The organism is Naasia sp. (assembly GCF_025465545.1).
In the GTDB taxonomy this organism is placed as follows: Bacteria; Actinomycetota; Actinomycetes; order Actinomycetales; family Microbacteriaceae; genus Naasia.
In genome coordinates, this window is record NZ_JAODMK010000052.1 from 1 (window position 1) to 43581 (window position 43581).

The following is a 43581-nucleotide window of genomic DNA, read 5'->3' on the forward strand; positions in this document are numbered from 1 at the left end:
GGTGGCCCTAACCGAGCATCGGGAAGGGCGCTGTCGCAACGCCCCTCACCGCCCCGACGCTCGGATGTCATGGCGATGTCGCGAACATTGCGAGCGCCAGGTCGGCAAGGTGAGCGGACGGGAAACCCAGTTCCAGAACTTGTCCGTCGCGTTGGATGAGAGTTCGAGGAAAGGTCTCGCCGCGAAGCAGGATGAACACGAGCGGTCCGTGTCTTCTCACCCTGCAGTCCACGGGCGCGCCCCACTTCAGAGCGCCGACAGGAACCCGGAGAGGCCCACCGAAGCTCGGGGCGCTGAGGAAGTCCTCTACGAGCGGCTGGGAGCCCTTCTGCGGTCTCTGTGGGGGTGCAGCGTGGGTCGGTGCCACAGGTCGGCGCTGACTGTTTGTGCTGCGGGCCTCACTCACCGGTCTGCTCCTCATCGTCGTCGGAATCGCTCGCTTTGGCCCATTCGAAAAATTCTTCTAGCGAAAAGTCGCGGGGCAATTCGCCGGGGAACGCGCGCCGGGTCCTCGTGCAGTCAGCGAGGGCCACGTTCGGCCTCCTCGCGCAAGATGACGGCCAGTATTGAGAGCGGCATGACCCACCACCCCCCCGGTGCTCGCACGGGTTCCACCTCACCTGCGCACCCGCGGCCCGCCTGCTCCTGTATTGCGTTCGGGCGGCGGTTTCCGCGGTTCACGTCGTTCCCGCCGCCGACGGTTCGGCCCTGGTGGCGAACCGGCCAGGCGGCAACTCCTCTTCATTTCTGCACTTGTGCCGGGTGGTACCGGAAACGGCCGGACCTGGAGAGTCGGGCGCGGGGGCGCTGGCGGCACACGTCCCCGATGCACCGGCGATTGCGACGCGCCCGCCATGTCGGCGAGGATTCGGCTCGCGCGACGGCGCCGGAGGCTAGCGCCGGGGACACAGTTGATGCAAGAGTGCAGCTTCGGCCGCAAGTGAGGGCGACCAGCGTCGAATCGCCCAGATCCGCCGGTGGTGGTGCTCCTGCCCTCTGCTCCGATCGGGGCGGGAACCGGATCGGCTGATTTGCGGCAGAACCTTCAGAGTCGGTGAGATCATCTGTTGGAAGGAATGATGGCTTCATTCGTGAATGACCTGCGTGCCAGCATGGCCAAGCGGTTCCCGGTCGTGATCCCAGCGGCTCTATCTTTCAGGCGGGCAAAGGGGCATCTCCCCAATATCTTCAGGCCCAAGACGTTCAGCGAGCACTGCCAGGCGAGGAAGGTTTTCGACCGCAGCCCGAAACTTCCCCAATATGCGGACAAGGTGCTCGTCAAGAGTTTCGTATCCCGCGAACTCGGACAGAGTTGGGTGATCCCTACGATATGGCACGGAACGGAGCTGCCACCCGAGAGCAAGCGGGACTGGAAGCGCCCGTTCGTCATCAAGGCGAATAACGGCAGTGCGACCAATATCTTCGTGCGAGAACACGACACGGTCGACTGGGCTGAAATAGACCTGGTGACTCGGAATTGGCTGCGCAAACCCTATGGCTTGGGGTATGGCGAGTGGCTCTATCGAGCGATCGAACCCCAGTTGCTTGTGGAGCCCTTCATAGGCAACGGGACGGATCTGCCAGTCGACTACAAGTTCTGGGTATTCCATGGGCGTTGCGTGATGATCCAAGTCGATACAGGCAGAGAACGGCACCACAGGCGTCGTTTCTTCGACCGAAACTGGTCGCCCCTGCCTTTCGGCTTGCATTACCCGATCGAGCACGGGGAAATCGAAAGACCGAGCGCTCTCGATGGAATGCTGTCAGGAGCGGAGAAACTCGGGCGCGGCTTTGGGTTCGTGCGGGTCGACCTCTATGAGGTGGAAGGGGCGCCCGTTTTCGGGGAGATGACCTTTTATCCGGGCTCGGGGATAGAGTCCTTCACTCTTTCGTCCGTCGATGTGCTCTTGGGAAGGATGTGGGCCGCTGCCGATCGTCGGGCGGTCATCGATCTGGAAGTGGAACTAGCGAGAATCTGCTCGCTGGAAGTGGGCTGAGTTCGCAGGCGAAGCGAACAGCTCATCTGGTCCGGCCGCGATCGGCGGCTGCCGGTATGGCTGTGGTTGGGGCTGGCCACGATGTTCGCCATCTGGTCGCTGTGGCGAGCGCGGAACCGGCCCGGCTGGTTCATGCCAGCCGTCGCGGCAGTCCTGGTAGTCGGAACTCTCCTGCCGCTGGCGGAGAGCCCGATCGCACAGCCGAACGGGTTCGCGCTCGCGCAGTCAGAGTCGGCGGGTATGGCGCCCCGCCCTCGCCGGTCTGATCGCCGCCGGCGTCGACCTCCTGCTCCACGTCCCGGGCTGAGGCATCATCTGGTAGCCGGACGCGCTGCGGCGGCGGGAGGCCGGCGGCCCCCTTCTCGTTCTACTCCGGAACGGCATACCGCTCGACGAAGCGGCGCAGCACCGCCGACGGGTGCCGGACGGAGCTCGAGCGAGCGGTCTCCTTGAGGGAGTCCGCCTCGTGCGGTTCGAAGTAGCCGGCGTGCTTGTACACGTCGATCCGCGTCGCGATGCCCTCCACGTCGAGCTCCGGGTGGAACTGGGTCGCATAGACGTTCTGCCCGATCCGGAAGGCCTGCACAGGGCACGCGGGCGAGGACGCGAGCCGCACGGCATGAGGCGGCAGCTCGCGCACCGCCTCCTTGTGCCCCACGAAGGCGTCGAACACCGGAGGAAGCACGCCGAACACCGGGTCCTCCCGCCCCTCTGCGGTGAGTGTGACCGGCACCGGGCCGATCGGCTCCGCGTAGGTGCGATCGATCACGGCCCCCTGGTGCGTCCCGATCGCGCCCACGCCGTAGCACGCGCCGAGCATCGGGAAGTCTTCGGCCACCACCTCGTCGAGGAGCTCGGCCAGCTCCCCTTCGACCCGGCGCTGGATGTCGGACTTCTCCTCGAACGCGTCGGACGAGTTGAACGGGCTGCCGCCCATGATCAGCCCCGAATAGTCGGCGAGCCGCACGCTGCCGAGAGGGCGCTGCTCGAGGCGGACCCTGCGCAGCTCTGAGTGCCGCAGCCCACCGAACCGGACGAACGCCTCGTACTCGCTGTCCGCCGCCACATCGTCGGCCCGGGTGGCGAGCAGCAGAAATGGCTTCATGCAGAAAGGTTAGAGAGTGCGGCCGGGCCTAGCTTCCCTGGCTGCCGGCCCTGACCTGGCGCGGCCGGCTCATCTTCCCGGAGCTACGGCCGGAGACCCCTGCGCGCCGGTTCGCCGGAACGTTGCTCTGCCACCATTCGGGGTGCGGCAAGAACCGGTCGCAGTTCTCCTTCGAGGGCGCCACCTGCTGATGCAGGAACGCTCCCTCGTCGCATCGCCCCTTCGATTCGACGGTCCTCACCGCCACGAATGCGGGTCCCGCCCCCAGGTCGGTCTGCGTTCCGGCGAACCAGGCGAGCAGATAGCCTTCGGCGTGCGCCGACGGCGCGCCGATGGTCGGCACCAGTGCCGTCTCGAGCTGGGCGAGCCCCTCCTCGTGGTAGACCGCCGATTCGGTGGCGATCATGGCGCTGTAGTGCACGAGCGAGCGGCTCTCGGCCGTCCACGCGCTGGATGCTTCCGCGCGCACCGGCAAGAGGACCGCATCCGCGCATCTGCCCCGCGCGTCGAGTCCGCGATCGGTATAGAGCGTCTTGGTGCCGGTGACTTCGCCCGCCGACGAGGAGATGACGAAGGACGCCGCGACGCCCGTGACGGGGGATTTGCCGCCTCCGGAGCCGTCGGTGGGGCCGAGGGTCACCGTGACCGTCTCGGAGAACGAGCCGGGGTACGGCCCCAGTGCGACTCCGGAGACGGCGATCCGAAGGGTGCCGCTTCCGTCCGGCTTGCACTTCTGCTCGCCCGCGAACGCGCCGGAGCCCACCGTCGCGTTGGCGAGGAGGGTCTCCGCGGTGAGCGGCGGTGGCGGTGGGTCGTCCGGGGAGCGCGCCTGTCCTGCCGCCCATGACGGAACAGCGAGCGCCAATCCGGCGCACACCGTGCAAGCCCAGATCTCGTGCATGCGAGCTCGCCTCCTCTGAAGGCCGGCCAGAAGCCGCATCGCCCCGCGCCCGACACCGTAATCCTGCGTGCGGCCGCCGTACAGCTTTCGACACGCCCCATTGCGAGGCAAGGGGCGAAGCGCGGCGCCGGCCGGTCGCGTCGCACGCGCCTATGTCAACCCCGGGCCTATTCCCGGTGCCGTCCGCACACTGAGGGGACCGCGGCGACCGGCTGCGGTCGAAGCGAGGAGTCCGCCATGTCCCGTGCCCACACTCTCGTCCGAAGCCTGCATGACATCGGTCTTGGATCGTGGTTCGGCGGCTCGCTCATGGGCGCGGTCGGCCTCAACGGCGGCGCCGCGGCGGCGAAGTCCCCCCGGGAGCGCACCCGCATCTCCTCAGCGGGGTGGCAGAAGTGGTCGCCGGTGCTCATCGGATCGATGGCCGCGCATGTGGTCGGCAGCGTGGGGATGCTGTGGAGCGACAAGGAGCGCCTCCTCGTGCAGAGCGCAGGCCGGAGCAGCGCGATGGTGAAGACAGCGATCACCCTCGCCGCGGGCGCTGCGTCGGTCTATTCCGGGATGCTGGGTCGCGTCCAGTCGGAGCATCAGGACGAGGGCGGCATCACGCCGACCGAGCCGCTCGCCTCCGCGTCCGAGGAGATGAGTTCGGCGCAGCGCCAGCAGAAGTGGGTGCAGTGGATCACGCCGGCTCTCACCGCGGTGCTGATCGTGCTCGCCGCGCAGCAGGGCGAGCAGCAGCGCAGCACCGCACCGGTCATGACCGGCTCGCGGTCGCCGCTCGCGCGGGTGACGGCGCTGCTGCATCGCAGCTGAGTCGCCCGGGATAGCCGCGAGACACTGCCGCGGGTAGAGCGTTCGGTCTACTCTGCGAACAGGCGCCGTGATGGCGCGGCGCCCTCGCGAGGAGATTGCTATGGGCAGCATCCGGTACGGCACGTATCCGCTGCTCGAGATCGACGACCGGGTCCTGGCCCACATCAAGGCGGCGGTCCTCGCCAAGCTGCGGCGTGACGAGTCGTTCGCCTTCACCTGGGTTCGCTCGGAGCAGCGCGGGGGAGGGCGTGAGACGGTCTGGGTCCACCCTGCGATCCCGTTCGTGTTCACCTTCGACAGCTCCGCCCCGGAACCGCTCAACCGGGCGTGGGTGGAGGCGCTGGTCGAGGGCGCCAACAGTCCAGGGGGCATGCAGGTGGTGCCGGAGCCGCACCGCGAGCACGCCTGAGGCCCCCCATTGCGCCCCGGGCCGCGGAAGTCAACCGGTGGATGCGGATTCCCGGGCAGGCGATGCTCTGGTGCATGAAGGACGACCTCGTGGATGAGTCCGCTCCGCCCTGTCCGCACTGCCGGCGCCCCATGGACCTGGTCGTCAGCTCCTGGTGGTGTCTCGAGTGCCAGGAGCACGTCGACGGCCCCGACGGTCCGCTCGTGCCTGCCCTGTCGACCGGGCTGCTCGGCTAGCGATCCGCCGCCGCGGGGCACGGCCCTTCGGGTGCCTCAGAGGCACGCTTGGCTCGGTAGCAGGACGCGGCAGCGGCCGTCAACCTCCCGGTCGGGTCCCGCCCGCCTCTGGCACTGTGAGATCACCCCACCCCGCCCCCGGCCGCGGTACCCGTCGCGACCGGGGGCATTCCCGCATCTCCTGCCCGTGGGGCGTACCGCACCGGTGGCCGGCAGCTCATCCCGGCCTTCCGCCGCGATCAGCAGTAATCGATCCCCGCCGGGGGCGGTTGGGGGTTGCGTCGCGAATCTCCGCCGGGCAAGGCTCGAAGGGTGAAAGAGCTCTCGTACGCCGACCAGCACATCGTGACCTCCGACCAGATCGCCGACCGGGTCCTCGAGTACGCGAAGCTGCTGGGCAGAGCCAACACCGCAGACACGCTCTCCCTGCCCGCCGTCAACGCCTCCGGAGACGTGCACACGGTCGACCTGCTGATCGGGCCTGCGAGCCAGATCACCGCCGTCGCGGCGGACGCCGACCTCGCGGAGATCGCGAGTTCCGCGACGCTTGCCGACATCGATCAGCGGATCCGCGCGGTGCAGCCCGAGCGGGCCGTCGTCGGAGAGGCCGCGGTCGCCGACGCGTACGATCCGGACCTTCCGTGGGCGGGGGAGGAGCAGGAGTAGTCGCCTGTGCAGAAAACGCCTCAGGTACTGCCTGAAGGTTCCGCGCAGCGGTGGATCGGTGCCCGCGCCCGGCGCGCCGCTGATCAGAGCGTGAATTCGGCTCAGCCGGAGGGCCGGGGTGACGGGGTATGTCTCCAGTCCGCCATTTGGGGGACCGTCACGTGGACTGGGGGCACAACCGCCTGATCAGAACCGGTTAGGGTGGTCGAGCCGTCATAAGGAGACCCGATGCCCGAGACGATTGCGCTGCCGTACCCCACGGCGCCTCTCAAGTTCTACCCCACCCAGCAGGACCACCCGTTCGACACCACGCTTCCGCCGGTGTCCGTCGGGCGCGCCTACGCATTGATGCTGTTCAGCCTCGTCGGCGTGTTCGGCATCGCCCACTTCTACCTGGGCCGACCCGTCAAGGGCACCATCTGGCTGCTCACCTTCGGTGTCTTCGGACTCGGGGCGCTCGTCGATCTCGTCACGATGTACTGGCAGGTCAAGCAGATCAACCGCTGGCACAGCGTCGGAGTCGGCGCCCACTGAGGCGCTCCTCTCCCTGTCGAAGGCGCTGCTGATGGCGGCCACGAGGATGCTCGGCGCGCGTTTCCGGAGAACTGTCCGCGGCGCACCGCGACCGTGACGTCCTCGAGCGCCATGACGCGGTCGGCGCCGGACCGGTGCGCCTCGCCTGCGGCCTCGACGAGTTCGCGGTCGTCCTGCCCGCCGAGCGGGGCCGGCGGTACGCTCGGAGCATGACCGCAGACGACGGAACCGCCCTCGGCGCTCGGGCGACCCGCGAGCTGGCCGATCAGGGCAAGGACGACCTGACCGAGCCGGTGTCCGAAGCGATCCGCAGCGTCGCGGCGTCCCACGCGGGTCGCGCTCTCGACGAGGTGGAGTCGGTGCTCAACCAGGCGATCCATGGAGCGACCGGGCTCCAGTCGCTCCTCTCCGTGGAGACCGTCCGCGGCCTGGCTCAGCGGATCTCGGAGAGCAAGCCGCACGCCTGATCGGGCTGCGCAGGTGCCTGGCGGCGTGTCGCCGGGGCCTCTCCTGACGCGCCAGGGCGCCGGATGCCCGGCGGTACAGTGGGGGCGTCCCTCCGAGAGAAAGACCGTAGACGCGCCGTGACCTCTGCACCTGACACCGACGCCGGAGCGACGACAGGATTCGATCTCTTCCCCGACAAGGGCGTCGTCGCCATGCGGATCGGCGGAGAGCTGTGGGACCTCTCACGGACGGTGCCCGAGGGCGTTGAGCCCGAGCCGGTCGAGATCGGCTCGCCGGACGGACTGTCCATCCTCCGGCATTCCACGGCGCACGTCCTCGCCCAGGCGGTGCAGTCCGTCAACCCGGAGGCTCGGCTCGGCATCGGGCCGCCGGTCACCGACGGCTTCTACTTCGACTTCGACGTGGCCGAGCCGTTCACCCCCGACGACCTGAAGGTCTTCGCCAAGGAGATGGAGCGCATCCAGCGCGCCGGCCAGCGCTTCGAGCGCCGGGTGGTGACCGAGGACGAGGCGCGCGGACTGTTCGCCCGTGAGCCGTACAAGCTCGAGCTGATCGGACTCAAGGGAGCGGTCGACGACGCCCAGGACGGCGAGTCGGTCGAGGTCGGCGGCGCCGAGCTCACCGTGTACGAGAACGTCGACCCCCGATCCGGCGACGTCCTCTGGCGCGACCTCTGCCGCGGACCGCACCTGCCGAGCACCCGTCTCATCCAGAACGGCTGGGCCCTCACCCGGATCGCCGCGGCGTACTGGCGGGGCTCCGAGAAGAACACGCAGCTGCAGCGCATCTACGGCACGGCGTGGCCGACGAAGGACGAGCTCCGGGAGCACCAGGCGCGCATCGAGGAGGCGCAGCGGCGGGACCACCGCAAGCTGGGCGCCGAGCTCGACCTCTTCTCCTTCCCCGACGAGATCGGCTCAGGGCTGGCCGTCTTCCACCCCAAGGGCGGGATCATCCGCCAGGAGATGGAGCAGCACGCGCTGCGCCGTCACCGGGAGGCCGGCTACCACTACGTCTACACGCCGCACATCTCCAAGTCGGACCTGTTCCTGCAGTCGAACCACCTCGTCACCTACAAGGAGGGCATGTTCCCTCCGCTGCGGATGGACGAGGAGCGCGACGCGGCGGGGGAGATCGTCAAGCAGGGCCAGGACTACTACCTGAAGCCGATGAACTGCCCGATGCACATCCTCATCTACAAGGAGCGGGGGCGAAGCTACCGAGAGCTTCCGCTGCGCCTGCAGGAGAACGGCACGGTCTATCGGAACGAGCTCTCCGGTGCGCTGCACGGCTTGACCCGGGTCAGGGGCTTCACCCAGGATGACGCCCACCTGTTCGTCACTCCGGATCAGCTCGAGGAGGAGGTGGCGAAGGTCCTCGAGTTCGTCCTCTCGATGCTCCGCGATTTCGGACTCACCGAGTTCGAGCTCGAACTCTCCATGCGGGACGACGAGAAGGAGAAGTGGATCGGCTCGGACGAGTACTGGAGCACCTCCACCGACGCGCTCCGCCGCGTGGCTCTCGCCAGCGGGCTCGCGCTCACGGAGGTCCCGGGCGAGGCCGCCTTCTACGGACCCAAGATCGACCTGAAGACCCGGGACGCCATCGGACGCATCTGGCAGCTCTCGACCGTGCAGGTCGACCCCAACCTGCCCGAGCGATTCGAGCTCGAGTTCACCGACCGGGACGGCACCAAGCAGCGTCCGATCATGATCCACCGCGCGCTGTTCGGGTCGATCGAGCGCTTCTTCGCGATCCTCCTCGAGCACTACTCCGGCGCCTTCCCGGTCTGGCTCTCGCCCGTCCAGGCGGTCGGCATCCCGGTCGCCGACGAGTACGCCGACTACCTCGGGGGAGTGATCGACCAGCTCCGCGCCGCGGGCGTCCGTGCCGAGCTCGACGCGAGCGACGACCGGATGCAGAAGAAGATCCGCACGCACACGAAGCAGAAGGTGCCGTTCCAGCTGATCGCGGGCGAGGAGGACCGGGCGGCGGGATCCGTGAGCTTCCGCTTCCGGGACGGCACTCAGCGCAACGGGGTGCCGATCGCCGAGGCGGTCGGCCTCATCGGCTCCAGCATCGACCGGCGCGTGCAGGTCGTGACCGCCGACGACCTCGCATGAGCGGCGGGCCGTACTCGGCGGCGGAGTTCAACGGCGAGGCGGAGTCCTCGGCCGACTTCGCCGCGGTGCCCGATGCGTTCCAGCGGCTCTGGACCCCGCACCGGATGGCATACATCGAGACCGGCGGCAGGCCGGACGGCTGCCCCTTCTGCGTCGCACCCACCCGCAGCGATGAGGAGGCGCTCATCGTGGCCCGCGGCACCGCCGCGTACGTGATCCTCAACCTGTTCCCGTACAACTCCGGCCACCTGCTGGTGTGCCCGTACCGCCATGTTGCGCTGTATGACGAGGCCAGCGAGCAGGAGATCGACGAGATCTCCCGCCTCACCCAGACGGCGATGCGCGTGGTGAGGAGCGTCTCCGGCAGCGAGGGCTTCAACCTGGGGATGAACCAGGGACGCATCGCGGGCGCGGGCATCGCGGACCACCTGCACCAGCACGTCGTTCCCCGGTGGGCGACCGACGCCAACTTCTTCCCGATCATCGCCCACACCAAGGCGCTGCCGCAGCTGCTCGGCGAGGTGCGCTCCGCCCTCGCCGACGCCTGGCCGGGCGTAGACTAGGGGCCGTTCCGCGCCGCCCACCCGGGCGATGCGGCATGCGCGCGGGTACGAGCGCGCGGACACGATTGATTGGCGACACGGACGTGACGGACACCACAGGCAACGCGGGCGGCAGCTCATTCGGCACGAGCAGGGTCAAGCGCGGCCTTGCCGAGATGCTCAAGGGCGGCGTGATCATGGACGTCGTCACGGCCGATCAGGCGCGCATCGCCGAGGACGCCGGCGCCGTCGCCGTGATGGCGCTCGAGCGCGTCCCCGCCGACATCCGCGCCCAGGGCGGCGTGGCCCGCATGAGCGACCCCGACCTCATCGAGCAGATCATCGCGTCCGTGTCGATCCCCGTCATGGCGAAGGCCCGCATCGGGCACTTCGTGGAGGCGCAGGTCCTGCAGGCGCTCGGTGTCGACTACGTCGACGAGTCCGAGGTGCTCTCGCCGGCCGACTACGTCAACCACATCGACAAGTGGGACTTCACGGTCCCCTTCGTCTGCGGTGCCACCAACCTGGGCGAGGCGCTCCGCCGTCTCACCGAGGGCGCCGCCATGATCCGCTCGAAGGGCGAGGCCGGCACCGGTGACGTGTCCGAGGCCACCAAGCACATCCGCACGATCAAGGGCGAGATCGCCGCCCTCGGCGCCAAGAGCGCCGACGAGCTCTACGTCGCCGCGAAGGAGCTGCAGGCGCCATACGACCTCGTCGTCGAGGTCGCCCGCACCGGCCACCTCCCCGTCGTGCTGTTCACCGCGGGCGGCGTCGCGACGCCGGCCGACGCGGCCCTGATGATGCAGCTCGGCGCGGACGGCGTGTTCGTCGGCTCCGGCATCTTCAAGTCGGGCGACCCGGCCAAGCGGGCCGCGGCCATCGTCCGGGCGACCACGTTCTACGACGACCCGGCCGTCATCGCAGACGCGTCGCGCGGCCTCGGCGAGGCGATGGTGGGCATCAACGTGTCCGACCTGCCGGCGCCGCACCGGCTCGCCACGCGTGGCTGGTAGTCCGAGAGTCGGCGTCCTCGCCCTCCAGGGCGACTTCCGGGAGCACCTCGCGGTGCTCCGGGCCCTCGGAGCGGACGCGCGCCCCGTGCGGCGTCCGGAGGAGCTCACGGAGATCGACGGTCTCGTGATCCCGGGCGGCGAGTCGACGGTCATCGACAAGCTGTCCCGCGCGTTCGGCGTCGCCGAGCCCCTGAAGGCCGCGATCGCGGGCGGGCTTCCGGTCTACGGCACCTGCGCGGGCCTCATCCTGCTCGCCGACACCGTCCGGGACAGCATCCAGGGGCAGCAGAGCTTCGGCGGACTCGATGTCGTCGTGCGGCGCAACGCGTTCGGCACCCAGCTCGACTCCTTCGAGACGGACCTCGACATCCCCGAGCTCGGCGCGGACCCCGTGCACGCCGTGTTCATCCGCGCCCCCATCGTGGAGGAGGTGGGTCCGGCGGCCCGCCCGCTCGCCGAGCTCGAGGACGGCCGCGTCGTCGCCGTGGAGCAGGGGAACCTGCTCGGCACCTCGTTCCACCCTGAGGTCACCGGCGACACCCGCTTCCACGAGTACTTCCTCCGCAAGCTGGGCTGAGAACTGCTCCTGCTGCGGCGGTCGTGGCTGCAGCCGGGGACGTGGCCACATTGTGCGCTGAGCAGCCGGGAGGGGCCAGGGCGGTGAATTAGACTGGGCGCCGCCATTCGGGCCGGAAGAGGATCAGCATGTCAGGGCATTCCAAGTGGGCGACGACCAAGCACCAGAAGGCGATCAAGGACAGCCGTCGTGCGAAGTCCTTCGCCAAGCTCATCAAGAACATCGAGGTGGCCGCCAAGATGGGCGGCGCCGACCTCTCCGGCAATCCGACCCTCGTCGACGCCGTGCAGAAGGCGAAGAAGACCTCGGTCCCCAACGACAACATCGACCGCGCGATCAAGCGCGGAGCGGGACTCTCCGGCGAGTCCATCGACTACCAGACGATCATGTACGAGGGCTACGGGCCGCACGGCGTCGCCCTGCTGATCGAGTGCCTCACCGACAACAAGAATCGTGCCGCCGCCGAGGTGCGCACGGCGATGACCCGCAGCGGCGGCACCATGGCCGACCCGGGCAGCGTCGCCTACAACTTCAGCCGCAAGGGCGTCATCTCGGTCAGCAAGACCGACAGCCTCACCGAGGACGACATCCTGCTCGCCGTGCTCGATGCCGGCGCCGAGGAGGTGAACGACCGCGGCCAGGGCTTCGAGATCGTGACCGAGCCGAGCGATCTGGTCGCCGCGCGCACCGCGCTGCAGGGCGCGGGCATCGACTACGACGCGGCGGACGCGGAGTTCGTGCCGGGAGTGACCGTCTCGCTCGACGCGGAGACCGCGCGCAAGGTCTTCCGCCTGATCGATGCGCTCGAGGATCTGGACGACGTGCAGAACGTCTTCGCCAACTTCGACGTTCCGGCCGACGTGATGGCCGAACTCGAGAACGACTGACGCGGTGCGCGTCCTCGGCGTCGACCCGGGCCTCACCCGCTGCGGCGTCGGGGTGGTGGATGTGGCGCCGGGGCGCAAGGCGGTGCTCGTCCACGTCAGCGTGATCCGCACCCCGCCCGAGCTGGCCCTCGAGGAGCGGGTGGTCCGCATCGGCCGGGGGATCGCCGAGCTGCTCGACGAGCATCGGCCCGATGTCGTGGCGCTCGAGCGGGTGTTCGCACAGCACAACGTGCGGACCGTGATGGGCACCGCTCAGGCCAGCGGCGTCGCCATGTACATGGCGGCGGAGCGCGGGCTCGCCGTGGCCCTGCACACCCCCTCCGAGGTGAAGGCCGCGGTCACCGGCTACGGTGCGGCGGACAAGAAGCAGGTGGGCGCCATGGTGGCGCGAATCCTCGGGCTCGACGCTCCGCCGTCGCCCGCCGACGCCGCGGACGCCCTCGCGATCGCGATCTGCCATGCCTGGCGAGGCCCGGCCGCCATCGCGACACCCTCGGGAGGGACGGGACTCACGCCGGCGCAGCGCGCCTGGGCCGAGGCGGAGAAGGGCAGCCGCCGGCGCTAGCCGGACCGAGGCGCACTCTCGAACACGTCTTCGACTCGCCGGGCCGCCTTGCGGACTGCGCCGGGACCCCTGCCTAACCTGGGGCCATGATCTCCTCGCTGCGCGGAACCGTCCTCGCCGTGTCCGGGACGTCGGCCGTGATCGAGGTCGGTGGGGTGGGCTACGGCGTCACTGTGACCCCCCAGCACGCCCTGTCCCTCCGGGAGGGCGCCGAGACCCTGGTCCACACCGCACTGATCGTGCGCGAGGACGACATGTCGCTGTTCGGCTTCGCAGACCTCGACACCCTCCGGGTGTTCGACCTCCTGCGCGGCGTCACCGGCGTCGGGCCCAAATCCGCCGTCGGAGTGCTCTCGGCCATGACCCCGGATGAGGTGGCGGCAGCCGTCACCTCGGAGGACGACGGAGCATTCCGGAAGGTGTCCGGCATCGGCCCGAAGACGGCCAAGCTCATCGTCGTCTCCCTCGCCGGCAAGCTGTTCCCGGTCCGTGCGGTGGCCTTCGCCCCCGCTCCGAGCGCGATCGGCGCCGACGTCGTGGTCGCCCTGGTCGGCCTCGGCTGGCCGGAGCGCACCGCGCAGCAGACCGTCGAGGACGTACTCCGCGATCTCGGACCCGAGCAGAGCACCCCCGTGCTGCTCCGCGCCGCGCTGGCGCTGCTCGGTCCCCGCCAGCTGAGCGGTGCAACCTCGTGACCGACGAGATCGTCCGCCCGGAGCCCGAGTCCGACGCCGAGCTGGCGTTCGAGGGCGCGCTCCGCCCGAAGTCGCTGGCGGAGTTCGTGGGGCAGGTGAAGGTGCGCGGCCAGCTGCAGCTGCTGCTCCGGGCCGCCGCCATGCAGAACCGCGCACCGGACCACATCCTCCTGGCCGGTCCTCCCGGCCTCGGCAAGACCACCCTGGCCATGATCGTCGCCCAGGAGAGCAATCGGCCCCTCCGGCTCTCCAGCGGCCCGGCCATCCAGCACGCCGGCGACCTCGCCGCCGTGCTGTCCTCGCTGGTCCCCGGCGAGGTGCTCTTCATCGACGAGATCCACCGGATGGCCCGCTCGGCCGAGGAGATGCTCTACCTCGCCATGGAGGACTTCCGGATCGACATCATGGTGGGCAAGGGTGCAGGCGCTACGAGCATCCCGCTCGACCTGGCCCCCTTCACCCTCGTCGGTGCCACCACCCGCTCCGGCATGCTGCCGAACCCCCTCCGGGACCGCTTCGGATTCACCGCGCACCTCGAGTTCTACGAGACCGAGGAGCTCGAGCGCGTGCTCGAACGAGCCGCAGGCCTGCTCGAGCTCGACGTGGAGCGCGGCGCGCTGCGCGAGATCGCCGGTCGCAGCCGCGGCACCCCCCGCATCGCCAACAGGCTGCTCCGGCGAGTCCGCGACTACGCGCTCGTGCACGGCACCCGGGCCGGCCACGAGGCGGTCGACGCCGCTCTCGAGCTCTACGACGTCGACCCGATCGGACTCGACCGGCTGGACCGCGCCATCATGCAGGCGATCCTCCTCCGCTTCGACGGCGGCCCCGTCGGCCTCAACACGCTGGCGGTGTCGGTCGGCGAGGAGTCGGAGACGATCGAGAGCGTCGTGGAGCCCTTCCTCGTCCGCATGGGCTTCCTCAGTCGAACGCCTCGGGGCCGGGTCGCGACGCCCGCCGCCTGGCGCCATTTCGGACTCGCCCGGCAGGGCGACGTGTCGGTACCGGCCGCACTGTTCGGCGACCGGGTATGATTTGCTCGTTATTGCGCGTCGCCTGCGGCCTCTCCGCTGCCCATCGCGCTCCCAGTCCGCGTCACTAGAGTGACCGGCTCTCTCTCGGAAGGCTTTCAACGTGGATCCGTTGACCATCGTCATGCTCGCAGTGCTCGCCCTGCTGATCTTCTTCATGTTCCGCAACAGCCGCAAGCGTCAGCGTGACGTCGCGGCCATGGCGGACCGCACCAAGGCGGGCGCCCAGGTGATGACCAACTTCGGCGTGTTCGGCACCATCCTCTCGATCGACGACGAGGAGAACCAGGTCCTCCTCGAGACGACGCCGGGCACGGTGCTCAAGGTGCACCGCCAGACGATCGCCAAGATCATCACTCCGAGCGACGTCGTGGCCGAGGACGAGGACGAGGACGTCGTCATCGCCGACCCGGCCGTCGAGCCGGACTTCGGCGAGCGTCTGCCCGTCCAGGACGACACCCAGAAGCCCTCCGCCGGCTCCGTGAAGAAGACCGACCAGTAGCCCGTAGCGCCCGCCTGCGCCGCCTGCCGGCGCAGGCTTCCGCCTGCCCCTTCGAAGAAAGCTGAGTCCTGTCGGTGGCAAAGTCGACGAGCCCTGTCCGCAAGGCCTGGCGCTCCCTCGCCGGCCTGGCGGCGATCATCGTCGTCCTCGTGGGCCTCAACCTGTTCGGGGCGCTGTTCGGCGGAGCCGGCTGGACCCCGAAGCTGGCGCTCGACCTCGAGGGCGGCACGCAGATCATCCTGCAGCCCGTCGTCGAGGGCGGCAAGCAGGTCCAGCAGGAGCAGCTCGACCAGGCGGTGTCGATCATCCGCCAGCGCATCGATGCGGCGGGCGTCTCCGAGTCGGAGATCAACACGCAGGGCGGGCAGAACGTCGTCGTGTCGATCCCGGGCCAGCCGGACGAGGAGACCCTCCAGCGCATCGAGGCCTCGGCCAAGCTGGAGTTCCGGCCCGTGCTCGTCGCGGGCACCCCGTCGACCGACAGCATCGGCGGCGCCACGCCCACCCCGACGCCCACGCCCACTGCGGACCCGACGCCCGCCCCGTCTCCCACCGACGCGAGCGACCTCGCGCAGATCACCCCCGAGCTGCAGGCCGAGTACGACGCGTTCAACTGCTCCGACATCGACCCGAGCACGGTGGCTCCGGCGGACGAGCCTCTCGTGACCTGCGAGGTGGACTCCTCGGTCAAGTACATCCTCGGTCCCGTCGAGGTGAGCGGCGAGGACGTGAGCAACGCGACCAGTGGGCTGCAGACCACCCAGACGGGCGGCACCACCGGCCAGTGGGTCGTCAACCTCTCCTTCAACTCCAAGGGCGCGGAGGCGTTCGCGAAGGTGACCACACGCCTGACCGGCATGGCGGCGCCTCAGAACCAGTTCGGCATCGTGCTCGACGAGCGAGTCATCTCCGCTCCGCGCTCGCTCGCGGTGATCACCGACGGCAACGCGGCCATCTCGGGCAACTTCACCCAGGAGAGCGCCAAGGGGCTGGCCGACCAGCTCAAGTACGGCGCCCTGCCGATCAGCTTCCAGGTGCAGTCCTCCGATGTGATCTCGGCCACCCTGGGGTCGGAGCAGCTGCGCAGCGGCCTCATCGCCGGTCTCATCGGCCTGATCCTGGTGGTGCTCTACTCGCTCGTCCAGTACCGGGCACTCGGCCTGGTGACGGTCGCGTCGCTGGTCGTCGCCGCGGTGCTCACCTACCTGATCGTCACCCTGCTGTCCTGGCAGGAGGGCTACCGCCTCTCCCTCGCCGGTGTCGCCGGCCTGATCGTGGCCATCGGCATCACGGCCGACTCGTTCATCGTCTACTTCGAGCGCATCCGCGATGAGCTCCGTGACGGCAGAGGCCTTCCTGGCGCGGTGGAGGCGGGCTGGAAGCGGGCCTGGCGCACCGTCGTGGTCTCCGACACGGTCAACTTCCTCGCCGCCGTCGTGCTCTTCGTGCTCGCCGTCGGCAACGTCCGCGGCTTCGCGCTGACCCTCGGGCTCACGACCCTCGTCGACCTCGTCGTCGTGTCGCTGTTCACCCACCCGACGCTCCAGCTGCTCGCCAACCTCCGATTCTTCGGGGAGGGCCACCGCGCCTCGGGGCTCGACCCCCGGGCGCTCGGCGCCGTCTACCGCGGGCGCGCGCAGTTCCGTCCGCCGGTGGCCGCCGTCGGCCGGCTGGCCGCGAGCCGCGGCGAGGCCGCTCGCCGGCAGACCATCGCGGAGCGCAAGGCCGCCGAGCTCTCGGGCTCGCAGCCTCCGCCTCCCGCGGACGGCCCATCGACGGCCGCACCGAGCGGAAAGGGCAGGAAGTCCTGATGGCGAGCTTCTCCCAGTTCGGCAACGACCTCTACACCGGGGCCCGATCGATCGACTTCGTCCGCCGCAGGCGGATCTGGTTCCTCGCCTCGGCGATCGCCGTGATCCTGGCGATCGCGGTGCCCTTCCTCCGCGGCGGCTACCAGTTCGGCATCGAGTTCACCGGCGGCTCGGAGTTCCAGGTGTCCGGCCTCGCCTCGCCTGACCAGAGCATCGCCGAGGACGCGGTGGCGAGCGTCGTGCCCGACATCGCCCCCCGCGTCTCCACCGTCGGCGGCAGCGGCATCCGGGTGCAGACCGATCAGCTCGCGGACCAGGAGAGCACCCAGGTGCGCCTCGCTCTGGCGGACGCCTACTCCGTGCCGCTGAACGACGTCACCGAGTCCTTCATCGGGCCGTCCTGGGGTGCGGACATCACGTCGCAGGCCCTCCGGGCACTCCTGGTCTTCCTGCTCCTCGCCGGGGTGGTCATGGCCATCTACTTCCGGACCTGGAAGATGGCGCTCGCCGCCATGGTGGCGCTGCTGCACGACCTCGTCATCACGGCGGGGGTCTACGGCATCGTCGGCTTCGAGGTGACGCCGGCGGCGGTGATCGGGTTCCTCACGATCCTCGGCTACTCCCTGTACGACACCGTCGTGGTGTTCGACAAGATCCGCGAGAACACCCAGGGCGGCGAGGCCGTCTCCAGCCGCACCTTCGGCGAGTCCGTGAACCTGGCGGTCAACCAGACCCTGGTGCGCTCCATCAACACCTCGGTCGTGGCGATCCTGCCGGTCGGGGCGATCCTCTTCATCGGAGCGTTCGTGCTCGGCGCGGGAACGCTGCGCGACATCGCACTCGCGCTCTTCATCGGGATCCTGGTCGGCACCTACTCGACGATCTTCGTGGCGGCGCCGCTCTACGTGTCGCTGCGGGAGCGGGAGTCGTCCATCCGCACGCAGTCGAAGCGCACCCTGGAGCTGCGGGCCAAGGGTGCCGCCTGATCCCGCCGGCTCGTTCGCCCTCGGCTGAGGGCCGAGGGGAAGGCGGAGGCGCGATGCTAGCGTTGTTCCCGGCGGAGGGAGGCGCATGACGGAGACCACGACGTCCACCTCGCTGCGCCGCCTGGTGCCCCGCATCTTCTCCCGGGCGCAGCCGACCGGCGCGCTGGAGATGCTGCTCCGCACCGTCAGGACGCATCACCCCAAGGCGGACATCGCCGCCATCGAGCGCGGCTATGCCGCGGCCGAGAAGGCGCACGCGGGGCAGAAGCGGGACAGCGGCGAGCCATACATCACCCATCCGCTCGCGGTGGCGCAGATCCTCGCGGACCTCGGCATGGGGCCGAAGACGATCATCGCCGCCCTGCTGCACGACACCGTCGAGGACACCGGCTACACCCTGGACCAGATGCGGGCCGAGTTCGGCGACGAGGTCGCCATGCTCGTCGACGGGGTCACCAAGCTCGACAAGCTCAAGTACGGCGACAGCGCGCAGGCCGAGACCGTGCGCAAGATGGTCGTCGCCATGTCGAAGGACGTGCGCGTCCTCGTCATCAAGCTCGCCGACCGCCTGCACAACGCGCGCACCTGGGGCTTCGTCTCCGCCGAGCGCGCCTCGCGCAAGGCGCGGGAGACGCTGGAGATCTACGCGCCCCTCGCTCACCGGCTCGGCATCCAGGCCATCAAGCTGGAGCTCGAGGACCTCTCGTTCGCCGTGCTCTACCCCAAGCTCTACGCCGAGATCGAGAGCCTGGTGCGCCAGCGCACCCCGCAGCGCGAGGGGTTCGTGCAGGAGGTCATCGACTCGGTGGTCGAGGACCTGCGGGCGGCGAAGATCAAGGGCACCGTCGCGGGACGGCCCAAGCAGTACTACTCGATCTACCAGAAGATGGTGGTGCGGGGCCGCGAATTCGACGAGATCTACGACCTCGTCGGCATCCGCGTGCTCGTCGACTCCCTCCGCGACTGCTACGCCGTCCTCGGCGCGATCCACGCCCGCTGGACGCCGGTGCCCGGACGGTTCAAGGACTACATCGCCACACCCAAGTTCAATCTCTACCAGTCGCTGCACACCTCGGTCATCGGCCCGAACGGCCGCCCGATCGAGATCCAGATCCGCACGTTCGAGATGCACCAGCGCGCGGAGTTCGGCGTCGCAGCGCACTGGAAGTACAAGGAGCGGGTCAACGGCCAGCGGGGCGGCCTCAAGACCTCGGCCGCCGACACCGACATGGCGTGGCTCGCGCACATCTCCGACTGGCAGGCGGAGACCGCCGATCCCGCCGAGTTCCTCGACTCCCTGCGCTTCGAGATCGGCGCGAAGGAGGTCTACGTCTTCACCCCGAAGGGGAAGGTGATCGGGCTCCCCGCGGGCGCAACGCCGGTGGACTTCGCCTACGCGGTGCACACCGACGTGGGCCACCGGACCATGGGCGCGAAGGTCAACGGGCGGCTGGTCCCCCTCGAGAGCGAGTTGACGAGCGGCGACGTGGTCGAGGTCTTCACCTCGAAGAATCCCGACTCGGGCCCCAGCCAGGACTGGCTCGCCTTCGTCAAGAGCCCCCGGGCACGCAACAAGATCCGGCAGTGGTTCACCAAGGAGCGCCGCGAAGAGGCCATCGAGCAGGGCAAGGACGCGATCGGCCGCGCCATGCGCAAGCAGAACCTGCCCCTGCAGCGGCTGATGAACCAGGACGTGCTCGTCGAGGTCGCGGCGCAGATGCGCTACGACGACGTCGCGTCGCTGTACGCGGCTCTCGGCGAGGGCCACGTGTCCAGCCAGTCCGTGATCGAGAAGGTGCTCGCGCACGTGCAGGGCGCGCAGGAGACCGACGAGGAGGAGGAGGTCTCCTTTCCGAGCGGCCGCTCGTCCCGCCGGCGCGGCAGCGACTCGGGGGTCCAGGTGCGCGGCGCGCCCGACATCCTCGTCAAGCTCGCGAAGTGCTGCACGCCGGTTCCCGGCGACGACATCATGGGCTTCATCACCCGCGGCTCCGGTGTGTCGGTGCATCGCACCGACTGCACCAACGTGCAGGAGCTCAACACCCAGCCCGAGCGGCTGGTTGAGGTGGAGTGGGCGCCGTCGTCGAAGAGCGTGTTCCTGGTGCAGATCCAGGTGGAGGCCCTCGACCGGTCCGGCCTGCTCTCCGACGTGACCCGGGTGCTCAGTGAGCATCACGTGAACATCCTGTCCGCAACGGTGTCCACCTCGAGCGACCGGCTCGCCATCAGCCGGTTCGTCTTCGAGATGGGCGACACCACCCACCTCGATCGCGTGCTCAACGCCGTGCGGCGCATCGATGCGGTCTACGACGTGTACCGGGTCAGCGCGGGCTGAGCTCGCACAGCCTCGCTCGGGATCGCGCCGCGTGTCCGGCGAAGCGCCGCTCGCCGAGCAGCGCCTCCAGGCCCGCGATCGGGCAGTCTCGGCGCTGCAGGAGCCTTCCGACGATGGCGGCGGTCGCGGCGTCGTAGCCGGCGCCGCGCAGCAGGTCCAGTGCGGTCCGCAGCGCCGTTGTGAGGCGCAGGCCGGCGAGCACGCGGGTGTCGCCGTCCTGCAGCCGCACCTCACGCACATCGAGGACCGGGTCGCGTGCGGCGGCCCGCGCCGTGACCGGCACACAGGTCTGCGGCGTGCTGGGCGCGGCGTCCGACCCGCCCAGCACCCACGCGGCGCTCCGCCGGTCGGCGATCAGGCGCGGATCGAGCACCGCGGCCAGCGACGCCGCCCTGGCGGCATCGGTCTCGGGCAGGTCGACCGGCACCCAGGCGGGCCCGACGGCGTACAGCTCGCCAGCAAGGCGGAGCGCGGCGAGCTCGGTCGAGGGAAAGTGAGCGGAACTGAGGACATCGGGAAGGCGCACCGGGACAGGATGGCCCCGCTGGCCGGGCGCCGACCGGCGGCCGGGGCGCCTGTGCAGAACCCCTGGCCTGGACGGCCGCGGGAGGGTCAGCTGTTCAGCGCGTCCAGCCAGATGCGGCGCGCGGCCAGCGCGTCCTCCGCGTCCTTGATCTTCCTCGCGTCGCCCGCCGCCTTCGCCTCGGCCAGCTCCGACTCGAGCTTCTCGATCGCGGAGTGCAGCTGAGCGGCGAGGCCCTCGGAGCGCGCCTTGGTCTCGGGGTTGTTGCGGCGCCAGTGCTCGTCCTCGAGGGACTTGACGGCGGTCTCGATGCGGCGCAGGCGCTCGCTCAGCGGCTTGACGTCGTCGCGCGGCACCTTGCCGAGCGCGTCCCAGCGGCGCTGGATGTCGGCGAGCCGGTCGCGGGCCACCTTCACGTCCTTCTCGCGAAGCAGCGGCTCAGCTTCGTCGAGGAGCGCGCGCTTGGCGAGCAGGTTGGCGCTGAACTCCTCGTTCTCGCGCGCGTCCACCTCGGCCTTCGCCGCGTAGAGCGCGTCGCCCGCCGCCTTGAAGCGGGCCCAGAGCGCGTCGTCCTGGCGCTTGCCGGCGCGGCCTGCCGCCTTCCACTCGTCGAGGAGCGTGCGGTAGGCGGGGATGCCCGACACGCCCTGCGGCGCGAGCGCCTCTGCCCGGTCGACCAGCTCCTGCTTGCGGCGGCGGACATCGCGCTGGGCGGCGTCCTGCTCGGCGAAGAACGCGCGGCGGTGGTGCTCCACCGTGCTGCGCGCCGTGCGGAAGCGCTTCCACAGGTCGTCGGCGACGCCCTTGGGCACCCGCGGACCCTCCTGCTGCTGCGTCTGCCACCGGGCGAAGAGCTCGTCGAGACGCGTCGTCGCCTGCTTCCACTGCGTGCTGGCAGGGTCGCCTGCCGCGATCTTCTCGGCCTCGGCCACCAGCTCCTCGCGCTCCGCGACGGCCTTGTCCACCTCGGCCTTGTTCTCGGCGGACTGCTTCTGGGTGAGCTCCGCGACGCTGCCGCTCAGCACGGCGAGCCGGTCGAGGAGCGACTGGAGGTCGCCGACCGCATTGGCCTCGCGGACCGTGCCATCGAGCTTGCGGACCGCCTTGGCGATGTCGGCGGCCGGCGCGCCCCGGCGCGAGCGCTGCTCGAGCAGCCCCACCTGTCCGGCGAGGTCGAGGAACTTGCGCTCGTAGTAGGCGAGCGCCTCCTCGGGCGTCGCGTCGGGATACTGGCCGACGAGGCGCTCGGTCTCGCCGTGGCGAACGTAGACGCTGCCGTCCTCGTCGACGCGCCCCCAGGAGGCGGAATCTGTGGCGGTCACGCGGGATCCTTCGGAAGACTGAGGCGTTGATGGCACGCCGAAGGCGGCCTGATCAGCCTATTGCACTCGCTTCGGACGCTCAGGGTGAGTTACCGGACTGTGACGAGGCGCCCGCCGCGTCGCGTCACCCGGTGGCGGACGGCGTGGGGGACGGGGTCGTGGCCGGGCTCGGGCTGGCTGCTGGGGTGGCGGAGGCGCTCGGCGTCGGCGCGGGGACGGGCGTGCCCGGACCCGCGGTGAAGTAGAGGACCTGCGCCACCGTGGCGAGGGCGACCACGACGAGGCCTGCGACCGCGGCGACGACGTTGTCGCGCCGGCGCCGGGCGCCCTGCTCGCGGTGCACCGTCTGGCGCGCGTGATACTCCCGCAGACGCTGCCGCTGCTCACGCTCCTCGGGGGTTCCCCGCCTGCTCGCTGCCACTGCCCCCGGTCCTTCCGCTCCGCTGTGCCGGTCCAGCATAGGGCGGCACCGTCGGCGGATCCGGGAGGCGCCGTCGGCGGTGCCGCCTAGCATTGACCGCGTGAACAGCCAGCCCGGCCTGCGCACGGGCTCCACGCCCCTCGCGGTGCGCATGCGCCCTCGTAGCCTCGACGAGGTCGCGGGTCAGCGCCACCTGCTCGGGCGCGGATCGCCGCTCGTCGCCCTGGCGAGCGACCGGACGGGGGAGCGGGGCGGCTCCTCGGTGATCCTCTGGGGGCCGCCGGGCACCGGCAAGACCACGCTCGCCCAGGCCATCGCGCACTCCTCGGGGCGGCGATTCGTGGAGCTCTCCGCGGTGTCCGCGGGCGTCAAGGACGTGCGGCAGGTGATGGAGGAGGCGAGGTCCCAGCGGGACCTGTACGGGGTCTCCACCGTGCTGTTCCTCGACGAGATCCACCGCTTCACCAAGGCCCAGCAGGACGCTCTGCTGCCGGGGGTGGAGAACGGCTGGGTCATCCTCGTCGCCGCCACCACCGAGAACCCGTCCTTCTCGGTGATCTCGCCGCTGATGTCACGCTCCCTCCTGCTGACCCTGGAGACCCTCTCCGACGAGGACCTCGGGATCCTCGTCGACCGCGCGGTCAGCGACCCTCGCGGCCTGGACGGCCGCGTGGTGCTGGAGCCCGACGCGAGGGCCGCCCTGATCCGCCTCGCCTCGGGCGATGCCCGCCGGGCGCTGACGGCGCTGGAGGCCTCGGCGGTCTCGGCAGCATCGGTTCGGAACGAGGCCGCCGAGGCCGCCGAGGGCGCCGCCGAGCGGCGCCCCGGGCGCGCAGCCGAGGACGACGAGGACGACGAGGACGACGACGGTGACGATGAGGAGGGCGCCGGGGCGGACGAGTCCGCCGAGGGGAACGAGCCGGCCGCCGGGGCCCTCCCCATCATCACGGCCGACCTCGTGGCTCGAGCGGTGGATCGCGCCCTGCTGCGCTACGACCGGCAGGGCGACGAGCACTACGACGTGATCAGCGCCTTCATCAAGTCCGTTCGCGGCTCCGACGCCGACGCCGCCATCCACTACCTGGCGCGCATGATCGAGGCAGGCGAGGACCCCCGCTTCATCGCCCGGCGCATCCTCGTGTCCGCGGCCGAGGACATCGGCATGGCCGATCCGCAGGCGCTCGTGATCGCCGTGGCGGCGGCCGACGCGGTGCAGTTCCTCGGCATGCCGGAGGGGCGCATCCCGCTCGCCGAGGCGGTCGTCTATCTCGCGACCGCGCCCAAGTCGAACGCCTCCTACCTCGCCATCGATCGCGCCATCGCCGACGTGCGCGCCGGCAAGATCGGCCGGGTGCCCAAGCACCTCCGCGACGCGCACTATCCCGGGGCCCGCAAGCTGGGGCACGGCAAGGGGTACCGCTACGCCCACGACTACGAGCACGGTGTCGCGCCCCAGCAGTACCCGCCCGACGAGCTGAAGGACGCGGTCTACTACGAGCCGACCGGCAACGGCTTCGAGCGCGATGTGACGGCCCGCCTGGAGCGGCTGCGACGGATCATCCGGGGTGAGCCGGGGACGTAGCAGCAGGGCCGCGCGGATGCTAAAGTGTTCGAGGCCTTAGACCCGGATCGAAGCGAGCGGCTGCGCGACGAACCGGAAGAAGGAACCGTCGCCTGTAGCCGGCCGGTTCCGCGGCACGCCTCTCTTTCCCACGCAGGTCCGGCACCTCGACGGCGTCCGGATCGTCTCCCATCTGTGCCGGCATTCTCGTGCCGGAATCCTCCGAAAGGCTTTCGTGTCCACCAAGTCACGCACCCGCAGCAAGACCCGCCTCTCGCGGGCCCTCGGCATCGCGCTCACCCCCAAGGCGGCGCGCTACCTCGAGAAGCGCCCGTACGCTCCCGGTGAGCACGGCCGCACCAAGCGCAAGACGGACTCCGACTATGCCGTCCGCCTGCGCGAGAAGCAGCGCCTGAGGGCTCAGTACGGCATCCGCGAGGCGCAGCTGCGCATCGTCTTCAACGAGGCCCGCCGCACCGCCGGCCTCACCGGTGAGAACCTGGTCGAGCTGCTCGAACTCCGCCTCGACGCTCTTGTGCTGCGCTCGGGCTTCGCCCGGACCACGGCGCAGGCCCGCCAGATGATCGTGCACCGGCACATCATGGTGGACGGCCAGCTCGTCGACCGGCCCTCCTTCCGGGTCAAGCCGGGTCAGCTCATCCACGTGAAGCCCCGCAGCGAGTCGACCGAGATCTTCCAGGTCGCGGCCGCAGGCGGACACGTCGACGTGCTGCCCAAGGTGCCCGTCTACCTCGACGTGGAGATCGACAAGCTCCAGGCGCGCCTCATCCGCCGCCCGAAGCGCGCCGAGGTCCCTGTCACGGCCGAAGTCCAGCTCGTGGTCGAGTACTACGCAGCGCGCTGACGCCTCGCACTAAAGTTGGGGAGCGGATCACCCGTCAGGGTGGTCCGCTCCTCGCATTCTCGGGAAGGAATGTCCATGACGGGTGGCGACATCGCCGGACTCATCGCGGCCGGAGTGTTCGCGATCCTGGTCGCGCTGCTCGCGATTCCGCTCGTGAAGCTCGGCAAGGTGCTCGACCAGACCACCGCGTCGATCCGCGAGGCGACCGAGGGGATCACCCCGATCCTCGCCGAGACCACCACCACGATCCGTGAGGCGAACAAGCAGCTCGCCCGCGTTGACGCCATCACCGGCAGCGTCGCGGAGACCACCGGCAACGTCTCGGCGCTCGTCGCTCTCTTCGCCGCATCCGTCGGCGGGCCGCTCATCAAGCTGGCCGGCTTCAGCGCCGCCGTGCGGGCCGGCATCGCCGGACTCCGGGGCGCCGAGCGTGCGGCGAGTGCCGTGAAGCACACGAAGTAAGCTGACAACTCCCGGCCTCGCGCCGTCCGCCGAAGGGGATCGCCCATGAAGAACGTCCTGCTGCTCGTCGTGGGCGTGGTGCTCGGCTTCGCGGTCGCCCATGGAGCGAACAGGACGCGCCCGGGCGCGGCACTCTTCTCCGACCTCGACGGCCGGGCACGCGAATTCGGCCGGGTGGTGGCAGAGAGCTACCGCGCTCGCGAGGCGGAGCTCCGCTCCGCGATCGCGAAGTCCGAAGACGTGGTCAACGACCGCTCCTAATCCTCCGTCGCCGTCGGCGACACGAATCCGACAAGGTCCCATGCAGACTGCCGAAATCCGCCGGCGCTGGCTCGAGTTCTTCGGCGAGCGCGGACACACCATTGTGCCGTCCGCCTCGCTCGTCAGCGACGATCCCACCCTCCTCTTCACGGTGGCCGGCATGGTCCCGTTCATCCCCTACCTCACCGGACTCGTTCCGGCGCCGTACCCCCGTGCGACGAGCGTGCAGAAGTGCATCCGCACCCTCGACATCGAGGAGGTCGGCAAGACCACCCGGCACGGCACGTTCTTCCAGATGAACGGCAACTTCTCCTTCGGCGACTACTTCAAGGAGGGGGCGATCGGCTTCGCCTGGGAGCTGCTCACCTCGCCGCAGTCCGCCGGCGGGCTCGGCTTCGACGAGAAGGACCTCTGGGTCACTGTCTACCTGGACGACGACGAGGCCTTCGCACTCTGGCGGGCCCTCGGCGTGCCCGAGAGCCGGATCCAGCGTCGCGGCAAGGCCGACAACTTCTGGCACACCGGACAGCCCGGCCCCGGCGGCCCCTGCTCGGAGATCTACTTCGACCGCGGGCCGGCCTATGGCGCGGACGGCGGCCCCGTGGCCGACGAGAACAGGTTCATCGAGATCTGGAACCTCGTCTTCATGCAGTATCTGCTGACCGACGTGCGCGGCAAGACGGACTTCGACATCGGTGGCGATCTGCCGCGCCGCAACATCGACACCGGGATGGGCCTCGAGCGCGTCGCGTTCCTCACCCAGGGCGTCGACAACCTGTACGAGATCGACCAGGTCCGGCCGGTCCTCGACCGCGCCGCCGAGCTCTCCGGACGCCGCTACGGGGCCGACCACGAGGACGACGTGCGGATGCGCGTCGTCGCCGACCACGTGCGCAGCGCGCTCATGCTGATGGGGGACGGTGTCGCGCCGGCCAACGAGGGGCGCGGCTACATCCTCCGCCGCCTGATGCGCCGCACCGTGCGATCGATGCGCCTGCTGGGCGTGGAGGAGCCCACCTTCCCCGAGCTGTTCCCGCAGTCGAGGGATGCGATGAAGACGGCATACCCCGAGGTGGGCGCCGAGTTCGACCGGATCGGCCGTCTCGCCTACGCCGAGGAGGAGACGTTCCTCCGCACCCTCGCGGGCGGCATCACGATCCTCGACGTCGCCGTCGCCGACACCAAGGCGAAGGGCAGCGCGCAGCTGCCCGGCAACACCGCGTTCCAGCTGCACGACACCTACGGCTTCCCCATCGACCTCACCCTGGAGATGGCGGAGGAGGCCGGCCTGTCCGTCGACCGGGGCGCCTTCGACCGGCTGATGGCGGAGCAGCGCGGGCGGGCCAAGGCGGACGCCAAGGCGAAGAAGCGCGCCATCGCGGACCTCTCCGCCTACATCCCCTTCCGGGCCGCCGGAGAGACCCTGTTTCGCGGGTACGACTCGCTCCAGGCCGAGAGCCGGGTGCTCGGCATCCTCGCAGACGGGGCATCGGTCGACTCCGCGTCGGCCGGGCAGACCGTCGAGGTCGTCCTCAGCGAGACGACCCTCTACCCCGAGTCCGGAGGCCAGGAGGCCGACGCGGGCAGCGTCCTCGGCGTCGGCTTCGAGCTCGAGGTCCTCGACGTGCAGCGCCCGATCAAGGGACTCATCTCCCATCGGGTGCTCGTGAAGTCGGGCGAGGTCGCGGTGGGCGACGCCGCGACGACCGTCGTCGACCCGGTGTGGCGCAGGGGGGCGACCCAGGCGCACTCGGCGACGCACCTCGTGCACGCAGCTCTCCGCCAGGTGCTCGGTCCCGAGGCGCACCAATCCGGCTCATACAACAAGGCCGGGTATCTGCGGCTCGACTTCAGCTGGAACCGGGCTCTGTCGCCGGAGACCCGCGCTGAGATCGAGGGCATCGCCAACGACGCCATCTCCCGGGACTACGAGGTGGTCACCCGCGTGCTTCCCCTCGCTGAGGCGAAGGCGCTCGGCGCCATGGCCCTGTTCGGCGAGAAGTACGGCGACACGGTGCGGATGGTCGACATCGGCGGGCCGTGGTCGCGCGAGCTGTGCGGCGGCACCCACGTGGGCTCCAGCGCGGAGATCGGCCTGATCAACCTCGTCAGCGAGAGCTCCATCGGCTCGGCCAACCGGCGGGTGGAGTCTCTCGTCGGACCCGACGCCTTCCGCGAGTTCGCGACCGAGCGGGCCATCGTCGCCCAGCTCACCGCCGAGCTCAAGACGCCAAAGGACCAGCTGCCGAACCGGATCAGCGACCTCCTCGCCAACCTGAAGTCCGCCGAACGGCGCATCGCGGAGTTCGAGCAGCAGGCGCTGGCCTCGCGGGTGCCGACCCTCGCCGGAACCGCCCGTCCCGTTGGCCGCGTCACCGCGGTCCTCGAGTCGGTGGGCGCGCTGCGCTCGAGCGACGAACTCCGGAGCCTCGCCACCGCGGTCCGCGAGCGGCTGTCCGCACAGGCGGCCGTCGTCGCCCTCGCGGCCGACGTCGCAGGGAAGCCGGCCGTGCTCGTCGCCACGACGGCGGCCGCCCGCGAGAGCGGCGTGAAGGCCGGCGCGCTCGCGAAGACGGCCGCGCAGGTGCTGGGCGGTGGTGGTGGCGGACGCGACGACATGGCTCAGGGCGGCGGGGCCGACGTCTCGGCGATCCCCGCGGCGCTCGAGGCGATCGCCGCGCAGCTCGCGAGCTGACCGTGCGCACCGGGGTGCGGCTGGGCGTCGACGTTGGCAAGGTGCGCGTCGGCCTGGCCGCGAGCGACCCGTCCGGATTCCTCGCATCTCCGGTCGAGACCCTCGCCCGGCAGGACGAGCTGCGGACTCTCATCGAGCGCATCGTGGCCGAGGCGGCGGACCGGAACGCCCTGGAGATCGTGGTCGGGCTGCCCCTCTCGCTCTCCGGCGCCGACACCCCCTCGACCGCCGACGCACGGCTCGTCGCGCAGGCTCTCGCCGACGCATCGCCGGTCCCCGTGCGGATGATCGACGAGCGGCTGAGCACGGTCAGCGCGCAGTCGGCGCTGCACCGGAGCGGCCGAAACGCCCGGTCGTCGAGGTCCGTGATCGACCAAGTGGCCGCCGTTATACTCCTTCAACATGCTCTCGACTCCGAGCGTGCGGGGCGAGAGCCCGGCGTGATCGTCGATCCGACCTGAAGGCCCCCGTGTCCCAGCCCCCTCCCTCCCGCGGCTCCCGCAGGGACACCGCCGGGAGCACGGCGCCGTCCTGGGCGGACCTCCTGGCCGAGGACCCGGACGCTGCTCCGGCCGCGGACGCCCCTCCCACCAGCAGGCGAGAGGCCCGCGCCCGCGAAGCCGCACACGCAGCGGGCCAGGTCCGCGCGCGCCGCTCCAAGCGGCCCGTCGACGAGAGCAGCTTCGGCTTCCCCGCCGTCGCCCCGCCGCGCAAGCGTCACCGCTGGGTGCCCTGGCTGGTCGCCCCGCTCGTCCTGCTGCTCGTGATCGGCGGCGGCGGAGCGGCCGCCGCGTTCCTCCTCGTGCCCGACTGGCCGACCCGACTCGCGGACGTGCTCGCCGGCCCGGCGGAGAAGGACTACCGGGGCTCCGGCAGCGGCGACGCGGTGCTCGTGATCCACGACGGCGACATCGGCGAGGACGTCGCGAAGAACCTCGTGTCCGCCGGCGTCACCAAGACCTTCGACGCGTTCTACGACCTGCTTCTCTCCGCCGACCCCACCCCGGTCTTCCAGCCCGGTGCCTACTCGCTGCACAAGAAGATGAGCGCGCGGTCGGCACTCGACGCGCTGCTCGATCCGGCCAGCCGGCTCGAGAACCAGGTGGTCATCCCCGAGGGGGAGACGGTCGCGACGGCACTGCAGCTGGTCGCCGACGCCACCGACGTGCCGCTCGACGACCTCCAGGCGGCGGCGAAGGATCCTGCGTCGTTCGGCCTCCCCAAGGAGTCGACGACCCTGGAGGGCTTCCTCTTCCCCGCGACCTACCAGTTCGACCCGGGCATCACGGCCCACGACGCGCTGCAGACCCTCGTCGACCGCATGGTCTCCTCGCTCGACGATGCGGGGGTGGCGCCGGGGGACCGGTACCGGGTGGTCACGCTCGCCTCCCTCGTGCAGAAGGAGGCGGGGCTCCGCGACGACTACTACAAGGTGTCACGCGTGTTCCTCAACCGCCTCGACCAGGACATGCTGCTCCAGTCGGATGCGACCGTCGCCTACGGGACCGGCAACACCCACCGGGTGAGCACGACCGACGCCGAGCGGCAGGACGAGTCGAACCCGTACAACACCTACGTGCATCCGGGGCTGCCCGTCGGGCCGATCTCCAACCCGGGAGACCTCGCCATCGACGCCGCGCTGCACCCCGCCGACGGCCCCTGGCTCTTCTTCGTCACGGTGGACCTCGAGACCGGGCAGACGGTGTTCTCCGAGACCATCGATGAGCACGATGCCGCAGTGCAGAAGTGGCTGGCCTGGATGGCCGACCACCCCGAATACCAGTGAGCGACCCGGGCGAGGCCGTCCCGCGACGGTCGCTCGCCGTGCTGGGTTCGCCGATCGCGCATTCCCGGTCTCCGCTGCTGCACTCGGCCGCCTACCGGCAGTTGGGGCTCGACTGGGACTACGGCCGCCGGGAGGTGCGCTCGGGCGAGCTCGCCGGCTTCCTCGGCGGGCTGGGAACGGAGTGGCGCGGCCTCTCCCTCACCATGCCGCTCAAGCGCGAGGTGCTGCCGCTGCTCGACGAGGCGGACGAGCTCGTGGAGATCACCGGGGCCGCCAACACCGTGCTGCTGGACGGCACGATCCGCGGCTTCAACACCGACGTCGGCGGAATCGAGGCCGCCTTCGCGGAGCGGGGAGTGCCCGCCCCGCACCGCGTTCTCATCCTCGGCGGGGGAGCGACCGCCGCGTCGGTCCTCACCGCGGTCGCCCGGCTCGGCGCCACGGAGGCGGTCGTGGCCGTCCGATCGCCGGAGCGGGCCGCGGCGCTGCCTCGCCTCGGTGCCCGCCTGGGGCTCGGCGTGGCCCTGCTGAGCCTCGGCGGCGAGCTGCCGGTCGACGTGGACCTGGTCGCCAGCACGCTCCCCGGCGATGCGACGCCTCCGCTGCCCGAGGTCGCGCCCGGCACCGCCCTGCTCGACGCCGCCTACGACCCGTGGCCGAGCACCCTCGCCCGGCACTGGGCACGTGTCGGTGCCGGCCCGACGGTGAGCGGCCTCGAGATGCTCGTGCACCAGGCGCTGCTGCAGGTCCGGATCTTCGCGAGGGGCGATCCTGGGGTGCCCCTGCCGGGCGAGGCGGGCGTGCTCCGGGCCATGAAGGCCGCTGTGGGAGGATTCTGAACATGCTTCGTTGGCTCACCGCCGGGGAGTCGCACGGGCCGGAGCTCGTCGCGATCCTCGAGGGCTTCCCCGCCGGGGTGCCCGTCTCGCTCGAGAAGATCCGCATCGACCTCGGGCGGCGCAAGCTCGGCTATGGGCGAGGCTCCCGGCAGAAGTTCGAGCAGGACGAGCTCGCCATCTCCGGCGGCGTCGTGCACGGCAGCAGCATCGGCGGCCCCGTCGCGGTGCGGATCGGCAACACCGAGTGGCCCAAGTGGGTCGAGGTGATGAACCCGGAGCCCGTCGAGCTGAGCGACCGGTCGCGCGGCCGGGGTGCCGCGCTCACCCGGCCACGACCGGGGCACGCCGACCTGGTCGGGATGCAGAAGTACGGCTTCGACGAGGCGCGGCCCGTGCTCGAGCGCGCGAGCGCCCGCGAGACCGCCGCCCGAGTCGCCCTCGGCGCGGTCGCCCGATCGTTCCTCGCCGAGCTCGGCGTGCAGCTGTTCAGCCACACCCTCTCCATCGGTCCGGTGCGGGTCCCCGACGGCGCGGCGCTGCCCAGGCCCGCCGACCTCGCCCGGATCGACGAGGACCCGCTGCGCTGCGCCGACCCGGACACGTCCGCCCGCATGGTGCAGGAGGTCGACGCCGCGAAGCGCGACGGCGACACCCTCGGCGGCGTCGTGGAGGTGCTCGCCTACGGGCTGCCACCGGGCCTCGGCTCCTACGTGCACTGGGACCGCAGGCTCGACGCCCAGCTCGCCGCGGCCCTGATGGGCATCCAGGCGATCAAGGGCGTCGAGGTGGGTGACGGATTCGTCACGGCCGCGAGGCGGGGATCCGACGCCCACGACGAGCTCGTGGCCGGCGCGGATGGCATCGAGCGCCTCACCGACAAGGCGGGCGGCACCGAGGGCGGCATGTCGACCGGCACCGTGCTCCGGGTGCGAGCCGCGATGAAGCCGATCTCCACAGTTCCCCGTGCCCTCCGCACCGTGGACGTGGCCACCGGCGAGACCGCCGCAGCGCATCACCAGCGCTCGGACGTGTGCGCGGTGCCCGCCGCCGGGGTGGTTGCCGAGGCCATGGTGGCGCTCGTGCTCGCGAACTCGGTGCTGGAGAAATTCGGCGGCGACTCGCTCGCCGAGACCCGGCGGAACCTCGAGGCGTACCTCGCCGCGATCCCCGCAACGCTCCGGACGGCGTCGGCGACCGGTGAATGAGGCTGCGGGCGCCGGACCTCTGCTCGTGATCATCGGGCCACCCGGCGCGGGCAAGACCAAGGTGGGCAAACGCGTCGCGCGGGCCCTCGGCGTGGAGTTCGTCGACACCGACAAGCGGATCGTGGCGCTGCACGGCCCGATCGCGGACATCTTCGCCGAGCACGGCGAGCCGCACTTCCGGGCGATCGAGCGCGAGCAGGTGGCCGCCGCGCTCACCACCGGCGGCATCGTCTCGCTGGGCGGCGGCGCGATCCTCGACCCGCGCACACAGGCCGAGCTGCACGACCGCCGCGTCGCCCTCCTCACCATGAACGAGTCGGCCGTCGCGAGCCGCATCGAGGGCGAGAAGCGTCCCCTGCTCGCTTCGGGCGGTGTCGCGGCCTGGAAGGCGCTCCTCGAGCAGCGCCGGCCGATCTACGAGGCGCTCGCCGATCGCACCTTCGACTCGTCCGACCGGCCCATGCGGGACGTCGCCGATGATGTCGTCGCCTGGCTCACCGAGGAGGGACTCCGATGACCGACGTCACCCGCATCCCGGTCGGCGGCGCCGACGGCTACCAGGTGCTGATCGGCCGGGGACTCACCGGCTCCATCGCCGAGGCCCTCGGCTCCGCCGTGCGCAAGGTGCTCGTCGTGCACCCGCCCACCCTCGGCGCCCGCGCCGAGGCGCTGCGCGCCGCGCTCAGCGACCGGTACGAGGTGCTCCTCGCGGAGATCCCCGACGGGGAGTCCGCCAAGCGGGTCGAGGTCGCCGCGTTCTGCTGGCAGGTGCTGGGGCAGGCCGACTTCACGCGATCCGACGCGGTGGTCGGCTTCGGCGGCGGATCGACGACCGACCTGGCGGGCTTCGTCGCCGCCACCTGGCTTCGCGGGGTCGCCCTCGTGCAGCTGCCGACCACTGTGCTCGGCATGGTGGACGCCGCCGTCGGCGGCAAGACGGGCATCAACACCGCGGAGGGCAAGAACCTCGTCGGTGCGTTCTCCGCGCCCCGCGCCGTGCTCGCCGACCTCGACCACCTCGCGGACCTGCCGCGCAACGAGCTGCTCGCCGGCTTCGCGGAGATCGCCAAGTGCGGGTTCATCGGCGTGCCGGAGATCCTGGAGCTGATCGAGGCGGACGTGGACCGGGTGACCGACCCGCGCTCCGAGGAGTTCCGTCGCGTCGTGGAGCTGTCGATCCGGCTGAAGGCCGAGGTCGTCTCCGAAGACTTCACCGAGTCGGGACGCCGCGAGATCCTCAACTACGGCCACACGCTCGGGCACGCGATCGAGCACGCCGAGCGCTACCAGTGGCGGCACGGGGCTGCGGTGGCCGTCGGCATGGTCTACGCCGCGGAGCTCGCCCGCCTCGCAGGGCGGCTCAGCGACGCGGCAGTCGACCGGCATCGCCAGGTGCTCGGCTCGCTGGGCCTGCCGCTGGAGTACCCCCTCGGTCGCTGGCGGAGCCTCCTCGCCACGATGCGGCGGGACAAGAAGGCGCGCGGCGCGATGCTCCGCTTCATCGTGCTCGACGACATCGCGAGGCCGACCGTGCTGCAGGGCCCGGACGACGCCCTGCTCTTCGCCGCCTACCAGGAGATCGCCTCATGAGACCGCGGGCTCCGGCCCGGATTGCGGGCTCCGCGTCGCAATCCGGTCCCGAACGCGCCGTCCGAGAGCGCAGGGAGTCGATAGGGTCGTGCGCGTGACTCGCGTGCTCGTGCTCAACGGACCCAACCTGGGACGCCTCGGCACCCGCTCGCCCGAGATCTACGGCAGCGAGACCCTCGAGGATCTGCGCGAGCAGCTGAGCGGGTCCGTCCCCGACGGGTCCAGCGTCGACGTGCGACAGACCGACGACGAGGGCACCCTCATCGGCTGGCTGCACGAGGCCGTCGACGAGGGCATGCCGGTGATCCTCAACCCCGCCGCGTTCACCCACTACTCCTACGCGCTGCGGGACGCCGTCGCGATCGTCACCGAGGCGGGACTGCCGCTCATCGAGGTGCACCTCTCCAATCCGCACTCCCGCGAGGAGTTCCGGCACACCAGCGTCATCACGGGCGTCGCAACCGGCGTCATCGCCGGCCTCGGCTTCGACTCCTACCGGCTCGCGCTCTCCGCGGTCCTGCGCCGCGTCACTCCCGGATCCTGATCGGAAGGAGGGGACGATGGCGTCCCCCGAGTCGGCTTTCGCCGGCAGCATCCCCGCCCTCTACGAGCGTCACCTCGGCCCGCTGCTCTTCGCGCCGTACGCGACGGAGCTGGCCCGCCGCCTCGGCGACCTCACCGACGGCGCCGTCCTCGAGACCGCGGCGGGAACGGGCATCGTCACCGCCGCGCTCGCCTCAGCCCTGCCCGCGGCGGTCCAGATCGCCGCGACGGACCTCAACGACGCCATGATCGCCGTCGCCTCGGCGAAGGACGGCATGGAGCGGGTCCGCTGGAGCCAGGCCGACGCGCTCGCGCTGCCCTTCGACGACGCCGCCTTCGATGCCGTCGTCTGCAGCTTCGGGGTCATGTTCTATCCGGACAAGAGCGCCGGCTACGCGGAGGCCCTGCGCGTGCTCCGCCCGGGCGGCCGGCACCTCGTCACGATCTGGGACTCGCTCGAGCACAACGACCTCACCCGCATCGTCGACGAGTCGATGGCCCGGGAGTTTCCGGATGACCCGCCGGACTTCATCACCACGTTCCCCTTCGGCTACGCCAACCCGGACCTCATCCGGGCGCAGCTCGAGGAGGCCGGGTTCTCCGCTGTCGGAATCGAGACCGTCGAGCTGCCGTGCCGGGCGGAGTCGGCGAGCCAGGCGGCGATCGGGATCTGCCAGGGGACCCCGCTGCGGATGCAGATCGAGGCTCGGGGAGGCGACCTCGAGTCGGCCACGGCTCACGCCACGGCGGCCGTGCAGGACGCCTTCGGCGCCGGCCCGATCGTGGCCCGGATGCAGGCGCTCCTCGTCACCGCGGTCCGCTGACCGCACAGGCATTACACTTCTGGGGGCGTTCCGGCAGTTCCGGGCGCCCCTGCAGAAAGGGAAAGGGACCTGCCATGGCCTCTACCGCTGACATCCGCAACGGCGTCGTCCTCAACATCGACGGCCAGCTCTGGAACGTCGTCGAGTTCCAGCACGTCAAGCCCGGCAAGGGCGGCGCCTTCGTGCGCACCAAGCTCAAGAACGTGGTGACCGGCAAGGTCGTCGACAGGACCTACAACGCCGGGGCGAAGATCGACGTCGAGAACGTCGACCGCCGCGACTACCAGTACCTCTACCGGGACGGCGACGACTTCGTCTTCATGGACACCGCCGACTACGAGCAGATCACCGTGCCGGGCGCCGTGGTCGGCGACGCGGCGAACTTCCTCCTCGAGAACCAGTCGGCGACCATCGCCCTCAACAACGGCAACCCGCTCTACGTCGAGCTCCCGACCAGCGTCGTGATGGAGATCACCTACACGGAGCCCGGCCTGCAGGGCGACCGCTCCAACGCCGGCACCAAGCCCGCGAACATCGAGACCGGCTACCAGATCCAGGTCCCGCTGTTCGTCGGCGTGGGCCAGAAGATCAAGGTCGACACCCGCACGGGTGAGTACCTCGGCCGGGTGAACGACTGACGTGAGCGCTCGCTCGAAGGCCCGCAAGCGGGCGCTGGACCTGCTCTATGCGGCGGACGTCCGCCAGGTGCCGGTCGCCGACCTGCTCACCGCCGAGGCGGCGCGCGCCGCGGGGGAGCCCGACCGGCAGGCGAGCTGGCTCTACGCGCGCGACATCGTCGACGGCGTCAGCGATCACCGGGCCGAGATCGACGACCTCATCACGACCCATGCCGAGGGCTGGACCCTGGCGCGCATGCCCGCCGTCGACCGCGCGATCCTCCGCATCGGCACCTGGGAGCTCCTCTTCAACGACGACATCCCCGCCGCCGTCGCGATCGACGAGGCGGTGGAGAGCGCGAAGGAGCTGAGCACCGACGAGTCGTCCGGCTTCGTGCACGGCGTGCTCGCCGCGATCGGACGGGCAGGCGCCTCGAACTGAGCGGGCGACCCGCTGACAGGCGTCGAGGACGGCGCCGGGCAGCCGGTCGTCTGGAGCGCGCCGGGACCGCCCCGCAGCGCGGGGATGTCCGCACTGAGGGTGTTCTCGGCGAGGTCCGTCCGCGCAGCGCGGAGCGGCACGTCCGTCCCCCGGCGTGTCCGCACTTCGGTGGACACCAGGTCTGGGGGGCGCAGTCGGGCGGCCCTCCGGATAGCGTCGTGGGCGGGGATCAGCGCCCCAACGACGGTCGGGGGGACCGATGAGGACGATTCGTTCCGTGCATGCTGTCGTGGTGGCGATGGTTCTCGCCTTCACCGGAACTGCGACGAGCGGCGCCCTCCTGCCGGCGGGTGTGGTGGGCTCGGCAGAGGCCGCGGCCGCCGCCCTCAGCACCCCCGTGATCAAAGTGGTCTACGGCGACCGCACTGTCACCGTCGGCTGGAAGAAGGTGACCGGCGCGCTGGGCTATACCGCACAGCTGAGCAGGAGCAGCTCATTCAGCTCGCCCACCACGATCTCGACCGCCACCCGCCTCAGCGCGGTCTTTCCGTCCCTGATCAACGGCGCGAAGTACTACGTGCGGGTGATCGCGCGGGACAGCGCCACGTCGGTGAGGAGCGTGGTGAAGACGGCCGTGCCGGACGACGGCTACCCCGTCGAGATCGGGGAGGTTCGGGTCACCTCGGCCGGCGACCACGCCATCAAGGTGAGCTGGGCCGGCGGCGGCCGCGCGACCAGGGTCGGGATCATCGCCGGGGCCGACAGCACCACCGAGAGCTACCACTTCGACTCGGGCTGGTATCCCGCCACCACCCGGTCGATCCTGCTCACCGTGCCCGCCAAATGGCGTGACGTGCTCGGCACCGGCTCCGGCAACCCCATCTACGTCAAGGTCGCGCAGACCAACTCCCGTGCGTCGAAGCCGGCGCTGTCCCGCACCTTCTCGCTGCAGGACAGCTACCGGCTGACCCCCGCAGGGATGTTCGCGCTGGCCGGGCTCAGGGCTCCGGCCGCGGACACCAGCGCTCTCAAGGTCGCCGAGTACAACGTGCTCAGCGTGAACGCCTCGGCGAAGGTGGCCGGCCACACCTGGCGCGACAGGAGGAAGACGGTCGCCACGAACATCGCGGCCTCCGGCGCCGATCTCGTCGGCCTCGAGGAGCTGGCGACCGGGTGGACAGGAGTTCCGGGATCCTCGCCCCGCCAGTGGGAGGACATGGCGGCGCTGCTCGCCTCGCCGGCCTACGGCGGGTACGCGATCGCGAACACCACCGCCAACCTCTACGCGAAGGCCAGCGCCGATTACCCGGGGACCGTGAGCTCCCACCTCTTCTACGACCCGACCGTCCTCGACGTGCTCGACAGCGGGTACATCTCGCCGAGGACCGATCTCGGCCTGGCCTCGATCTGGCCGGCGGGAGAGGCGGACCGCTACATCGCCTGGGCCCACCTGCGCATGACGTCGTCCGGACGAACCTTCTACGCCGCGTCGGCGCACTTCCTCACCGGGGCGGGAGCCTCCAAGGACGCCCTCCGGACGGCGGAGGCGACGGCGCTGTCCGACTATCTCGACCGGCTGGCGGGGGATTCGACCATCGTGCTTCTGGCCGACCTCAACAGCTCCTTCGCCCGCACCCGGAATGCGCCCAGCACGGTGTTCGTGGCAGACGGCTACTACGACGCCGCGGCGACGGCGCGCCGGTCCGGATCCCGGTACAGCACCGAGAACTCCTCCAACCAGACGTCGGGCGTCTCCGGCTTCCCCACGCGGCCGTACAGGCACAAGTACGTGTCCTCGCGGATCGACTACATCATGGTGAAGGGATCCCCGGGCGCGAAGTCCTACGCGAATCAGCTGCACCTGACCGCGGACGGGACCTTCGACGCCAACTACCAGGGCTCCGACCACAACATCCAGTACGCGATCATCGGCATCCGCTAGCCGCGACCACGGGACCACGCAGCCGGGCCGGGGAGGCCCGCGCACGCGTGTAGGCTCGTCGGCGATCGACATCCTTTAAGGCCGTCCGGAGAGGCGGGGAAGGAGGTCAAGTGGCTGTACGCACCGTGCTTCAGCAGGCTGACATCACGCGGGCTCTGACCCGTGTCGCGCACGAGATCCTCGAGGCCAATCGGGGCAGTGCCGGACTGGTGCTCCTCGGCATCCCCACCCGCGGCGTGGAGCTCGCCGAGCGGCTGGGCGCCCTCCTCACCGAGTTCGCCGGGATGCCGGGCTGGAGCTGCCCCGTCGGGTCGCTCGACGTGACGATGTACCGCGACGACCTCGGGCGCAATCCGGTCCGCAGCCCGGCCCCCACCCGCCTGCCGTCGGAGGGCGTCGACGGTCGCACGGTCGTGCTCGTCGACGACGTGCTCTACTCGGGCAGAACCATCCGGGCGGCCCTCGACGCTCTCGCCGACCATGGCAGACCGGCCGCCGTGCGCCTCGCCGTGCTCGTCGACCGCGGGCACCGCGAACTGCCGATCCGCCCGGACTTCGTGGGCAAGAACCTGCCTTCGGCGGCGAGCGAGCGCGTGAACGTGCTCCTCACCGGCACCGACGGCAGCGACGCCGTGACGATCGGGGACGGAGCCGAATGAAGCACCTGCTCTCCACCCGGGACCTGGATCGGGCGACCGCGCTCCAGATCCTCGACGTGGCCGAGGACATGGCCGCCACCCAGCAGCGCGAGGTGAAGAAGCTGCCGACGCTGCGCGGCAAGACCGTGGTCAACCTCTTCTTCGAGGACTCCACCCGCACCCGCATCTCGTTCGAGGCGGCCGCCAAGCGGCTCTCCGCGGATGTGATCAACTTCGCCGCCAAGGGCTCGAGCGTCTCCAAGGGCGAGTCCCTGCAGGACACCGCCCAGACCCTCGAGGCGATCGGCGCGGACGGCATCGTGCTGCGGCACCCCGCCTCGGGGGCCCCGGCCGTGCTCGCCGGCAGCGGCTGGATCGCGGCGAGCGTCGTGAACGCCGGCGACGGCACGCACGAGCACCCCACCCAGGCCCTCCTCGACACCTTCACGCTGCGTCGGCGGATCCACGGAGACGGCAGCCGGGGACGCGACCTCGACGGGGTCCGCGTGCTGATCGTCGGCGACATCCTGCACTCGCGCGTCGCCCGCTCGAACGTCTGGCTGCTCAGCACCCTGGGCGCCCAGGTCTCCCTCGTCGGCCCGCCCACCCTCGTGCCGTTCGGCATCGGCGACTGGCCGGTGACCGTGGGCCACGACCTCGACGCCGCCCTCGCCGACACCGCCTTCGACGCCGTGATGATGCTGCGGGTGCAGACCGAGCGGATGGCCGACGCGTTCTTCCCCAGCTCGCGCGAGTACTCCAGCAACTGGGGGCTCACCGCCGCCCGATTCATGGTCCTGCCCGAGCATGCGGTGGTCATGCATCCCGGCCCGATGAACCGCGGGTTCGAGATCGCCTCGGGAGCCGCGGACTCGCCTCGCTCGACCGTGCGCGAGCAGGTCGCGAACGGCGTGGCCACCCGCATGGCTGCCCTCTACCTGACCCTGACCGGAGGAGCGCAATGACCGCATACGTCCTCGTCGGCGCCCGGCTCGCCGACGGCACCGCCACCGACCTCCTCCTCGACGGCGGCGTGATCGCGGAGGTCGGGAGCGGACTGTCGCGGGCCGGTGCCACCCGCATCGACGCGGACGGACTGCTCGCCCTGCCCGGCCTCGTCGACCTGCACACCCACCTGCGCCAGCCCGGCGGGGAGGGCGCGGAGACCGTGCTCTCCGGCACCCGGGCCGCGGCCGCAGGCGGCTACACCGCGGTGAGCGCCATGGCGAACACCGACCCGGTCGCCGACACCGCCAGCGTCGTGGAGCAGGTGCAGGCGCTCGGCGAGGCGGCCGGCTACGCGACGGTCCGGCCGATCGGCGCGGTCACCCGCGGCCTCGCGGGCGAGAGCCTCGCCGACATCGGCTCGATGGCCCGGTCCCGTGCCCGCGTCCGGATGTTCAGCGACGACGGCGTGTGCGTCGCCGATCCGCTGATCATGCGCCGGGCGCTGGAGTACATCCGCGGGTTCGGCGGTGTGCTCGCCCAGCACGCCCAGGAGCCGAGGCTCACGATCGGCGCGCAGCTCAACGAGGGGCCGACGAGCGCCGAGCTGGGGCTCGCCGGCTGGCCCGCGGTGGCGGAGGAGGCGATCATCGCGCGCGACGTGCTGCTCGCCCAGCACACCGGCGCGCGGCTGCACGTGTGCCACCTGTCCACCGCCGGCTCGGTCGAGCTGATCCGCTGGGCCAAGGGCCGCGGCATCGCCGTCACCGCCGAGGTCACCCCGCACCACCTGCTGCTCACCGATCGCCTCGCGCAGGGCTACGACGCGCGCTTCAAGGTGAACCCGCCGCTGCGCGCCGACGAGGACGTCGCCGCGGTGCGGGCAGGGCTCGCCGACGGCACCATCGACGCGGTCGCGACCGACCACGCGCCGCATCCCGACGACAGCAAGACCTGCGAGTGGGGCGCGGCCGCCAACGGGATGGTGGGCCTCGAGTCCGCGCTGTCCGTCGTGCACCAGGCGATGGTCGAGACGGGACTGCTCGACTGGGCCGGCGTGGAGAGGGTGATGTCCCGCGCGCCCGCCCGGATCGGCGACATCCGCGGCCATGGCGAGCCGATCGGCGTGGGGGCTGCCCCCGAGCTCGTCCTCTACGACCCGTCCGCTCGTGAGGACTTCGGCCTCGGCCGCCTTGCGGGCGCCAGCCGCAACTCGCCCTACCTCGGGCGGAGCCTCCCCGGCCGGGTGGTCGCGACCTTCCACCGCGGCGCGCCGACCGTGCTGGCCGGCGCCGTGCTCGACGCGGACGAGGTGGCCTCCCGTGCCTGACCAGCTCATCCCGACCCTCCTCATCGCCGCCCTCGTCCTGGTCGCCTTCGCGGGCATGGCGGCCGGCTGGCGCGCGCGCAGGCGCCGCCAGGCGCATCTGCCGCCGGTCGCGCCGCTGCCGGCCGAGCCGGGGGAGCCCAGCCTCACCATCGAGGCCCTCTACGTCGCGACGACCCTGCGGGACGACCCGCTCGAGCGGGTGGCCGTGCGCGGGCTCGGCATGCGGGCGAAGGCCACCGTGCAGGTGCTGCCCGGGGGCCTGGCGCTCGCGCTCGCCGGCCAGGACGCCGTGTTCCTGCCCGCCGCCGACCTCAACGGGGCCGGCCGCGCCACCTACGCCATCGATCGCGTCGTCGAGCGCGACGGGCTCGTCGCGGTCGCCTGGACGCTCGGCGACACGCCCCTCGACACCTACCTGCGGCCGTCGTCGTCCACCGACGGCACCGCGCTCGTCGACGCGATTCAGCGCATCGCGCGCCGTTCGGTAGCGTCGACAACCGACCCCACCGAAAGAGAGAACTGACGTGCCTATCCGCGAGAAGGCGGTCCTCGTGCTCGAGGACGGCCGCCGCTTCCGGGGCTCCGCGTACGGGGCTCGAGGCCGCACCTTCGGCGAGGCGGTGTTCGCCACCGGGATGACCGGCTACCAGGAGACGCTGACCGACCCGTCCTACGCCGGCCAGATCGTCCTGCAGACGGCGCCGCACATCGGCAACACCGGCGTCAACCGGGTGGATCCCGAGTCCGCCCGGATCTGGGTGGCCGGCTACATCGTCCGCGACCCGTCCCGGGTGGTCTCCAACCACCGGGCGACCGGCAGCCTCGACGACGACCTCGAGGCGCAGGACATCGTCGGGATCAGCGGCATCGACACCCGCGCCGTCACCCGGCACCTCCGTGACCGGGGAGCGATGCGGGCCGGCATCTTCTCCGGAGCCGACGCGGAGCTCGGCGAGGAGGAGCAGCTCGGCCTGGTGCGGCGGAGCCCCGAGATGACCGGGTCGCACCTGTCCTCCGCGGTCTCCACTGCGGTCATGTACTCGGTGCCGGCCGAGGGCGAGCGCATCGGCTCCGTGGCGATCGTCGACCTCGGCATCAAGGCGGCCACCATCCGCGCCCTCGCCGAGCGCGGCTTCGAGGTGCACGTGGTGCCCGAGTCGGTCACCGCCGAGGAGCTGTTCGCGCTCGACCCGAGCGCCGTCTTCTACTCCAACGGCCCCGGCGATCCCGGCGCCTCCGCGGACCACGTCGACCTGCTCCGGCAGGTGCTGCGCCGCGGCACCCCGTTCTTCGGGATCTGCTTCGGCAACCAGCTGCTCGGGCGGGCGCTCGGCTTCGAGACCTACAAGCTGCCCTTCGGGCACCGGGGCATCAACCAGCCCGTGCTGGACCGCCGGACCGGTCGCGTCGAGATCACCGCGCACAACCACGGCTTCGCGGTCGACGCGCCGCTCGACGGCCCGGTCGAGACCCCTGCCGGCTTCGGGCGGGCCGAGGTCAGCCACATCGGCCTCAACGACCAGGTGGTCGAGGGCATCGCCTGCCTCGACATCCCCGCCTTCTCGGTGCAGTACCACCCGGAGGCGGCGGCGGGGCCGCACGACTCCGCCTACCTCTTCGACCGCTTCCGCGACATGGTGCTCGCGGCCGGCCGGTCCCGCGCGGAGGCGATCGAGGCGGAGTCCGCCCCGCGCATTCCCCAGGACGACCGGTCGCCGCGCTCCGGCGCCGAGTCGGCACGGACCCAGCCCGACGACGAGAGGGGCATCTGATGCCGAAGCGCGAAGACATCCGGAGCGTGCTCGTCATCGGCTCCGGCCCGATCGTGATCGGGCAGGCCGTCGAGTTCGACTACTCGGGCACCCAGGCCTGCCGGGTGCTCCGCGAGGAGGGCGTGCGCGTCATCCTGGTCAACTCCAACCCGGCCACGATCATGACCGATCCGGACTTCGCCGACGCGACCTATGTGGAGCCCATCACGCCCGCGGTGATCGAGACGATCATCGCGAAGGAGCGGCCCGACGCGATCCTCCCCACCCTCGGCGGGCAGACGGCGCTGAACGCCGCGATCGCCCTGCACGAGCTCGGAATCCTCGAGAAGTACGGGGTCGAGCTGATCGGCGCCAAGGTCGAGGCCATCCGCAAGGGCGAGGACCGCCAGCTGTTCAAGGAGCTCGTGCTCGCCTGCGGCGGCGACGTCGCCCGCTCGCACATCGCGCACACCGTGGACGAGGCGCTCGGCTTCGCGGAGGACCTCGGCTACCCCCTCGTCGTGCGCCCCTCGTTCACCATGGGCGGCCTCGGCTCCGGCTTCGCCTACACGCCCGAGGAGCTGCTGCGCTTCGTCGGCGACGGCCTGCAGTCCAGCCCCACCGCCGAGGTGCTGCTCGAGGAGAGCATCCTCGGCTGGAAGGAGTACGAGCTCGAGCTGAGGCGCGACGCGGCCGACAACACGGTCGTCGTCTGCTCCCTCGAGACCGTCGACACGGTCGGCGTGCACACCGGCGACTCGGTCACCGTCGCGCCGGCGATGACGCTGACCGACCGCGAGTACCAGCAGATGCGCGA

45 protein-coding genes and 1 pseudogene are annotated in these 43581 nt (G+C 70.8%); 41 read left to right on the forward strand and 5 right to left on the reverse strand.

Annotated elements, in window-relative coordinates:
- Positions 1-1079 precede the first annotated feature (1079 nt).
- Positions 1080-1997, forward strand: a complete 918-nt coding sequence (locus JWR33_RS13155; protein ID WP_297412371.1) for an ATP-grasp fold amidoligase family protein — start codon at positions 1080-1082, stop codon at positions 1995-1997.
- Between the two features lie 367 nt (positions 1998-2364).
- Here the strand turns inward: JWR33_RS13155 and JWR33_RS13160 are convergent, their stop codons facing one another.
- Positions 2365-3102 (reverse strand): glutamine amidotransferase, encoded by a 738-nt coding sequence (locus JWR33_RS13160; RefSeq protein ID WP_297412372.1) that lies wholly within the window; start codon positions 3100-3102, stop codon positions 2365-2367.
- A 28-nt stretch (positions 3103-3130) separates the two neighbouring features.
- On the reverse strand, positions 3131-4003 hold the full coding sequence (locus JWR33_RS13165) for a hypothetical protein (RefSeq protein ID WP_297412373.1): 873 nt from the start codon (positions 4001-4003) through the stop codon (positions 3131-3133).
- A 237-nt stretch (positions 4004-4240) separates the two neighbouring features.
- Between JWR33_RS13165 and JWR33_RS13170 the strand changes: the two genes are divergently transcribed.
- The 18 genes from JWR33_RS13170 to JWR33_RS13255 all read left to right on the forward strand — a co-directional run bounded on the left by JWR33_RS13170 (position 4241) and on the right by JWR33_RS13255 (position 20202).
- Positions 4241-4819, forward strand: coding sequence for a hypothetical protein (locus JWR33_RS13170; protein WP_297412374.1), 579 nt, complete (start codon positions 4241-4243; stop codon positions 4817-4819).
- 100 nt (positions 4820-4919) lie between these two features.
- The gene (locus JWR33_RS13175) at positions 4920-5228 is read left to right on the forward strand and encodes a hypothetical protein (protein ID WP_297412375.1); all 309 of its coding nucleotides are present in this window, start codon (positions 4920-4922) and stop codon (positions 5226-5228) included.
- 74 nt (positions 5229-5302) lie between these two features.
- Complete coding sequence (locus JWR33_RS13180) at positions 5303-5464, forward strand: hypothetical protein (protein ID WP_297412376.1); 162 nt, start codon at positions 5303-5305, stop codon at positions 5462-5464.
- Positions 5465-5776: 312 nt separating this feature from the next.
- Complete coding sequence (locus JWR33_RS13185) at positions 5777-6130, forward strand: hypothetical protein (RefSeq protein WP_297412377.1); 354 nt, start codon at positions 5777-5779, stop codon at positions 6128-6130.
- 228 nt (positions 6131-6358) lie between these two features.
- On the forward strand, positions 6359-6664 hold the full coding sequence (locus JWR33_RS13190) for a TM2 domain-containing protein (protein ID WP_297412378.1): 306 nt from the start codon (positions 6359-6361) through the stop codon (positions 6662-6664).
- A gap of 209 nt (positions 6665-6873) precedes the next feature.
- Positions 6874-7131 carry a hypothetical protein gene (locus tag JWR33_RS13195; RefSeq protein ID WP_297412379.1) on the forward strand — a complete coding sequence of 86 codons (258 nt, stop codon included), beginning with the start codon at positions 6874-6876 and terminating at the stop codon, positions 7129-7131.
- A gap of 192 nt (positions 7132-7323) precedes the next feature.
- Positions 7324-9255 (forward strand): threonine--tRNA ligase, encoded by a 1932-nt coding sequence (thrS, locus tag JWR33_RS13200; RefSeq protein ID WP_297412414.1) that lies wholly within the window; start codon positions 7324-7326, stop codon positions 9253-9255.
- On the forward strand, positions 9252-9818 hold the full coding sequence (locus tag JWR33_RS13205; RefSeq protein ID WP_297412380.1) for an HIT domain-containing protein: 567 nt from the start codon (positions 9252-9254) through the stop codon (positions 9816-9818). The genes thrS and JWR33_RS13205 overlap by 4 nt, the downstream gene beginning before the upstream one ends.
- 83 nt (positions 9819-9901) lie before the next feature.
- The gene (gene pdxS, locus JWR33_RS13210; protein WP_297412381.1) at positions 9902-10813 is read left to right on the forward strand and encodes a pyridoxal 5'-phosphate synthase lyase subunit PdxS; all 912 of its coding nucleotides are present in this window, start codon (positions 9902-9904) and stop codon (positions 10811-10813) included.
- A complete protein-coding gene (gene pdxT / locus JWR33_RS13215) occupies positions 10803-11390 on the forward strand; it encodes a pyridoxal 5'-phosphate synthase glutaminase subunit PdxT (protein WP_297412382.1) in 588 nt (195 codons plus the stop codon). The genes pdxS and pdxT overlap by 11 nt, the downstream gene beginning before the upstream one ends.
- A 128-nt stretch (positions 11391-11518) precedes the next feature.
- A complete protein-coding gene (locus JWR33_RS13220; protein ID WP_297412383.1) occupies positions 11519-12277 on the forward strand; it encodes a YebC/PmpR family DNA-binding transcriptional regulator in 759 nt (252 codons plus the stop codon).
- A gap of 4 nt (positions 12278-12281) precedes the next feature.
- Positions 12282-12842, forward strand: coding sequence for a crossover junction endodeoxyribonuclease RuvC (gene ruvC, locus JWR33_RS13225; RefSeq protein WP_297412384.1), 561 nt, complete (start codon positions 12282-12284; stop codon positions 12840-12842).
- 86 nt (positions 12843-12928) lie between these two features.
- Positions 12929-13537 carry a Holliday junction branch migration protein RuvA gene (ruvA, locus tag JWR33_RS13230; protein ID WP_297412385.1) on the forward strand — a complete coding sequence of 203 codons (609 nt, stop codon included), beginning with the start codon at positions 12929-12931 and terminating at the stop codon, positions 13535-13537.
- Positions 13534-14571: a Holliday junction branch migration DNA helicase RuvB gene (ruvB, locus tag JWR33_RS13235; RefSeq protein WP_297412386.1), complete on the forward strand. Its 1038-nt coding sequence runs from the start codon at positions 13534-13536 to the stop codon at positions 14569-14571. The genes ruvA and ruvB overlap by 4 nt, the downstream gene beginning before the upstream one ends.
- Before the next feature lie 100 nt (positions 14572-14671).
- Positions 14672-15070 (forward strand): preprotein translocase subunit YajC, encoded by a 399-nt coding sequence (gene yajC / locus JWR33_RS13240; protein ID WP_297412387.1) that lies wholly within the window; start codon positions 14672-14674, stop codon positions 15068-15070.
- Between the two features lie 74 nt (positions 15071-15144).
- Positions 15145-16881: a protein translocase subunit SecD gene (gene secD, locus JWR33_RS13245; RefSeq protein ID WP_297412388.1), complete on the forward strand. Its 1737-nt coding sequence runs from the start codon at positions 15145-15147 to the stop codon at positions 16879-16881.
- A complete protein-coding gene (gene secF, locus JWR33_RS13250; protein WP_297412389.1) occupies positions 16881-17867 on the forward strand; it encodes a protein translocase subunit SecF in 987 nt (328 codons plus the stop codon). Before secD ends, secF begins: the two co-directional genes overlap by 1 nt.
- Before the next feature lie 85 nt (positions 17868-17952).
- Positions 17953-20202 carry a bifunctional (p)ppGpp synthetase/guanosine-3',5'-bis(diphosphate) 3'-pyrophosphohydrolase gene (locus JWR33_RS13255; RefSeq protein ID WP_297412390.1) on the forward strand — a complete coding sequence of 750 codons (2250 nt, stop codon included), beginning with the start codon at positions 17953-17955 and terminating at the stop codon, positions 20200-20202.
- Here the strand turns inward: JWR33_RS13255 and JWR33_RS13260 are convergent.
- The 3 genes from JWR33_RS13260 to JWR33_RS13270 form a co-directional block, all read right to left on the reverse strand.
- Positions 20189-20728 (reverse strand): hypothetical protein, encoded by a 540-nt coding sequence (locus JWR33_RS13260; RefSeq protein ID WP_297412391.1) that lies wholly within the window; start codon positions 20726-20728, stop codon positions 20189-20191. The genes JWR33_RS13255 and JWR33_RS13260 overlap by 14 nt on opposite strands.
- 86 nt (positions 20729-20814) lie before the next feature.
- Positions 20815-22047, reverse strand: coding sequence for a DUF349 domain-containing protein (locus tag JWR33_RS13265; RefSeq protein ID WP_297412392.1), 1233 nt, complete (start codon positions 22045-22047; stop codon positions 20815-20817).
- A gap of 124 nt (positions 22048-22171) precedes the next feature.
- Positions 22172-22468 carry a dioxygenase gene (locus JWR33_RS13270; RefSeq protein WP_297412393.1) on the reverse strand — a complete coding sequence of 99 codons (297 nt, stop codon included), beginning with the start codon at positions 22466-22468 and terminating at the stop codon, positions 22172-22174.
- Positions 22469-22619: 151 nt separating this feature from the next.
- Here JWR33_RS13270 and JWR33_RS13275 point away from each other — a divergent pair, with 151 nt between their 5' ends.
- The 22 genes and pseudogenes from JWR33_RS13275 to carB form a co-directional block, all read left to right on the forward strand.
- Positions 22620-24050 (forward strand): replication-associated recombination protein A, encoded by a 1431-nt coding sequence (locus JWR33_RS13275; protein ID WP_297412415.1) that lies wholly within the window; start codon positions 22620-22622, stop codon positions 24048-24050.
- A gap of 214 nt (positions 24051-24264) precedes the next feature.
- Positions 24265-24894: a 30S ribosomal protein S4 gene (gene rpsD / locus JWR33_RS13280; RefSeq protein WP_297412394.1), complete on the forward strand. Its 630-nt coding sequence runs from the start codon at positions 24265-24267 to the stop codon at positions 24892-24894.
- A gap of 75 nt (positions 24895-24969) precedes the next feature.
- Entirely contained in the window at positions 24970-25356 is a 387-nt protein-coding gene (locus tag JWR33_RS13285) for a DUF948 domain-containing protein (protein ID WP_297412395.1), read from the forward strand.
- Positions 25357-25401: 45 nt separating this feature from the next.
- Positions 25402-25617 carry a hypothetical protein gene (locus tag JWR33_RS13290; RefSeq protein ID WP_297412396.1) on the forward strand — a complete coding sequence of 72 codons (216 nt, stop codon included), beginning with the start codon at positions 25402-25404 and terminating at the stop codon, positions 25615-25617.
- A 40-nt stretch (positions 25618-25657) separates the two neighbouring features.
- Positions 25658-28312, forward strand: coding sequence for an alanine--tRNA ligase (alaS, locus tag JWR33_RS13295; protein WP_297412397.1), 2655 nt, complete (start codon positions 25658-25660; stop codon positions 28310-28312).
- Positions 28313-28314: 2 nt separating this feature from the next.
- Positions 28315-28773, forward strand: coding sequence for a Holliday junction resolvase RuvX (ruvX, locus tag JWR33_RS13300; RefSeq protein WP_297412398.1), 459 nt, complete (start codon positions 28315-28317; stop codon positions 28771-28773).
- A gap of 8 nt (positions 28774-28781) precedes the next feature.
- Entirely contained in the window at positions 28782-30098 is a 1317-nt protein-coding gene (gene mltG / locus JWR33_RS13305) for an endolytic transglycosylase MltG (protein WP_297412399.1), read from the forward strand.
- Entirely contained in the window at positions 30095-30937 is an 843-nt protein-coding gene (locus JWR33_RS13310) for a shikimate dehydrogenase (RefSeq protein ID WP_297412400.1), read from the forward strand. The genes mltG and JWR33_RS13310 overlap by 4 nt, the downstream gene beginning before the upstream one ends.
- Positions 30938-30939: 2 nt before the next feature.
- Positions 30940-32142, forward strand: coding sequence for a chorismate synthase (gene aroC / locus JWR33_RS13315; RefSeq protein ID WP_297412401.1), 1203 nt, complete (start codon positions 30940-30942; stop codon positions 32140-32142).
- On the forward strand, positions 32135-32659 hold the full coding sequence (locus tag JWR33_RS13320) for a shikimate kinase (RefSeq protein ID WP_297412402.1): 525 nt from the start codon (positions 32135-32137) through the stop codon (positions 32657-32659). The genes aroC and JWR33_RS13320 overlap by 8 nt, the downstream gene beginning before the upstream one ends.
- Positions 32656-33732, forward strand: coding sequence for a 3-dehydroquinate synthase (gene aroB / locus JWR33_RS13325; protein WP_297412403.1), 1077 nt, complete (start codon positions 32656-32658; stop codon positions 33730-33732). Before JWR33_RS13320 ends, aroB begins: the two co-directional genes overlap by 4 nt.
- A gap of 94 nt (positions 33733-33826) precedes the next feature.
- Complete coding sequence (locus tag JWR33_RS13330) at positions 33827-34276, forward strand: type II 3-dehydroquinate dehydratase (protein WP_297412404.1); 450 nt, start codon at positions 33827-33829, stop codon at positions 34274-34276.
- A 16-nt stretch (positions 34277-34292) separates the two neighbouring features.
- Complete coding sequence (locus tag JWR33_RS13335) at positions 34293-35099, forward strand: methyltransferase domain-containing protein (RefSeq protein ID WP_297412405.1); 807 nt, start codon at positions 34293-34295, stop codon at positions 35097-35099.
- Between the two features lie 74 nt (positions 35100-35173).
- Entirely contained in the window at positions 35174-35737 is a 564-nt protein-coding gene (gene efp, locus JWR33_RS13340; RefSeq protein ID WP_297412406.1) for an elongation factor P, read from the forward strand.
- 1 nt (position 35738) lies between these two features.
- A complete protein-coding gene (nusB, locus tag JWR33_RS13345) occupies positions 35739-36158 on the forward strand; it encodes a transcription antitermination factor NusB (RefSeq protein ID WP_297412407.1) in 420 nt (139 codons plus the stop codon).
- Between the two features lie 259 nt (positions 36159-36417).
- On the forward strand, positions 36418-38100 hold the full coding sequence (locus JWR33_RS13350; protein ID WP_297412408.1) for a hypothetical protein: 1683 nt from the start codon (positions 36418-36420) through the stop codon (positions 38098-38100).
- A gap of 110 nt (positions 38101-38210) precedes the next feature.
- On the forward strand, positions 38211-38759 hold the full coding sequence (gene pyrR / locus JWR33_RS13355) for a bifunctional pyr operon transcriptional regulator/uracil phosphoribosyltransferase PyrR (protein ID WP_297412409.1): 549 nt from the start codon (positions 38211-38213) through the stop codon (positions 38757-38759).
- Positions 38756-39703 (forward strand): aspartate carbamoyltransferase catalytic subunit, encoded by a 948-nt coding sequence (locus tag JWR33_RS13360; protein ID WP_297412410.1) that lies wholly within the window; start codon positions 38756-38758, stop codon positions 39701-39703. The genes pyrR and JWR33_RS13360 overlap by 4 nt, the downstream gene beginning before the upstream one ends.
- On the forward strand, positions 39700-41013 hold the full coding sequence (locus tag JWR33_RS13365) for a dihydroorotase (protein WP_297412411.1): 1314 nt from the start codon (positions 39700-39702) through the stop codon (positions 41011-41013). The genes JWR33_RS13360 and JWR33_RS13365 overlap by 4 nt, the downstream gene beginning before the upstream one ends.
- On the forward strand, positions 41006-41536 hold the full coding sequence (locus JWR33_RS13370; protein WP_297412412.1) for a hypothetical protein: 531 nt from the start codon (positions 41006-41008) through the stop codon (positions 41534-41536). The genes JWR33_RS13365 and JWR33_RS13370 overlap by 8 nt, the downstream gene beginning before the upstream one ends.
- A gap of 1 nt (position 41537) precedes the next feature.
- Entirely contained in the window at positions 41538-42785 is a 1248-nt protein-coding gene (carA, locus tag JWR33_RS13375; protein WP_297412413.1) for a glutamine-hydrolyzing carbamoyl-phosphate synthase small subunit, read from the forward strand.
- Positions 42785-43581, forward strand: a pseudogene (gene carB / locus JWR33_RS13380) (carbamoyl phosphate synthase large subunit); the annotation flags it as partial. The gene carA and the pseudogene carB, both read left to right, overlap by 1 nt.

What these genes read in the sequence shown, in the direction of transcription:
- JWR33_RS13190 (WP_297412378.1), top strand. Translation starts at nt 6,359, where the DNA reads ATGCCCGAGACGATTGCGCTGCCGTACCCCACGGCGCCTCTCAAGTTC.
- JWR33_RS13205 (WP_297412380.1), top strand. Translation starts at nt 9,252, where the DNA reads ATGAGCGGCGGGCCGTACTCGGCGGCGGAGTTCAACGGCGAGGCGGAG.
- JWR33_RS13170 (WP_297412374.1), top strand. Translation starts at nt 4,241, where the DNA reads ATGTCCCGTGCCCACACTCTCGTCCGAAGCCTGCATGACATCGGTCTT.
- JWR33_RS13175 (WP_297412375.1), top strand. Translation starts at nt 4,920, where the DNA reads ATGGGCAGCATCCGGTACGGCACGTATCCGCTGCTCGAGATCGACGAC.
- JWR33_RS13255 (WP_297412390.1), top strand. Translation starts at nt 17,953, where the DNA reads ATGACGGAGACCACGACGTCCACCTCGCTGCGCCGCCTGGTGCCCCGC.
- JWR33_RS13195 (WP_297412379.1), top strand. Translation starts at nt 6,874, where the DNA reads ATGACCGCAGACGACGGAACCGCCCTCGGCGCTCGGGCGACCCGCGAG.
- JWR33_RS13360 (WP_297412410.1), top strand. Translation starts at nt 38,756, where the DNA reads ATGAAGCACCTGCTCTCCACCCGGGACCTGGATCGGGCGACCGCGCTC.
- ruvA (WP_297412385.1), top strand. Translation starts at nt 12,929, where the DNA reads ATGATCTCCTCGCTGCGCGGAACCGTCCTCGCCGTGTCCGGGACGTCG.
- JWR33_RS13290 (WP_297412396.1), top strand. Translation starts at nt 25,402, where the DNA reads ATGAAGAACGTCCTGCTGCTCGTCGTGGGCGTGGTGCTCGGCTTCGCG.
- efp (WP_297412406.1), top strand. Translation starts at nt 35,174, where the DNA reads ATGGCCTCTACCGCTGACATCCGCAACGGCGTCGTCCTCAACATCGAC.
- JWR33_RS13350 (WP_297412408.1), top strand. Translation starts at nt 36,418, where the DNA reads ATGAGGACGATTCGTTCCGTGCATGCTGTCGTGGTGGCGATGGTTCTC.
- secF (WP_297412389.1), top strand. Translation starts at nt 16,881, where the DNA reads ATGGCGAGCTTCTCCCAGTTCGGCAACGACCTCTACACCGGGGCCCGA.
- JWR33_RS13160 (WP_297412372.1), bottom strand. Translation starts at nt 3,102, where the DNA reads ATGAAGCCATTTCTGCTGCTCGCCACCCGGGCCGACGATGTGGCGGCG.
- JWR33_RS13365 (WP_297412411.1), top strand. Translation starts at nt 39,700, where the DNA reads ATGACCGCATACGTCCTCGTCGGCGCCCGGCTCGCCGACGGCACCGCC.
- JWR33_RS13220 (WP_297412383.1), top strand. Translation starts at nt 11,519, where the DNA reads ATGTCAGGGCATTCCAAGTGGGCGACGACCAAGCACCAGAAGGCGATC.
- JWR33_RS13155 (WP_297412371.1), top strand. Translation starts at nt 1,080, where the DNA reads ATGGCTTCATTCGTGAATGACCTGCGTGCCAGCATGGCCAAGCGGTTC.
- JWR33_RS13165 (WP_297412373.1), bottom strand. Translation starts at nt 4,003, where the DNA reads ATGCACGAGATCTGGGCTTGCACGGTGTGCGCCGGATTGGCGCTCGCT.
- JWR33_RS13285 (WP_297412395.1), top strand. Translation starts at nt 24,970, where the DNA reads ATGACGGGTGGCGACATCGCCGGACTCATCGCGGCCGGAGTGTTCGCG.
- thrS (WP_297412414.1), top strand. Translation starts at nt 7,324, where the DNA reads ATGCGGATCGGCGGAGAGCTGTGGGACCTCTCACGGACGGTGCCCGAG.
- aroC (WP_297412401.1), top strand. Translation starts at nt 30,940, where the DNA reads ATGCTTCGTTGGCTCACCGCCGGGGAGTCGCACGGGCCGGAGCTCGTC.
- alaS (WP_297412397.1), top strand. Translation starts at nt 25,658, where the DNA reads ATGCAGACTGCCGAAATCCGCCGGCGCTGGCTCGAGTTCTTCGGCGAG.
- JWR33_RS13275 (WP_297412415.1), top strand. Translation starts at nt 22,620, where the DNA reads ATGCGCCCTCGTAGCCTCGACGAGGTCGCGGGTCAGCGCCACCTGCTC.
- JWR33_RS13180 (WP_297412376.1), top strand. Translation starts at nt 5,303, where the DNA reads ATGAAGGACGACCTCGTGGATGAGTCCGCTCCGCCCTGTCCGCACTGC.
- JWR33_RS13335 (WP_297412405.1), top strand. Translation starts at nt 34,293, where the DNA reads ATGGCGTCCCCCGAGTCGGCTTTCGCCGGCAGCATCCCCGCCCTCTAC.
- aroB (WP_297412403.1), top strand. Translation starts at nt 32,656, where the DNA reads ATGACCGACGTCACCCGCATCCCGGTCGGCGGCGCCGACGGCTACCAG.